Raw genomic sequence first — 57671 nt, 5'->3', positions numbered from 1 at the left:
CGGTGCGCTGCTCCGCCCCGCTGCCGCCGGCCGTGACCTCCAGCGCCAGGGCCGGGGCGCCGGCGCCGCCATTGCCCCCACCATTGCCGCCATTGGCCTTCAGGATGTCGTTCTCGACCTTCTGGATGGCGGAGCGGAAGCCCTGCTCGCGCAGCCAGCCGATCAGCTTGTCATGGTCCGGCTTGCGCGCCGTCAGGTTCTCCAGCGGCTCGGGCACCGGCACATGGGCCTCCAGCTTCACCAGCTGGCGGGAGATGCGGGCCATCTCCGCATGCACGGTCAGGGCCTCGCGCCGCTTGGGCTGCTTGATCTCGTGCGCGCGCTCCAACAGGGCGTCCAGCCCGCCATACTCCGTGATCAGCTGGGCGGCGGTCTTGACGCCGATGCCCGGCACGCCCGGCACGTTGTCCACGCTGTCGCCGGCCAGGGACTGCACGTCCACCACCAGTTCCGGCGCCACGCCGAACTTCTCCAGCACTTCGTCCCGGCCGATGCTCTTGTTCTTCATCGGGTCCAGCAGGCCGACGCCGTCGGTGATCAGCTGCATCAGATCCTTGTCGGACGAGACGATGATGCAATCGCGCCCCGCCTCCCGCGCCAGGCGGGCGTATGTGGCGATCAGGTCGTCGGCCTCATACCCTTCGAGATGCAGGCAAGGCAGGTTGAAGGCGTCCACCGCCTGGCGGATCAGGTCGAACTGCGGGATCAAATCTTCCGGGGGCGGCGGCCGGTGGGCCTTGTAGTCCGGATAGATGGCGTTGCGGAAATTCTCCCGCTTGCTATCGAAGATGACGGCGACGGAGTGCACCTTCACGTCGGCCAGCAGCTTCATCAGCATGTTGGTGAAGCCCAGCACCGCGTTCACCGGCGTGCCGTCCGGCCGGTTCAGCGGCGGCAGGGCGTGATAGGCACGGAAGATGAAGCCCGAGCCGTCCACCAGATACAGCGTCTCCTGCACCGTGCCCGACACGGCCGGGACGCCGGTCACGGGCGTGGGCGCGTCCGGCGGAACAGGGATGGAGTCGGTTGCGGCGGCGGCGGGCGCGTCGGGGGTGTCGGCCATGGCGGGCATCTTCAGCATAACGGGCGGGGGTGGGACGGGCGCGTGAACGCGGGCATCCCGGGACCGCACCATGGCCGATTTGGGGCGGGGCTGTCGAGGGGCGGCGGCTCCCGCCTCGACAGCGGCGGGGATTGCGGCCAAGGTAGGCGCCGCGATCAGGAGGGACGGGCTGGCCGTGAGTGGGGAACAGCAGGGGCAGGATGAGGCGGCCGCGCTGGCCCAGATCTTCGACCAGGCCACCGGCCACCACGCCGCCGGCCGCCTGGCGGAGGCGGAGGCGCTGTACCGCCGGATATTGGCGGCCGTGCCGCGACAGCCCGATACCCTGTATCTGCTGGGTACGCTGGCCTATCAAACCGGGCACCCGGACACCGCCGCTGACCTGGCACGCCAGGCCATCGGCGCTAAGGCGGACGTCCCCGCCTTCTATGTCCTGCTGGGTAACGTTCTGCATGACCAGCGCCAGCTGGAGGGGGCGGCGACCTGCTTCCGACGGGCCCTGAGCCTGGACGCCGGCAGCGTGGGCGGCCATCTGGGCCTGGCCAACGTGCTGCAGGACCAGGACCGGATGGCCGAGGCGGTGACGGAATACCACCAGGCCTTGGCCCTGAACGCCAGGGACGCCAACATCCACAACAACCTGGGCGGCGCGCTGCTGCGCCTGGACCAGCCGGAGGCGGCGCTGGCCTGTTTCGACCAAGCCATCATGCTCGCGCCGGGCCGGGCGGACCCGATCTACAACCGCGCCAACGCGCTGCGCGCCCTGGGCCGGGGCGCCGAGGCGGAGGACGCCTATCGCCAGGCCTTGGCCCTCAGCCCCGCCCACCGTGACGCCACCCTCAACCTGGCCAACCTGCTGCTGGCCGATGGCCGGGCGGCAGCGGCGGAATCCCTGTACCGCCAGGTGCTGGCCCGGGCGCCGGACCATGTCGACGCCCTGATGAACCTGGGGGTGGCCCTGCACGGCCAGGGCCGCGTGGCCGCGGCGGAAGAGGGGTTGAACCAGGCCCGCGCCCTGGCGCCGGGCCGGGCCGATGTGCTGAACAATCTGGGCCTGGTGCTGGCGGCCTTGCGCCGGCGGGATGAGGCCGTGGCCCTGTACCGCCAGGCCCTGGCCCTGCGGCCCGACCTGGCCGACGCAGCGTGCAACCTGGCGGCGGCGCTGGCGGGCCAGGATGACGCGGCTGGGGCGCTGGCCCATGCCGAACAGGCCTTGCGCCTGCGCCCCGACGATGCCAAGGCGCACATGGCCATGGGCAACGCCCTCGCGGCGGCAGGCGATTTCGCCGGAGCGCTGACGCGGGCACTGGAGGCGGCGCGGCGGGCGCCAACCCTGGCGACGGCCCACGGTAACGCGGCACTGATGCTGTCATACCTGGGCCGCCCGGCGGAGGCGCTGGCCCATTTCGACAGGGCGGCGGCCTTGACCGACGTCACCCCGGAAATCCTATGGAACCGTTCCCTCACCCGACTGCTGCTGGGGGATTTCGCCGCGGGATGGGTGGAGTATGAGCGGCGGTGGGATACGGACCTGATGAAGGCCGCCCGCCGCCCTTACGCCCAACCGCTGTGGCGGGGGCAGAGGGCGCAGGGCCGCCCGCCGACCCTGCTGCTCCATGCCGAGCAGGGACTGGGGGACACCCTGCAGTTCTGCCGCTACGCCCCGCTGGCGGCCGAACGCGGCTACGCCGTGGTCCTGGAGGTGCAGCGGCCGCTGTTGCGCCTGCTGCGCAGCCTGCCCGGTGTGGCGGAGGGGCGCATCAGCCTGGTGGCGGCAGGCGACCCGTTGCCGCCCTTCGACCTGCACTGTCCGTTGATGAGCCTGCCGCTGGCCTTCCGCACCACCTTGGACACGGTGCCGGCAGTCACGCCTTACCTGGCGGCCGACCTGTCCCGCTGGCGCGACGCGGTCGCCGCCGGTGGTTCAGGCCTCAAGGTCGGCCTGGTCTGGGCGGGCAACCCCAGGACCAGTGTGCCGGACCGGCGCCGTTCCATCGATCCCACGCTGCTGGCCCCCCTGGCGGATGTGTCGGGCGTGTGCCTGTTCAGCCTGCAGAAGGAGGGGGCGGCGCCTGCGGGCCTTCCCCTGACGGACCTGATGAGCGGGGTGGCGGATTTCGCCGACACCGCCGCGCTCATCTCGCAGCTGGATCTGGTCATCAGCGTGGACACGGCCGTGGCGCATCTGGCGGGGGCCCTGGGCCGGCCCGTCTGGCTGCTGAACCGTTTCGACACCGACTGGCGCTGGCTGCTGGGCCGCGACGACTCGCCCTGGTATCCCACCCTGCGCCAGTTCCGCCAGACGACCCCCGGCGATTGGCAGACACCAATCGCCCGCGCGTGCGACGCGCTGGCGCAATCGGGACAGGGCGTCTGAGGCGGCGCCAGCGGACTTCAAACGCGGGGAAGGTGGCGGACCCGATACGATTCGAACGTACGACCTCTGCCTTCGGAGGGCAGCGCTCTATCCAGCTGAGCTACGGGTCCATGCCGGGCGACACGCCGGGTTTCCGGCGGCGCGGCGCGCACCATACAGGCAAGTTCCGGGCAATGCAAACGCTATGGTGCGTGCCGGGTGGGGCGCTCACGGCTCCTGGTCCAGGCGGACGTAGCGGCGTTCCAGGCGGGCCGCGTTGTAGTAGACGGCGACGGGGGCGCCGGTGCCGGGGTCGGTGAAGCGCTCGCCCGTGTCCTGCCAGCCGGGGCCGGGCAGGTCCGTCAGCGGCTTGTAGGTCACGCGCTCGATACAGGCGGCCAGGCACAGGACGCTGGTGCCGACCAGCACGCCGATGGGAAAGACGGTCACCATGTCCATGAACCAGACGGCCAGGGTGGCGGCGAAGGCCAGGGCGCTGCCGATCAGCAGCCATGTGCAGGCGGGTTGGCGGATGAGGCTGGAACGGGCGCGCCGGGTGGGCCCGGAACCGAAATGGACATGCAGCACGGACATGATGGACGTCTCCTTCCCCTGTTCGGGGGCCCTGGCGTCGGGCGTGCCCGGATCGGCGGCGGGGCCGGCGGTCCGTGGCGGGCGTCCGGGGCGTCGGGCCCCTCTGCTTGATGGCGGTTCTCAGGCTTTCCTTGAAGCGGGCTTTCCTTTCGTAAAACTCAGGCGGCTCGTAACTCAGGCGGCGGGCTCCAGCACGACGGCGGTGCCATAGGCGACGATCTCGCTCATGGTCTCGCCGATCTCCGAACTGTCGAAGCGCATCATGACGACGGCATTGGCCCCCATGGCGCCGGCGTTGGCCACCATGCGGTCGATGGCCTGGCGGCGGCCTTCCTCCAGCATCTGGGTGTATTCGTGGATTTCACCGCCTACCAGGGTGCGCAAGCCGGCCATGAAGTTGCCGGCCAGGCCCCGGCTGCGCACCACCACACCGAACACTTGGCCCTTCACGGCCGTGACCCGGTGTCCGGGCACGGCCTCCGTCGTCACCACCAGCATGCAGCGCTCCTGTCCTGTGAGGGGAAGCTTACGCCCGGGCGCCGTCCCACGCCATGAGCGCGTTCGGTCAGGGTGCCGGCCCCCGCCGCAGGACGGGGGCCGTTCTCAGTCAGTGCGTGGCCGGCAGGGCGGCCAGCCAGCTGTCCACCTGGGGCAGCCGCTCCTGCGCCACCTTGGCCCGGTAGGCGATCTCGCCCGCGGCCTTGGCGACACCCTGGCGGGCGGTGGCCGGCACGTGCGCCTCGGCATAGGCGTTCAGCTCGCCGATGCGCGCCGGATCGGACGAGCGGCGCGCCACGCCGGCGAAGAACTCATAGCGCTGCATCTGGTCCAGCGTGGCCTCCACCGCGTCGACGTGGGCCGTGACGAAGCGCCAGGCCAGGTCGGGGTTCGCATCGGCCACGGCCAGGATCAACTGCGGCGCGATGGTGGTGCCCACCTCCGGCGTCAGGCTGAGGTCCAGCACCTTCTGCGCCAGGGCGGGGTCGCGCACCGCCCCCAGCGCCCCATACAGCTGGCGGCGGGCCAGCGCGTCAGTGGTGCTGGACGCCAGGGCGTGCAGCCGGTCGAAGGTGGCGGCATCGGCGTGCTGGGCCACGGCGGTGATGACGGCCAGGCGGATGCCGGGGGGCAGGGCCGTGGGGTCGGTGCCGTCGGCCGCCAGACGCCGTTCCGCCTCCGTCAGCGTATCGGGGGCATCGAAACTGCTGAGCGCGCGGATCAGGGCGGCGCGGGTCAGGCCCACCTTGTCGCCCTGTCCCGGCTGCGGGTCCCAGCCGATGGCGGACAGCACCGGTGCCAGCACGCCGCGGGCGAAGGCGCGGAAGGCGGCCTGGCCGGGCTTGCCGGCGTAATAGCCGTCCACGTCGCGCAGATAATCGGCCGCCTGTTCCCACACCGATGGGTCGGCGTCCGGGCGCAGGGCGCGGATCAGGGACAGGCTGTCGCTCATGGCCATCTGCCCCGCCTCGCCCAGGGCGGCGCTGTCATACATCAGGCCCAGCTGGTCGATGGGGGCCAGCCGGTCGACATGATCGACCAGGGCCTTGAACGCCGGCTCGGTATAGGCGGTGCGGAAATAGCCGGTCTGGCCGGCATTGGCCAGCAGGGGGCCGCAGCCGGGCGCGGTGGCCTTGCCCGTCAGGGCCGTCAGCAGCGCGTGCGACGGCGCACTGGCGGCCCCGCCCGTGGCGCCCACCGTGGCCCCACCCACCGTGGCGAGAGGAACGGGGATGGCCCACAGCCGGTCGCTCAGATGGTACTGGTCGGGAATGGTCACCGGCTCGGTGGCGAAGCGCGCCTGGCGCAGGCTGACCTGCGTGCCGCCGCCGGCCATGGCAGGGGCCTCCTTGGCGCCTTTCTTGCCCTTATGCGGCCTGGGGCTGTCGCCGGCGCTGCAGGTGGCGCTGACCGATACCAGGGGGATGCCGGGCTTGGTGATGAAATCGGTGGCGATGCGTAGCGCGTCCTTGGCGCCCGCCTCCTCCACCGCCTTGAACAGGTCGCGGGTGGTGGCGTTGCCGTAGGCGTGGCGCTTCATGTAGCGGCGCACGCCGTCGCGGAACACCGTTTCGCCCACCGTCGCCTCCACCATGCGGATGACGGCCTGGCCCTTGTCGTAGGTGATGTCGTCGAAGGCCTCGTCCGCCTCGGCCACGGAATTGATGGGCTGCACCACCGGGTGGGTGGCGGCGCGGGCGTCCAGGCGCTTGGCCCGTTCCATCGCCGGCATGGCCACCAGCCAGGGCGACCAGTCGGGATGCAGGGCGTCCATGGCCTTGGCCTCCATCCATGAGGCGAAGCCCTCGTTCAGCCACAGGTCGTCCCACCAGGCCATGGTGACCAGGTCGCCGAACCACTGGTGCGCCATCTCGTGCGCCACCACCTGGAACACCCTCTGGCGCGCCGCTTCGGTGGCCAGGGCCGGGTCCAGCAGCATGTCCTTCTCGAACGACATGATGGCGCCCCAGTTCTCCATGGCGCCGAAGCCGCCGGCGCCGGGCGTGGCGATGAAGTCCAGCTTGGGCAGGGGATAGGGCGTGCCGAAATAGTCGTTGTAGCGGGCCAGGATGGCGGCGGCCGTCTCCAGGGCGAAGCGCGCCTTGTCCACCGACCCGCGCCGCACGACCACGCCGATCTCAACGTCGCCGGCCTTGGCGGTGGCGCGCTCCAGGTCGCCCACGGCCACGAACAGCAGATAGCTGGACATGCGCGGCGTGGGCTGGAAGTGGACCAGATGGCGGCCGTCGGCCATGGCCTCGTCCGTCTTCACCGGCATGTTGGACACGGCCATCTGGCCCTGGGGCGCCATGACCGAGAGGGTGAAGGTGGCCTTGGCCGAGGGCTCATCCCAACAGGGCAGGAAGCGGCGGGCGTCGCCGGCCTCGAACTGGGTGGACAGCATGTGGGCCGGCACGCTGGTACCCCCTTTGCCGTTTCCTGGCGCGTCCGTGGCGGTGTAGTCCAGCTGGAACAGGCCGCGCGCCGATTTCTCGATCTGGCCGCGATAGGCGATGTCCACCGTGTGATGGCCGGGCGGCAGGGGGGATGCTGTCGTCAGGGTGGCCGTCTGGCTGCCCTTGTCCAAGGTGACGCCGGTGGCGGGGTTGCCGTCGATGGTCACGCGGTCCAGGGTCAGGCTTTCCGCGTTCAGCACCACCGTGGGGGTGGCCGTGGCCACGTCGATGTCGACGTGCACCTCACCGGCGAAGGTCGAGGCCTCGATATTGGGGATGACCGTCAGGTCATAATGCAGGGGTGAAATGTTGCCCGGCAGTCTACCATTGGCCGCTAGACTAACCGTGGGGATGAGGCATAGGGTCGCAGTCGTCACCAGAACAGTTTTGATCACGCCTTTGAAATTAGTCGAGGCCAGGGGCATACAGCCGCTCCTACGCTTGTATTGCGCGACGCCACTGCGGGGCGCTTTACGCTTTGGCGCCGAGTGTGCCTGCGTCCACCCCGCAGTTCAATTGCGGACTTCCCGACAAATATGTGCGTCCTCGCCAAAGGCGGCGGAATGGATATCTCCGGGATACTATATCCGATTGCGATCAAGGTAAGCGCTGTCCCCACGCTGAAATCGCAGCGTCGTTCCGGCAATTCGCGCGGGAATGCGACAGAAGAACGCAGGCCTGACTGGAAGCCGTCGCCGGCTGATACGGCTTCTTGGCGCCGGCCCGGTGCTCTTCGAACAGGTTTTAGCGGCGGCCGTTGGATGACGTGTCAACCTCATCTTCCCCGACCGTCGACTTCGGCACCCAATTAGTTAGGTTGGATAACCGATATTCTGCTGATTATCCAAGTATTACTTAACTGACAGTGCTGGAGTGTCCTGATGAATGGATAGCAAAACCACAAAGAGATTGACAGGCAGTGATGAAGGCGAAAGGCGGTTAAAAGAAATTTCAAAAGTTAACGGATCGGCGTGCCATTCATCCTGATGGTCTAGTCTTCAAAATTCGCATGGGCTTATCCCTGGACTAAATCTCCAGCGGTCTATATTGAAACTCGCCTTCCGAAAGACAGCTCCGCGGTTCGCGGGCCGATCGGGGTCGCCCTAGCCGGCATTTCAAATTTCGCTGTTGTTCTCGCCCGTGCGCGCCCTTCGGCGCCCTCGTGGGCGCTGCATTTGGGAAGTGTTGCCATGTTCCAAGCCCAGTCCTCGACGGCCCCATCGGCCGCCGGTACCCCCTCCATTTCTGCCAAGGTCCGCAAGGGTTTCGCCGTGTCGGTGGCGGCACGCATCGCCCTGCTGATCGTCGGGGCCGTGACCCTGCTGACGGTGGTCAGCCTGGGCATCAGCCACGTGTTGCTGGCGGGCTTCACCATGGAATTGGCCAAGGACCGGCAGGACGCTAACATGCAGGTGGCCTGGCACGTGCTGGAAGGTTACGGCAAGGATTACAGCCTCAAGGACGGGCACTTGTACGCTGGCGACACCGCGCTGGAGAACAACGTTGCCGCCGTCGATACGGTGAAGCGCCTGGTGGGCGGCACCGCCACCATCTTCGCCGCCAAGGATGGCGAGATGGTGCGCATCGCCACCAACGTCATGAAGCAGGATGGCAGCCGTGCCGTCGGCACCGCGCTGGCCCGCAACGCCGTCTACGACGCCGTCGTCGGCCGGGGCGAAGCCTATCGCGGCGAGGCCGACATCCTGGGTGTGCCCTTCTATACCGCGTACGACCCCATCAAGGACGCTGGCGGCCATATCGTGGGCGTTCTGTATACCGGCATCCAGAAGCGCATCTTCGCCGAGGCGGTGGAGCATCTGAAGACCAGCATCCTGGTGACCAGCGTCACCCTGGCCGTGGTGCTGGGCCTGGTAGCCTGGTGGCTGGCCAGCCGTTGGGTGGGCCGTCCCGCCCTGCTGGTGGCCCGCCTGCTGGAACGCCTGGCGGCCAACGACACCACGGTGGAGATCCGCCCCAGCCAGCGCCGGGATGAGATCGGGCGCATGCTGCGCGCCGCCGGCGCCCTGCGGGGCGTGGTGGCCGACGTCTTCCGCCTGAAGCAGATGGTGGACGACATGCCGCTGAACGTCCTGCTGGCCGACGCCGACCAGGATTTCCGCATCACCTATGCCAACGCCGCCAGCCTGGGCACGCTCAAGATGCTCGCCGCCCCCCTGCCGCGCCCGCTGGCCGGCGGCACGCCGGTGGGCGCCGGGATCGGCCTGTTCCATGCCGACCCCGCCCCGTTGCTGGAGGTCGTGAGGAACCCGGCCCTGCTGCCCTGGCAGGGCCGCCTGACCCTTGAAAACGTTGGCGGGAATGCACCGGGGGGCGATAACGAGGAGCTGGAGCTGCGCGTGGCCGCCGTGCGCGACACCGACGGCCGCTATGTCGGGCCCATGATGACCTGGTCGGTGGTGACGCGTCAGGCCCGCCTGGCCGCCGCGTTCGAGACCGACGTGCATGGGGTGGCCGCCGCCGTCACCAGCGCCGCCCACACGCTGGAGGGCGACGCCCGCACCCTGACCGACAACACCGGCAGCGCCTGCACGCAGGCCCAGGACGTGCAGGCCGCCGCCAGCCAGACCTCCAGCAACGTGCAGACGGTGGCCGCCGCCGCGCAGGAGCTGGCGGCCTCGGTGGATGAGGTCGGCCGGCAGGTCGAACGTTCCAAGGTCATCGCCGCCCGCGCCGTGGCGGAGGCGACCACCACGGGCCAGACCATCGGCGGCCTGGCCGAGGCCTCGGACCGCATCGGTGCCGTGGTGCAGATGATCAGCGACATTGCCGGCCAGACCAACCTGCTGGCACTGAACGCCACCATCGAGGCGGCGCGGGCGGGCGAGGCCGGCAAGGGCTTCGCCGTGGTGGCCTCCGAGGTCAAGACCCTGGCCGGCCAGACGGCCAAGGCCACGGAGGAGATCACCCGCTACGTCCAGGACATCGGCCAGCGGACGGACCTCAGCGTCGCCGCCATGGAACGTATCGGCGCCACCATCCACGAGGTGAACGAGGTCGCCGCCGCCATCGCCGCCGCGGTGGAGGAGCAAGGTGCGGCCACCCGCGAGATCGCCCGCAACGTGGCCGAGGCCGCCGACGGCACCGACCACGTCAGCCGCACCCTGTCCTCCCTGACCGATGCCACCGGTGTGGCGGGCAGCACGGCGGGCGAGGTGCTGGACACCGCCGGCAGCCTGACCCGCGAGGCCGGCCGACTGAACCAGGCGGTGGAGGGCTTTATGAAGGCGCTGCGGGAGATGTGAGGAGCCGTGCGTTTGCCTCGCGCTTCCAGGCGACGTTCCCCGAAGACCTGCGTTGACCGCAATTTTCACGCAAACGGGGGCGCGGTCTTGTCGCTGCGCTCCGGGTGCGCTAGAGGGCGGGGGCAAGTTAGCGAAGTGACCTCATGAACACCACGCCCGATCCCGACGACGATGACGAGGACGACCTGCCGCCCCTGCCGGCGGGCGCCAAGAACTATATGACGCCGGAAGGCTTCAACCGCATGCGCGACGAACGCCATCAGCTGCTGCGGGTGGAGCGTCCCAAGGTGGTGGAGGTGGTGTCCTGGGCCGCCGGCAACGGCGACCGGTCGGAGAATGGCGACTATCTCTACGGAAAGAAGCGCCTGCGTGAGATCGACCGGCGCATCCGCTTCCTGACCAAGCGCATCGAAAGCGCCGAGGTGGTCGACCCGCAACTGCAGAAGAACCGGTCCCAGGTCTTCTTCGGTGCCACCGTCACCTACGCCGATGAGGACGACGGTCGTATGACCGTCACCATCGTCGGCCGGGACGAGGTGGACATGGACCGCCACCGCATCAGCTGGGTGTCGCCGGTGGCGCGCGCGTTGATGAAGGCGCGCGTGGGCGACGTCGTCACCGTGCGCACGCCCAAGGGGCCGGAAGGGGTGGAGATCCTGGAGATCCGCTACCCCGACTGAACGGCCGGGATGGCGGCAAAGGTGGCGGCTGGGAAGCGATGGCCCTCAGCGGTGTTTTTTCCGCGCCGTCGGGCCGTACTCAGCGGCCAGCGTGTCCTTCAGCGACCAGGGATGGTCGGCGGCCCCGGCATCGTCCTTCAGGATGACCAGGTCGTCGATCAGCCAGCGTCCGCCGGTCCGCACGAAATGGTAGGCCAGGACGCGGGGCCCGAGGTTGCTGAAGCGCGCCGTCACCGCGGCCGTGTCGCCCGACGCGTCCGCCTGCAGGCCGAAGCCCGACAGGTCCCAGTCCTGGCCGTCGATGATGATGTCGAAGTCCAGGGCGCAAATCCCCTGGGTGCGCTTTTCGCAAGCCCGGTTGGCGTCCAGCAGGCGCGCCAGCGCCGGGGTGGCGCGGCGCCGGACCTGGGCGACCGAATCGATAGTCGTGTCCTTCTCGGCGTGAGGATCGGCCAGGTACGGCCGGTACAGGGCCTCGACGATGGCCTGAGGGACGATGGCCTGGGGCGTCGATTGCGGCGGTTCGGCGCCGCCGGCCCACGCCGCCGGCGGAAGGGCCGCCAGGCTCGCGGCCAGCAGAAGCGCCGCTAGCCTCATAATTCCGGCCGCATGGCGGCAAGCGACCGCCGGGCGATGTCCTTCAAGGCGGCGCGCAAGCGCTCGATCTCCTGCGCGGCAGCCTCGTAATCCTCGATCAGGCCGCCGACCAGGGTGCCGGGATCCCCGGCATGGTCGGGATAGCGGTCACGGGCCCGTTCGGCGCGGCGGCGCAGCCGCTCCACGATGTCCTCGTTGACAGGCGGCGCCGGGCGGTGGCTGTCATCCTCCGGCGTCATGTCCTCGGCATCCGGCATGGCCCGTGGCTCCCTTCCTTCACGCGTAAGCGGGTCGTCAGGACCGGCCCCTTACGGGGCGCGGCCATGGCAATGCTTGTACTTCAGGCCGCTGCCGCAGGGGCAGGGGGAATTCCGGGGAGTGTTCATCCAGGTGTCCGGATCCTGGCCGCCCACCTGGGTCGACTGCGGCATGTTCACGGCGCCATACCCCAGGCCAACGCTGGCGCGCGCCATGCCTGGGGGTAGGGGCTCGTCGGCCGGCGGCAGGCCAGCGGGCGGGAACGCCGGGTCGACGCGGGTCTCTTGCATTTCCTGGGGCGGGAAATCGTTGGGGTCCAGCGGCGCCTGGGCGACCTGCAGCTGCACGCGCATCAGCACCTGGGTCACCTGCTCGCGCAGGCTGTCCAGCAGCTCCTCGAACAGGTTGAAGGCTTCGCGCTTGTATTCGTTCAGCGGGTCGCGCTGGCCATAGGCGCGCAGGTTGATGCCCTGGCGCAGATGGTCCAGCGACAGCAGGTGGTCCTTCCACGACTGGTCCAGCAGCTGCAGCAGCAGGCTGCGCTCGATGGAGCGCATGATCTCCGGCCCGTAGCTGGCCTCCTTGGCGGCGTAGGCCTCCTCGGCGGCCTTCATCAGGCGCTGCTCGATCTCAAGCTCGGCGATGCCTTCTTCCTTGCCCCATTCCTGCACCGGCACGTCCAGCGCCAGGACGCGCACCACGTCCTCGTGCAGCTGCTCCATGTTCCACTGCTCGGCATAGGAATTGGCCGGAATGGCCTTGGCCACCAGGGTGTTGATGGTGTCCTGGCGCATGTCCTCGACGGTTTCCTTGATGTCGTCGACGGCCATGATCTCGCGACGCTGCTCATAGACGACCTTGCGCTGGTCGTTCATGACGTTGTCGTACTTCAGCAGATTCTTGCGGATTTCAAAGTTGTGGGCCTCAACCCGGCTCTGGGCCTTTTCCAGCGCCTTGTTGATCCAGCTGTGGATGATGGCCTCGCCTTCCTGCAGGCCCAGGCGCTGCAGCATGGTGTCCATGCGCTGCGACCCGAAGATGCGCATCAGGTCGTCTTCCAGCGACAGGAAGAACTTCGATGCGCCGGGGTCGCCCTGGCGGCCCGAGCGGCCGCGCAGCTGGTTGTCGATGCGCCGGCTTTCGTGCCGCTCCGTGCCCACGACGTAGAGGCCGCCGGCGGCCAGCGCCACGTCCTTGGCGGCCGCCACCTCCTCCTCGATCTGCTGGATGCGGCGCGCGCGCTCGGCCGGGTCGGTCACCTCGCCCAGCTCATATTCGATGCGCATCTCGATGTTGCCGCCCAGTTTGATGTCGGTGCCGCGGCCCGCCATGTTGGTGGCGATGGTGACGGCGCCCGGGCGGCCGGCCTGGGAGACGATGTAGGCTTCCTGCTCGTGATAGCGGGCGTTCAGCACGTTGTGCGGGATGCCCTGCTTCTTCAGCAGGTCGGACAGCAGTTCCGACTTCTCGATGGAGATGGTGCCGACCAGGATGGGCTGCTGGCGCTCCTGGCACTCCTTCACCAGCTTGACGATGGCGTCGTATTTCTCGCGCGCCGTGCGGTAGACCTCGTCATCATAGTCGATGCGCTGGACGGGCAGGTTGGTCGGCATGTCGACCACGTCCAGGTTATAGATCTCGGCGAATTCCGCCGCCTCGGTCATGGCCGTGCCCGTCATGCCGGCCAGCTTGGGGTACAGGCGGAAATAGTTCTGGAAGGTGATGGACGCCAGCGTCTGGTTCTCGCGCTGGATGGTCACATGCTCCTTCGCCTCCAGGGCCTGGTGCAGGCCTTCGGAATAGCGGCGGCCGTCCATCATGCGGCCCGTGAACTCGTCGATGATGATGACCTTGTCATCCTTGACGATGTAGTCCACGTCGCGGGTGAACAGCTTGTGGGCGCGCAGGGCCTGGTTCACGTGGTGGACCAGGGTGATGTTGTGGATGTCGTACAGGTCGCCCTGCTTCAGCAGGTCCATCTCGGTCAGGATCTGGGCGACCTTCTCCGTGCCCTCTTCCGTCAGGTTGACGGACTTGGCCTTCTCATCCTTTTCATAGTCCGTGTCGGCCAGGCGCAGGATGACCGTGTCCACGGCGGCGTACAGCTCTGACCCGTCGGTGGAGGGGCCGGAGATGATCAGCGGGGTGCGCGCCTCGTCAACCAGCACGCTGTCCACCTCGTCGACCACGGCGAAGTTGAAGGGCCGCTGGACCATGTCGTCCAGGCGGAACTTCATGTTGTCGCGCAGGTAGTCGAAGCCGAACTCGTTGTTGGTGCCGTAGGTGATGTCGGCGGCGTAGGCGCGGCGGCGCTCGTCATCATCCAGGCCGTGGACGATGCAGTCGGTGGTCAGGCCCAGGAAACCGTAAATGCGGCTCATCCAGCCGCTGTCGCGCTTGGCCAGGTAGTCGTTCACGGTCACGACGTGCACGCCCTTGCCTTCCAGGGCGTTCAGGTACACCGCCAGGGTTGCCACCAGGGTCTTGCCTTCGCCGGTGCGCATTTCGGCGATGCGGCCGCGGTGCAGGACGACGCCGCCCATGAGCTGCACGTCGAAATGGCGCTGGCCGATGGCGCGCTTGGCCGCCTCGCGCACGGTGGCGAAGGCGTCGGGCAGGATGTCGTCCAGTGTCTCGCCCTTGGCCAGCCGGTCGCGCAGCCAGTCGGTGCGCATGCGCAGCTCGTCGTCGGACAGCGATACCAGCTTCGGCTCCAGCGCGTTGATGGCGTCGACGTCCTTCCGCAAGCTTTTGACAACGCGCTCGTTGGCGCTGCCGAACAGTTTGCGGGCGATGGAACCGAACATGAAAACCTCGAAGAGAACGAACACGGGGAAACCGGCCGGATCATCCAGCCCGGCCGCGCGGGACATGGGGCCCTTTTGGATAAGGCCCCCCATGCGCCTTGTGAGATAAGGTGGCAGGGCCCGGCGGTCAATGAAGCCCCGCCGTTTCCGGTACCGCGATACCGGTCCCACCTGCCGTGTCAAATCCCCCACACGCGCGGGGCTGGACCATAGCATGATCCGCCTGCTTTCCAACCGCTTTGATGCCCCGGCGGATGCGGTATCCAGCGACCGTCCCCGGGCATGGCGTGAGGCTCGCCGCTTGGGGGCCGGGGTGCGGCATCAGGACACGTACGGGGTGGGTATCCGGCGCTGTCCCACCTTGCGAGAGGGGCGCGCCCCGTGTTTTATGGCGCGACAGCCGAAGAAGGGCCCGGCAGTGCTACGGCGTGGCCGTCCCTGGTCCCTAGCATCGCGCCGTTTTTTGATGCAGCCCCAGTCCTCGAGGAATTCAGCTCCATGTATGTGAAGATGTTGCGTGCCGCGCTGCTGACCGCGGCTTTCGGGTCCCTGGCCGGCACCGCCCTGGCCGCTGACACCCCGGCCAAGGCTGCCGCCCCCGCCGCGGCGCCGGCCGCCGGCTCGCCGGCCCAGGCCGCGGACGATCCGGTGGTGGCCCGTGTGAACGGCAAGGAAATCCACCGGTCGGAAGTGCTGGCCGAATACAGCCAGCTGCCGGCCCAGACCCAGCAGCAGATTCACCTGAACGAAGCCTACCCGCGCGTTCTGGAGAACCTGGTGACCGCCCGTCTGCTGACGGATGCCGGCTACAAGGACAAGCTGCAGGACAGCAAGGAAGTGAAGACCGAGCTGAAGCACGCTGAAGAGCGCTTCGTGCAGCAGGCCTACATCCGCAAGCAGGTCGACTCCCGCATGAACGAGGCGCTGCTGAAGAAGAAGTATGACGAGATGGTGAAGGCCATGCCGGCCGAGGACGAGGTCCGCGCCCGGCACATCCTGGTGAAGACCAAGGAAGAGGCCGACGCGCTGATCAAGCAGATCCAGGGCGGCGCCGATTTCGCCAAGCTGGCGTCCGAGCAGCAGATCGACAAGAACTCCGCCGCTTCAGCTGGCGACCTGGGCTACTTCACGAAGGGTGACATGGTCGCTCCCTTCGCCGACGCCGCCTTCGCCATGAAGCCGGGCGAGGTCAGCAAGACCCCGGTGAAGACCGACTTCGGTTGGCACGTGATCAAGGTTGAGGACCGCCGCAAGCGCCAGGCCCCGCCGTTCGAGCAGGTGAAGGGCCAGGTCGCCCAAGCCGAAGCCCAGGATCTGGCCGCCCAGGTGGTGGATGAACTGCGCAAGGGTGCCAAGGTCGAGGCCTTCGACATCACCGGCAAGCAGGCCATCTCGCTGACCCCGCCGCCGGCCGCCGCCAAGCCGGCCGCCCCCGCCAAGCAGTAAGGCGGGTGGGAAGGCGCGGGGATGAGTTCCTTCCCGCGCCGTTACGCTAGCGAAGGGCGCAAGCATCGCCGGTGGCGGTCTTGCGCCCTTTTGCTGTCCGCGGTTTGCTCAAGCGCCGAACGCCCGTTTTCGATTTTATTCGTCACGGATTTCGGCCTATTTTCTGCGCCGTTTGCCCGGTTCCTCCGGGCGGCCCCTCATCCGAACCGTTCGCCTTCAACGGAGCGATCCCCATGGCCCTCAAGGTCTCCCCCCTGGCGCCCGACGCTTTCCCCACCCTGTCCCCCGTGGCCGGCGTCCGCCTGGCGGCATACAACTGCGGCATCCGCTACAAGGGCCGGGATGACCTGATGGTGGCCGAGCTGGCCCCCGGCACCACCGTCGCCGGCGTGCTGACCCGCTCGCTGACCGCCAGCGCGCCCGTGCATTGGTGCCGCAAGGGCCTGACCGGCGGTAGCGCCCGCGCCCTGGTGGTGAACTCCGGCAACTCCAACGCCTTCACCGGTGCCGCCGGCGAATCGCTGGTGTCCGAGACGGTGGCCACCGCCGCTCAACTGGTGGGCTGCAAGCCGGAGGAGGTCTTCGTCGCCTCCACCGGCGTCATCGGCCAGCCCCTGCCGGCCGACATGATCGCCCAGCACCTGGGCGCCGCCTGGGCCAAGCTGGACGCCGGCAACTGGGATGCCGCCGCCCGCGCCATCATGACCACCGACACCTTCCCCAAGGGGGCGGTGGCCACCTGCATCATCGACGGCAAGACCGTGACCCTGAACGGCTTCGCCAAGGGCAGCGGCATGATCGCCCCTGACATGGCGACCATGCTGGGCTTCCTGTTCACCGATGCCGCCATCGCCGCCCCGGTGCTGCAGAAGCTGCTGTCGCGCGCCACCGACCGCAGCTTCAACTGCGTGACGGTGGACGGCGACACCTCCACCAGCGACACGGTGATCCTGGTGGCTACCGGCCGGGCCGGTAACGCCCCCATCACCGACGCGACCGATCCGCGCCTGCGGCCTTTCGCCAAGGCGCTGGACGCCGTCTGCCTGGACCTGGCCCAGCAGATCGTGCGCGATGGCGAGGGTGCCACCAAGTTCGTGACCCTGACCGTGACCGGTGCGGCCAGCAGCCAGGCGGCCAAGCGTATCGCCCTGACCGTCGCCAACTCCCCCCTGGTCAAGACCGCCGTGGCGGGTGAGGACGCCAACTGGGGCCGCATCGTCGCCGCCGTGGGCCGCGCCGGTGAGAAGGCCGACCGCGACAAGCTGGTGATCAGCATCGGCGGCGTGCAGATCTGCGCCAACGGGATGGAGGTCCCGGGCTATGACGAGGCGCCGGTGGCCGCCCACATGAAGGGACAGGAGATCGACATCCAGGTCGATTTGGGCCTGGGCCGGGGCAAGGCCACCGTGTGGACCTGCGACCTGACCCACGGCTACATCGATATCAATGGGAGCTACCGGAGTTAAGTGTTCCCTCAGGCGGCGGGCGCGGGCATCCGCCCGCTTGCCTTGTCCTCGATTTTCAGTCCACTGCGTTCCCCGAAAATCTCCGGCGGACGCGGTCGCGTCCTATTGCGGCATGAGACGTCATGCCGCCGGTTTTGCCGTTGAGAGAAGGAAGTGCCGTGGCGGATGAGATGACCCCGTGCTGGGATGGGCGGCCGGAGCCGACGGAGCCGGTACGCACCGTGTTGGTCGCCGCCGTGGCCCTGATCGATGCCGACGGGCGGGTGCTGCTGGCGCAGCGCCCGCCGGGCAAGTCCCTGGCAGGATTGTGGGAGTTTCCCGGCGGCAAGGTCGATCCCGGCGAGACGCCGGAGGTGGCCCTGGTGCGGGAACTGCGGGAGGAGCTGGGCATCGACACGCGCACCAGCTGCCTGGCGCCCTTCACCTTCGCAAGCCACCGGTATGAGACCTTCCACCTGCTGATGCCGCTCTACGTCTGCCGCGTCTGGCAGGGCACGCCCCAGCCCCTGGAGGGCCAGTCCCTGGCCTGGGCGCGGGTGGATCAGCTGAACGACTATCCCATGCCCCCGGCCGATGTGCCGCTGGTGGCCATGCTGCGCGACCTGCTGTAGGGGCGCTGTCCAATCGCCTGGGCGAAATCACAACCCATAAGATATGTGATTGAATCAGATAAAACTTTAAGAACTAAAATCTGTCCTTTGGTGTTACCCATACGGGCAACTCATCCGCCACAATCCCAAAGAGGTTTAGGATGTTGCCCAATTGCGCGTGTTCCCGCTTCGATGTCGCCCAGGTCGCGTTCGCCTCCCTGGCCGGTAAGGAAGCGGATGACCTGATCAAGGAACTGAAGGACACCCTGGAGAGGATCCGGCCGGACTATCCCGTGCTGCAGTCGGCTCCGCTGCCTGAACCTCCCGGCGCGCCGGCCCGGCTGTTTTACAACGGCATCATCCGTACCATGCGTGATGACCTGCCCTTGGTCGAGGCGCTGGTGATCCGGGGCACAGACATTTTGGGTGTGGGTACCTTGCAGGCGATGCGGGACCTGGCCCCCGGTGCGCGGGAGATTGACTTGGCCGGCCGGACCCTGATGCCGGGCTTCGTCGATCCCCACATGCATGTCGTGGCCAGCGCTCTGCTGGCCCCCGGCTTAGGCTTGGGGCCGGTGGCGGGGGAGGCCTACACCTTCGACAGCGTCAAGGCCAAGCTGCGCCAGGCCATTCAATCGGCCCCGTCGGTGAACGACTGGATCGTCGCGACCGGTTTCGATTCCTCGCGGCTGTCTGACGGCTGGCAGAACATCACCGTCGATGTCTTGGACGATCTGTTCGGAACCAAGGATCCGGACCAGCAGAACCCGGTTTACATCGCGTCGGGTTCGGGCCACACCACCTACGCTAGCCGCCGGGTCCTGAAGATGGCCGGCGTGCCTGAATACGACCCGCCGCAGCCGGACGGCGGCAAGATCGCCACCTTCTTCGAGGACGAGAAGGATACTGGCCGCACCTCCGGCATCTTCATCGAATACCCCGCTCAGAAATACGTCCTGGCGGCACTCTCCGCCAACCACCAGGGCTTTCCCGAGGACGCGAAAACGCTGGGCCTGAATCTGGCGGAGATCCTCTACACCGCCGTGGCCAGCGGCAACACCATGGTGAACGAGGCGGCGCTGGGCATCGCGTTGGGCAGCGCCGCGCTGGAGAAGGCGGCCATCGAGACGGTGTCGATCTTCACGGCGCGCCCCCGCTTCGCCAGCGCCCAGTATGTCAATCAGTACCAGTTGGGCCAGACGGGCGCGCATAAGGTGCAGTGGGACCAGCCCAACCTGAGCGATCCCATGTTCCTGCAGCAGGCCATCAAGCTGTTCGCCGACGGATCCAACCAGGGCGTGACCGGTTTGCAACGCGAGCCTTACACCCCGTGGGCTCGTATACAGACGGAGCGCGACTATCTGGGCGTTGACGTGAAGGGCAACCAGAACCTGCCCGTCAGCGCCTTGTCCACTCTGGTCGGCATCGCCAACGGTCTCGGCTGGCAGGTCATCACCCATGCCAACGGCGACGCGGCGATCGACAACATCCTGGCGGCCTATCAGGCATCGAACGAGCAGCACCCCGACAACGGCGCCCTGCGCAACCGAGTTGAGCATTGCTCCATCTTGCATGACGAACAGATCGATCTGATGGTGCGCCTGGGCGTGGTGCCGTCCTTCCTCATCCAGCACGTGGCGGAGTGGGGATATGTGCTGAAAAAGCTGCTGGGCGACCGCGCCAAGCTTCTGGACCGCTGCGCGTCCGTGGAAAAGGCGGGCCTGCGCTTCTCCCTGCACAGCGACTACACCGTCAGCCCGCTGGAGCCGCTGCGCCGGGTCCAGACCGCGGTCACCCGCATCATGGACCTGGACCCCGACCACGGGGTGCTGAGCGCCGATGAACGCATCAGCGTGGTATCGGCGCTGAAGGCCCAGACCATTGACGCCGCCTGGCAATGCCATGCCGATCAGTATGTCGGTACGTTGCAGGCGGGGAAGCTGGCCGACCTGGTGATCCTGGACAGCGACCCCTGCACGTGCGAGCCGACCCATATCGGGGATATCAAAGTGAGTGAAACCTGGGTCAACGGCGCCCAGGTCTTCTGCGCCGCGCCGCACGGTGAGGTCTCGGCGGCATAAGGCCGGTCATGGAACGGCAAGCCGCGCGCCGACGGCCGGCGCGCGGCCCCGCCCTTGCGGGATCTCGATCAGTTCTTCAGCGGGTTGATCTCTTCCGTGCCCAAGGCGTCCGCCAGGCGCAGCTTGGCGCTCCCGCGGCGCAGGGGCTTCTGCTGGCTTTCGTCGGGGGCCCAGCCGGCCAGGTACAGCACCTGGAAGCTGGCCTCGATGCCGCCCTCGCCATCGGGGTACAGGTCCTGGTAGCGTTCGGCGGCCCGGGTGAACAGGTCGCTGGGGCTGACGCCCTTGCGGCTGTCCAGCACGGCGTTGGTCTCGCCCATGCCGCGCAGGTCCTGGATCAGGCGGAACGCGTGGGGGTAGCTGACGGTCAGCATGTCGCTGTCCACCACCGGCAGGGCGAAGCCGGCGCGCTGCAGCAGGCCGCCGGCGTCGCGCACCTCGGCCATGGGGCTGATGCGCGGCGACAGGCCGCCCATCAGGTCCATCTCGGCCTCCATCAGGCTGCGGCGCAGCTCGAACAGCGTCTCGCCGCCCAGGATGGCGCCCAGGAACAGGCCGTCGGGCTTCAACGCGCGGCGCACCTGGATCAGGGCGCCCGGCAGGTCGTTGACCCAATGCAGGCTGAGGGCGCTGATCACCAGGTCGAAGCTGCCCTCGGCGAAGGGCAGGAACTCCTCATCCGCAGCCGCCGTGGGCAGGCCGGGCATGCGCTTCGCCGCCTCGACCGCGAAGCGGGGGGACAGGTCCGTCGCCACCACCTGGGCGATGCTGGGCACGGCCGCCAGGGCCTGCGCCACCTCCCCGCCATGGCAGCCCAGGTCCAGGGCCACGCGGAATTCGCGCTTGATGTCGGCCAGGCGTTCCACCAGGCGGCCGACCACCTCGGCCTTCAGGAAATTGAAGCCGTCCCATCCGGCGGCGGCCCGGTCGCGATGGGCTCGCACGCGGCGGCGGTTGAAGACGGTCATGCTGTCGGCGTCGCTCATGGGGCCGGTATAGGCCCTTCCTTGGCCGGAGCAACAGGAATTTACGGGGTGCGCGCGGCTTTGCGCTATCATGGCGCGTGCTTCTCGGAGGATATGCGCGCATGGGCGATTGGGGGCGGGTGATGGGGGCCAGGGTGCGCGACACCGGCGTACGCCTGCTCGACCTGGTGCTGCCGCCGCGCTGCCTGGGCTGTGGCGAGGCGGTGGCCGCCGCCGGCACGCTGTGCGGCACCTGCTGGCGGGGTGTCGGCTTCATCACGGCGCCGCAATGCGCCGCCTGCGGCCGGCCCTTTCCTCACGACATGGGCGCCGACGCCCTGTGTGCCATCTGTGTCGCCGCGCCCTTGTCCTTCGGCCGGCTGCGCGCCGCCGTGCTGTACGACGATGCCAGCCGCCCCCTGATCCTGGGCTTCAAGCATGGCGACCGGACGGAGGCCGTCCCCCTGTTCGCCGGCTGGATGGCGCGCGCCGGCGGGGAGTTGCTGGCCGGGGCCGATCTCGTGGCGCCGGTGCCGCTGCACCGCTGGCGCCTGTTCGCCCGGCGCTACAACCAGGCCGCCCTGCTGGCCGCGCGGCTGGGGACACTCAGCGGGGTGAAAGCGGCGCCCGACCTGCTGGTCCGCCGCCGCCGCACCCCCAGCCAGGGCAGCCTGTCGCGGGAGGGACGGGCGCGCAACGTGGCCGGCGCCTTCGCCCTTCGCCCCGGCCGGTCGGTCAAGGGGCTGCGCGTGGTACTGGTGGACGACGTCTACACCACCGGCGCCACGGTGGCGGAGTGCGCCCGCGTGCTGTTGCGGGCGGGTGCCGCGGGGGTGGAGGTGCTGGCCCTGGCCCGGGTGCTGAAGGCGGAGGATATTTAGAAACACTCTAAATTCAGGGCTGGGTTGCGCACCCACCCTTGGCGCTGCGCCGCCGATGCGCCAATATTTCAGGTAAATCATTTCCTCAGGAGTTTGGGCCCATGCCCCGCGTTGAAATCTACACCAGCCCCTACTGCCCCTATTGCCACCGCGCCAAGCGCCTGCTGGACAGCAAGGGCGTGCAGTATGAGGAGATCGACGTCATCGCCAACCCGTCGCGCAAGCCCGAGATGATTCAGCGGGCCGACGGCCGCACCACGGTGCCCCAGATTTTCGTGGATGGGGAGGGCCTGGGCGGCAGCGACGACATCCACGCCCTGGACCGCGCCGGCAAGTTGAACGCCAAGCTGGGCCTGGACCAACTGGCCTCCGGCACAGCCTGAGCATGACGGCCGCCCCTTTCTCGGGTGTCCTGCGCGCGGCGGTCCTGCAGATGACCGCCGGACCGGAGATCGCGGCCAACATGGACGCGGCGGACCGGCTGCTGCGCCAGGCCAAGGACCAGGGGGCGGTGTTCGCCACCCTGCCGGAGAATGTGGCCCGCATGGTCCAGGGCCGCGAGCGGGTGCTGGCCGGCGCCTATGAGGAAGAGGCGCACCCGGCGCTGGCCCGCTTCCGCGACTTGGCGGCCGAAACCGGGCTGTGGCTCATGACCGGCACCCTGGCCTGCCTGACCGAGGATGGCCGCGCGGCCAACCGCTGCTTCGTCATCGATCCGGCGGGCCAGGTACTGGCCCGTTACGACAAGCTGCACATGTTCGATGTGGAACTGGCGAATGGTGAGCGTTATCGCGAAAGCGCCACCTTCCGCCCCGGCGACGTCGCGCGCGTGGTCGACACCCCCTGGGGCGGGCTGGGCCTCACCGTCTGCTACGACGTACGCTTCCCCCAGCTGTTCCGCGCCCTGGGCAAGGCCGGCGCCCGTATCATCACCGTGCCGTCCGCCTTCACCGTGCCCACCGGGCGCGCCCATTGGCATGTGCTGCTGCGCGCCCGTGCCATCGAGACGGGCTGCTGGGTCCTGGCCCCCGCCCAGGTGGGCACCCACGACGGCGGCCGCCAGACCTACGGCCACGCCCTGATCATCAGCCCCTGGGGCGAGGTCGTGGCCGACGCCGGCGGCGAGACGCCGGGCGTGCTGGTGGCCGATTTGGACCTGTCCAAGGTGGATGAGGCGCGGTCCATGGTGCCCAGCCTGCTGCACGACCGAGCGTTCGAGGGGCCGTGAAGAAATTCACGGCTTGCCGATGAGGGCCGAGGCCTTGCGGCGAACCTCTGCTAGCTCCGCGTCGTCGATCTTGCCTTTGAACTCAGCCTGTCGGGCCTGCCAGTCCAGGCTTTTCACCTGGTCGGCCAAGACCGCCTGCTTCTTGTCTGGCCCGATCAGCACTTCGAAGGGATAACCCTTGATCTGTGTCGTCATCGGACAACACAGCAGCAAGCCGGCGCGTCGATTGTAGGCTGCTGGGCTTAGGACCACGGCCGGCCGGTGTCCGGCCTGCTCGTGTCCCGCTTGCGGGTTGAATTGCAGCCACACGACATCCCCGGCATCCGGGATGTAGCCCATTACGGGATTTCCTTGCCGACCGATGGTCCGTAGTCGACTTCGACATGGCGATTTTCCGGAGTTATGCCGGCAATCAAATCCGCCAGATCGTAGTCGTCCTTGCGCACCGGCTCGATCACGATGCGGTTGCCCTCTTCCCGAATATCGACTGTGGCGTCGACCTCCAGCCCAACCGCTTCCATGACTGCCACGGGAATGCGGACGGAGGCGCTGTTTCCCCATTTCCTTATGGTCACGCGCATGTCCGGCCCTTTCGTGACGTCGAGACAATGTCGATACGTTAGCTTAGACGGGGGCGTTGTCAACGTCACCAGAGCTGAGGCGGGGATAGGGTCCAACAAAAAAGGCGGCACCCATCGCGGATGCCGCCTTTCGTTTTGTTACCGGAACAGACCTTACTCGGCGACCTTCAGCACGCCGCGGCGGATCTGGTCGCGTTCCATGCTGACGAACAGGGCGCGGAAGTTGCCTTCGCCGAAGCCCTCGTCGCCCTTGCGCTGGATGATCTCGAAGAAGATCGGGCCGATGGCCGTCTCGGTGAAGATCTGCAGCAGATAGCGGTTGTCCTTGCCGTCCAGCAGGATGCCGCGGCTCTTCAGTTCTTCGACCGGCTGGCCGTGGCCGGGCAGGCGCTCTTCCAGCATCTCGTAGTAGGTGTCGGGCGGCGGCGTCATGAACTTCACGCCGGCGGCCTTCAGCTTGTCCCAGGTGGCGATGATGTCATCGGTCAGGAGGGCGATGTGCTGGATGCCCTCGCCCTTGTAGGCCTCGATGAACTCCTGGATCTGGTCCAGCTTGTCGGCACCCTGCTCGGACTTCGACTCGTTGATCGGAATGCGGATCTTGCCGCAGGGGGCGGTCAGCGCCCGGCTGGTCAGGCCCGTGTACTCACCCGTGATGTCGAAGTAGCGGATCTGGCGGAAGCCGAAGATCTTGCCATAGAACTCCGAGATCGGGTCCATGCGGCCCTTGCGGACGTTATGGGTCAGGTGGTCGATCAGCTTCAGGCCGGCGCCCACGGGGTTCTGGTCGGCACCCTCGATGGGCACGAAGTCGATGTCGTAGATGCTGGGGCTGTTGTACCGGTCCACCAGGTACAGCAGGCTGCCGCCGATGCCCTCGATGGCCGGGATGTTCAGTTCCATGGGGCCGACGGTGCCCTTCACCTCCTTGGCGCCCTGGGCCACGGCGTGCTTCAGGGCTTGCGCCGCGTCCTTCACGCGGAAGGCCATGGCGCAGGCGCTGGGGCCATGCTCACGGGCGAAGCGCTGGGCCAGGCTGTCCGGCTCGGCGTTGACGATGAAGTTGATGTCGCCCTGGCGGTACAGCACCACGTTCTTGGAGCGGTGGCGGGCCACCTTGGTGAAGCCCATGGCCTCAAACAGGCGGCCCAGGGCCTCGGTGTCCTCCGCCGTGTATTCCACGAACTCGAAGCCATCGGTGCCCAGCGGGTTCTCCCACAGGTCGCCACCGGCGACGGCTTCGGCGACGGGCCCAGAGGAGGACGGGGAGGAGGAGGTGGTCGGGGTGGACATGGCGGGTCGCTCTCCCTGTTAGAAGCAACAATCCCCCTGATGATACGCCCGGCGGCTGGGCATTTCCTTGCGAAGTCTGCCGCATTTGTTCAAGATTGAGCAACGTTGTGCTCAAGAAACACTTAAGGCGGCATCACTATGGGTAAATCCAGTCTGGACGCGGCAGATCTGCGCATCCTGGATACGTTGCAGCGCAACGGCCGCCTATCCAATGTCGATCTGGCGGAGGCCGTGGGCCTCTCGCCCTCGCCCTGCCTGCGCCGGGTGAAGGACCTGGAGGACCAGGGCTACATCCAGGGCTATGCCGCCCTGCTGGACCGGCGCCTGCTAGGCCTGGGGGTCGTCGCCTTCGTCGAGGTCAAGATCGACCAGAACGCGGAGGGCGACGCCGTGTTCCGCCGCCTGGTCAGCCAAATCCCCGAGGTGGTGTCCTGCTTCGTCATGACCGGCACCATGGACTATCTGGTGCAGGTGGTGGTCAGCAACCTGGAGGCCTTCGCCGAGGTCTCGATGAAAAAGCTGCTGCAGATCCCCGGGGTGAAGGACGTGCGCTCCAGCTTCGTGCTGGACGTGGTCAAGCACTCCACCGCCGTGCCCCTGCCGTCGGTGGCCGAACTGGCGCGGGACTGAAATTTCTTCCCGGCACAAGATTGCTAAACTGTCCATTCAAACGGCAGGAAGTGGTTTTAGATGGGGAAGGTTGGGGCATGATCGCAAGAAAATGGTGCTGATCCAGCGATAAAATGGTTCCCAGAAACCCAGCCAGGGAGATGGAGCCATGAGCAGCAGCGCGCCGGTCAACACCACGGGCAAGTCCGATACCCCCCTGCGCGGCGACTACAGCGCCATGGCGGCCGACTACACCGTGCCCCAGGGCTGGGAGAAGATCACGGCGGAGGAGCACGCCCGCTGGCGCACGCTGTATGAGCGTCAGTCGGCCTTGCTGCCCCGCTACGCCGCGCCGGAGTTCATGGAAAGCCTGGCGCGGCTGGATGCCCGTGACGGGGTGCCCCATTTCGATCGCGCCAGCGAGGTGCTGCACAAGGCCACGGGCTGGACCCTGGTGGCCGTGCCCGGCCTGTTGCCCAACGACGTCTTCTTCAACCATCTGGCCGAAAAGCGATTTCCGGTAACCAACTGGATCCGCCGGGCGGATGAGATGGATTATTTGGTGGAACCGGACGTGTTCCACGACTTCTTCGGCCATGTGCCCCTGCTGATGCATCCGGTCTTCGCCGACTATCTGCAGGCCTATGGCAGGAAGGGCGCCGAGGCCGAAGCCCACGGCGGGCTGGAGCGCCTGGCCCGTCTCTACTGGTACATGGTGGAATTCGGCCTGATCAACACGCCCCAGGGCCTGCGCGCCTACGGTGCCGGCATGCTGTCCTCGCGGGGCGAGACGCAGTACTGCATCGAAAGCCCTGAGCCCAACCGCGTGGGTTTCAATCTGGAACGGGTGATGCGCACCGGCTATCGCATCGACGACTACCAGGAAACCTACTTCGTCTTGGACAGCTTCGAACAGCTGTTCCAGGCCACGGCGCAGGATTTCGCCCCGCTCTATGCCAAGCTGGCCGCTTTGCCGGATCTGCCGGCCGACCAGATCCAGCCGGGCGACACCGTGTTCACAGCGGGCCGCAAGGCGGCCTAGCGCCTCAGGGGCTGGGCCGCAGCGTCTGCCCGATCATGGCATAGGCGTCGTCGCTGGCCAGGAAGACATAGGCGGGGGTGATGCCGGCCCAATCCTCTTCCTCGCCATCCGCGTCGGGCGGCAGGTGGCCCGGGCACACGCAGTTGGCGGTGATGTCGTTGTCGCCGAACTCATGCACCAGGCTGCGGGTGAAGCCCAGCAGGGCGGAGGCTGCGGCGCCGTAGGCGGTCATCCCGCGCGCCCCTTCCATGGCGGTGCTATCCACCGTGGTGACGATGCGGCCATAACTGCGCGCCCGCATCAGAGGCAGCAGATGGCGCACCATCAGGAAGGTGCCGCCCATGTTGGCGGCCATGGTGGCCTCGAACAGCTCCAGCGTCATGCCGTCGAAGGGCTGCTTCAGGCGGAAGCCGGCGTTGTTGATCAGGATGTCGACATGGTCGAAGGCGGCGATGGCCGCCTCCGCCACCGTATAGGCGCCGGCCGGTTGGGTGATGTCGGCCTGCACGACGATGCCGGTGCGGCCCAGGGCCTGCACCTGGCGGGCGGTCTCCGTGGCCGCCGCCTGTTCATCGGGCAAGAGGTGGTGGAGGATGACGTTGGCCCCCTCCTGCGCCAGGGCGACCGCGACGGCCCGGCCCAGGCCGGACGCCGCCCCCGTCACCACCGCCGTCCGGTTCGCCAAACGCCCCGCCCGTTGCATCGCCGTTCCCCAAAACCCCGAGTTCAGGCCCGGCGGATCAGATCCGCGGGCGTGGAAAGGATGAGGTCGCGGGGGGCCAGCTTTTCCAGGAAGGCGGCGAAGCCTCCGTCCCTACCGTCCCCTGGACCGCCCGCTGGGCCCGCCCCGTCGCCGGCCGCATCCGCCTGTCCGGCCTCATGGTAGGCATCGAACAGGTCTTCGTACAGGCGCAAATCCTTCAATATTGCAATCTTCTGCTGCAGCGAGGCCTGGCTGACCAGCGCCAGGTGCAGCAGCACCAAGCCGTTCGGCGTCCAGTTGGGCTCGCGCATCAGAGGCAGCAGCGCCAGGGTCTGGGCGCCGCTGGCCCCGCCCGACAGCATGCCCCGGCCCAGGCGCAGGGCGCGGCGCTTGCCGCCCGTGGCCGGCGCCGGCTGGTCGTGGCGCGAGGCGACGCCCTTGGCCCGCCCGCTGCGCTCCACCGCCTGCAGCAGCGGCGTGCCATCCGCGCCCTCACTTCCAGGGCCACCGGCCGGGTGATAGCGCACGCCGCCCTCCACCCCGATCACCAGGGTGGACAGGGCGATCAGCAGCTGGCGCTCCGGCTCCGCCAGGTCGGCGGGGGCGGCGCCCAGGTCGGCGAGGGCCGACAGCAGCAGAGGGCTGATCTCACGGCCGGGGCGGGAGATGCCCACGGTCACGGTCTTGGCCTGGTGGCGAATGGTGTCGATGGGGCGCGACGTCTCCTCGAACACCAGGCGCAGCAGATCCTGGCCCCGCGTGATGACGGCCGTCCGCTCCGGCTTGCCGCCCGGCGTGTCCAGCATGGGCAGGGCCGAGGTCAGCTTGGCCAGGCGGGCGGCATAGCTGGCGGGCAATGCGGCGTCCAACTGCCCGTCGGCGATGCGGTCGATGATGGCGGCCAGGCTGGTGGCCACCGGCGTGACCGGCCGCTCCGGATCGGCCAGCGCCTGGTCCAGCACCGCCGACACCTCGCGGAAGGGGCGGGATTCGGCGTCGATGGCCAGGGCGGCGTGGAAACCCCACAGGTGGCCGGCCACCGTGGCCATGATGAAGTCCAGGCCGGCGCCGGCCGACGGTAGATGCACCACCGCCTCGGCGTAGGGGGCGAAGCAGGTCTCGCCCTTGGCGGCGAAGACGATGGGCTTGCCGTTGTGGGCCTTGAAGATGGCCACTTCCTTGGCGGTGTCCTGGGCCAGCAGGGGGGCCAGGTCGTTGGCCACCACCAGGGTCAGCGGCTCGGTCGACAGGTCGATGTGCTTCTTGTCCTCGGTGTAGTCGACCGGGATGGACTTGTAGCAAAGCTCCGACAGCTTGATGCGGATCTCTTCGGCCGCGACCTTGTTGGCGCCGTTGCCCACCACCGCCCAGTAGCGGTTGCGCGGGGCATAGGCCCGGGCGCAGGCGGCGATGGCGCCCTCGTCGTCCAGCACCTCCTGGATGCGCTGGGGCAGGGCCTCCAGCGCCACCGTCTCGTCATGGATCTGCTGGGCCGGCAGGGTGCCCAGCGCGTCGGCCAGGCACAGGGCGGTCAGCTTGCCCGCCGCCACCTGGCTGTAGAAGGCCTTGGTGGAGGCCACGGCCATCTCGATGTCGCGGCCGTCGCTGGTGAACAGGTGGCTGTCCGACTTGCGCACCAGGGGGCTGTTGCGGCGGTTGACGATGGCGTGGATCCAGGCGCCGGCGGCGCGGGCGAGGTCCACCGTGCGGTTGGTGTCGGTGGTGGTGCCGCTCTGGCTGATGGCGATGACCAGGGCGTCATCCAGGCTCTTGCCGTCCAGGTTGGTGGACAGTTCCGAGGCCTTGGCGCTGGTCACCGTCACCGGTGCCTTGTCCAGCGCCAGGCGGATCAGGTGCTCGATGCCCATGGCGGCGATGGCGGCGGTACCCTGGCCCGTCACCAGAATGCGGCGGATGGGCGGCTTGGCCGGATCGGCCAGGCGGGCGCGCAAGCCGGCCCACGGCCCCGTGTCGGTGCCGCCCGCCGGCCCCAGGTCGAAGCTGACGCGGCGGTCCTGGCGGCGATAACGGCCGGCCAGGGTCTTGCGCACGCTGGCCGGGGCCTCATGCACCTCCTTCTCGAAGAAGTGGTCGTGGCGGCCGCGGAAGATATCGCGGGAGAAGATCTCGATGACGTCGGCCTTCAGGCTGGCCGGGGCGCCGTCGTCGACCGTGCGGGCCGACAGCGCCGGCTCACCCGCCGCCGTCGACAGGACCACGGCCAGGCCGCCGCGCTCCACCTGCGCCAGCGGAATGGACCGGCGGGCGCGCGGCGCCAGGCCGTAGTTCTCCGACGCGACGATCAGGCCGTCGTTCACCTCGGCCACAAACAGGCTCTGCCCACTGCCCTTCTGGCCCAGCTGCAGGCGCTCCGGATCGGCCGGGTGCTGCAGGATGATGGCCATGGACCCGTCCAGGCGCCGGATGGTGGCCAGGAAGCGGTCGGCGTTGCCGCCCCCATTGCCGGTTTCGCCTTCCAGGCGGAACAGCACCGGGATGACCTTGGTGTCGGTGGTGGTGTCGGTGGGCAGGGCGTGGCCGGTACCCTCGATGGCGCTCTCGGTCAGGGCCCGGTAATTGTCGATGTCGCCGTTCAGGGCCACCATGGCGTCGGCATCGGCGTCCAGCGCCGTGGCGGCCTTGCCGGCGCCCGTCTCGTTCAGCAGGCGGGCGTTCAGCGGATGGCAATTGGGCAGGCTGATGGCGCCGTGGGAGGCCCAGCGGGTGTGGGCGATGGCGCTGAAGCCGTCGGCGTGGCCAGCCACCGCCCACAGCACGGCGTCGGCGCGCATGCGGGCGCGCAGAAAGGCGCCGTTGTCGCCCAGGCGGCCGATCAGGGTGGCCACCTTGTAGGTGAAGCGCACGGTGGTGCGGCCGTCGGGCAGGGCGTGCAGCGCCAGGCCCTCGTGCCGGTCGCCCACGGCCAGCCGCTCGGCGGCACCGGCGCGCAGGGCCGCCGGCAGGTCGTCCAGGGTGTAGCGATGGTCGATGGTGATCTGCAGGGCGATGCCGGCGCTGTCGCGCCCGCGCACCTCCAGCCGATCCAGATTCTCCAGCACCTGTTCCGCGGCCCAGGCCACAGCATGCTGCGGCCGGGTGGCGGCGGCACCGTCCGGCAGCAGGGCCAGAGTGCGGCCGATGTTGCCCAGCACCTCGGTCCGCAGCTGCCAGGCATAATCGCGCAGCCGTTCGGCTGTGCGCTCCACCGCCACGTCGCGGGCGGCCTCGCCGGACCGGAGCATCGTCTCCAACGCGTCGATGCGATCGGCCACCGCCGTCAGCAGGGCGGCGGCGGCCGGATCGGCCACGGCGGCCATATGGGTGGGGAAGGCCATCAGGTCGGTGAAATGCGCCACCAGCCCGTCCAGGGCGGCGTCGATGGCGGCGGGGTGGCTCGCCTGGGCCAGCCGGTCGGCAACGGCCTCCAGCCAGGATAGGTCCGCCGTGCGGGTCCAGTTGCGATTACCCAGGAAACCGGCGATGCCGCACATCGTTCACCTCACTCAGCCAAGATCGCAGTCATAGTCCAGGCCGGGGCCGGGGTGGAAGGCTGAAAACGTAACGTTACACTTGCCCTGCCTTGGGGCGCCGGCCTTGCCCTTCCGGCGGATGGCCTCTTGCCGGGCGCGCGGCTATGGTGCCCGCTTTCCGTCAACCCATCCTGGAACCATCGCCCATGATCGTGACTCTCTGGCACAACCCCAAATGCTCCACCTCGCGCCGGGTGCTGGCCGACCTGCAGGCCGGCGGACATGAGGTCCAGGTGGTGGAATACCTGAAGACCCCGCCCGACCGCGCCGCCTTGGTCGACATGCTGGCCGCCCTGAAGGCCCGCCCGGCCGACATCCTGCGCCGCCGCGGCAACGACGATTTGCTGGCGAACGAGCCCGCCGGCGGTTATGGCGACGAGGCCCTGCTGGACCTCATGGTGGAACACCCCATCCTGATCGAGCGCCCCATCGCGCGCAGCCCCAAGGGCGCCGTGCTGTGCCGCCCGGCGGAAAGACTGGCCGAGGTGCTCTGATTTTCCCATCTGCCAGGAAATTGGGGCGGAAGCGGGGCGGTATGGCCCCATAGCAGCGGCATGAGGATTCCCCTCCTGCCGCTGTAGGACGCGACTGCGTCCGCCGGAGTTTTGCGGGGAACGCAGTGGACGGCAAAACGAGGACAGCCAAGCCGGCGGATGCCGGCGCCCGGCGATTGAGGGCGTGCCAGTTTAACGTGGGGCGGCAGCCAGCGGCACCGTGAAGCTGACGGTGGTGCCCACGCCCGGCTGGCTGTCGAGGGCCAGGACCCCGCCGTGGCGGGCCACTAGGTCGCGCACCAGGGTCAGGCCCAGGCCGGTGCCGACCTCACCCAACGTGCCGGGGCGGCTGTCCTGCGCCTCGCGGCGGTACAGCTGGTCCAGCTGTTCGGGATCCATGCCGATGCCCCGGTCGGCCACCGCGATCTCCAGCCGGTCGCCCAGCGCCCGCGAGGTCACCTGGACGCCCTGGTTGGGGTGGCTGAACTTGATGGCGTTGGCCAGCAGGTTGCGCAGGATGGCCAGCACCATGGTGCGGTCGGCCAGGATGTGGCGGTCGCCCGAGGCGTCCAGGATGCGGATGCCCTTGGCATCGGCCGTGGGGCCCAGGTCATGGATGGCGGCCGCCACCACCTCGCCCAGCGGCATGACCGACGGGCTGAAGGGCGTGCCCGACATCTGCACCCGCGACCAGTTCAACAGGTTGTCCAGCAGGGTGTGGGCGGTGACCGCGCTCTGGTGCACCGACGCGGCGAAGTCGGCCACGTCGGCCGGCGCCATGCGAGTGCCGTAGTCCGCCAGCTCCTTGGTCATGCCCAGCAGCACGTTGAAGGGCCCGCGCAGGTCGTGGGAGATCAGCGAGAAGAAGCGCGTCTTCTCCCGGTTCAGGAAGTCCAGCTCATCATGGGCGGCGCGCAGTTCGGCCAGGGCCTGTTCCGTGGCCGCCCGCGCCTCCCGCTCCGCCGCGGCGGAGCGTTCCTGAGAGCGCACCATGCGCCGCACCACCATGTTGAACAGCAGCACCACCGCCAGCAGTACGCTGGAAAATCCCGCCATGGACCCGGCGGTGTGCATGACCAGCGACCAGGTGAGGGCGGCGCGCGGCGCCACGTGCACCAGGCGCCAGGGGGCGTTGGTAAGGGGGCGGGTGGTGATGAGATAGCCCGCGTGCTCGGCCGTGGCGGCTGTCTTGCCCATCACCGCCGCCAGACCGACGGGGGTGGGCCGGCCCTGCTGGAACAGGTCGGCGGGCGGGGTGCCGGCGGCCGACAGCAGGCGGTCGTCCCATCCCAGCAGCAGCACGGCGCCACCGCCGCCGGCATCGGCCGTGGGCAGGGCCAGCAGGGCGGGATCCAGGTCGAAGGCCACCACACCCAGGAAACGGCCCTGGTCATCGATGGGAGCGGCGACGGTGGGCAGCGGCTGGGCTGGCGCCTCATCCTGCGCGGCGCCCTGAGGCGGCGGGGCGGGCGTCTCTGTCCACAGCGCGCGGCCGGTGGGATTGGCGGCCAGGGTGGACAGGCGATAGGCGTTGCGCTCGAAGATGCCCGCCATCAGCCCCTGGGCATTATCGGCGGACCGCCAGGGCGCCACCGCCACCAGGCCGGAGGTGGCGATGAAATAGCCGCGCCCAAGGCCGGGCTGGGTGCGCACGTCCAGTGCCAGCTGCTGGGCCAGGGCCACGGCGGTTGCCGCCTCGGCCCGCCAATGGGTGCGGTCGGGACGCGACAATCCCTCATGCCGCGCCAAGGCGCGGTCGGGCAGGGCCAGCAGGGCGGCGGGCACGGGTCCGTCCAACGGATTGGTGTCGGCCGGGCCGACGCGGTCCAGCATCGGCACCTCATCCGCGCCGGCTTGGGCCACCCCGTCCAGGAAGGCGTTCAATTGGGGGGTGTCGGCTGGCGGGGCCAGCAGCGCGTGCCGGGTCCACTCCCGCAGGCGCTCCACCCGGCCCGAAATGGCGGCCAGCGTCCCGTCCAGGGCGATGGCCTGGGTATCCATGGCCTGGCGGATTTCGGCACGGCGGGAATTCAGGCCCCGGGTGAACTCGGCATGAACGAACACCAGGGACAGCACGATGCCGGCGGCCAGCGAGATGTTGATCAGGCGGCCCGGCCCGATGGATTTCATCCAATCCGCCAGCCGTCTCATGACCCGCCGTCCCGCCATGTCGTGCCCAAGGGCGTCCCGCCACCTTGTTCGTCCCGCCAGATGGCCCCGCCCGCCCCCGGCATTGCCCGGAAGAGGGCGGGCCCATCCTTCCGCGACGCTTATCATGGGGGCGCGGGCCTGGCAATTGATGGCCGGCTGCGCGCCAGAAACGGAACGGGCCGGGACCGGAACGGGGCGGTTCGCACGTGACAGGGTGGGGCCGGTTGACGGTTCGCGCGTGCCCGGCGTCATCAGGACACGCAAGGCGTGCCTTTCCAGCTTGGATAGGGCATGGTTGCGCCAGCCACGGGTTTAGCGGACGGATGATGGGTGTGCGGGGACAGGGCGCGGGATACGAGGGGATGGGCTGCCGCCTGCGGGCGGTGCTGGCCGTCCTGCTGTTCCTTGCGCTCGCGTCGCTGGCGCCTGCGGCGGCCCGCGCGGACACGGTGACGGTGAACGGCCCGGACCTGTCCCTTGGCGGCCATCTGGAGTTGCTGGAGGACAAGGGGCGGGACCTGACCCTGGCCGACGTCACGTCGGGCCCAGCGGCCACCCGCTTCACCCCGGCCACCCGCGATACGCCCGGTTTCGCCCGCACCCATTCCGCCTATTGGGCGCGCATCACTCTGGACAACCCGACCGATGGCACGATCGACCGGCTGCTGGTCTTCGCTTATCCCTATTACCGCAGCCTGGATCTCTACGTGTTCTCTGGCGATGGGCTGCTCCCGGCCGCGCAGCGGCACGTGGCCGAGGGGGCGGCGGCGCGGGGCACTGACATTCCCCACCGCTACCCCGTCTTCGCCCTGGCTCTGCTGCCGGGGCGCACGGTGCTGTACATGCGGGTGGAGCACTACTTCGCCTCCTTCGCGCTCTACCTGCGCAGCAGCGACGCCCAAGCCCAGGTGGACCGCCGCGACATCCTGCTGCACGGCCTGACCTTCGGCGTCCTCATCATCGCCGCCGCCTATCAGTTCGCCCTGGTGGTGATGGCGGGGGTGGAGGTGGGGGTGACCCTGCTGTTCTACGCCCTGATCACCCTGGCCTACATCTACGGCCAGCTGGGCTATCCCTGGGAGCACCTGCCGGCCGATCTGGCCAGCCATTATTATCGCGAGGTGGTTGGCACCCTGCCCGTGGCCGTGGGCCAGATCTTCGCCGTGCAGTTTCTGAACCTGAGGCGGCGGCAACCCTGGATCGCCCGGCTGCTGCTGCTGTCCACCGGCCTGTTGGTTTTGGACACGCCCCTGCATTACCTGGATCCAGCGCGGGGCTCCGGCATCGCGCAGGCGCTGGCGCTGCTGGGCTCGGCCCTGACGCTGACGGCGGCGGTGCGCGACCTGCGGCGTTCCGTCAACGCCCGCTTCTTCCTGCTGGGCTTCCTGCCCATCGTGGGTGTGGCGGTCGTTTGGTCGCTACGCGCCAGCGGCGTCCTGCCGGCCGCCATCTGGACCGAGGCGGCGCTTTACGCCCCCAACGCCATCGGCCTGGTGCTGCTGACCTTCGGCGTCGCCTACCGCATCGGCAAGGAGCGGGAGGAGCGCGAGCGGGCGCTGGAGGCCAGCGAGGCCGCCCTGCGCCGCGCCAATGACGAGCTGGAGGACCGCGTGCGCACCCGCACGGCGGAACTGAGCGACAGCCTGGAAAAGCTGAAGCGGTCGCAGGATGCGCTGGTGCAGGCGGAAAAGCTGGCCTCGTTGGGCCAGCTGGTGGCCGGCGTGGCGCATGAGATCAACACCCCCATCGGCGTGACCCTGACCACCGCCTCCCATGTTTCCGAGCGGGTCACTGCCATCGATCACCTGGTGCGCGACGGCCGCCTGCGCCGCAGCGACCTGACCGATTTCATGGGCGACCTGGCGGAATCCTCCCGCCTCATGCTGTCCAACATCGGCCGCGCCGCCAGCCTGATCCAGAGCTTCAAGCAGGTATCTGCCGACCAGAGCTCAGAGGAGCGGCGGCGGGTGGAGCTGTGTGCCTACATGGAGGAGGTGGTGTCCAGCCTGGGCCCCAACCTGCGCCGCAGCGGGCACACGGCGGAGGTCATCTGCCATGGCCCGGTGGAACTGGAGACCTATCCAGGCCTGCTGGCCCAGGTGCTGACCAACTTCGTCTCCAACTCCATCCTTCATGCCTATGAGCCGGGCGTGCGCGGCCGCATCACCATCACCGCCCGCCGCCTGCCACCGGGGGAGGGCCCGGGGGCCCAGGGGGACGGGCACGAGCGGGACGGACACGCCGGCGGGGCGGAGGTGGTGTACCAGGACGACGGCCGGGGCATCCCGGCGGCCATCCTGCCGCGCATCTTCGACCCCTTCTTCACCACGCGGCGCGGGGCGGGCGGCACGGGCCTGGGCCTCAACATCGTCTACAACCTGGTGACCCACCGCCTGAAGGGCACGGTCACGGCGGCCAGCGAGGCCGGTGCCGGCACCCGCTTCACCCTGATCCTGCCCGATCTGCGGGGCCGCGATCTGGAGATCGACGACCTGACCGCCCGCGGGAATGCCCGCGGGGATGAGAGGGCGGCGGACGCCGCGGGCCGACCCCATACACCGGATACCCTGGTGGCGACGGGGTTGGCGCGCTAAGCTGGGGCGTCTGATCCGTTACAGGGACATCGCCCCCATGCGCATGAAGAAGGAGGTCAACCACGGCGCCCTGCTGCGTGAGCTGGCGGGATCGCTGTCGTCCACGGTGACCTCTTTCGAGCAGATGTCCGGCCGCCCCGCCCAGTCCTTCCCGGACTACAAGAAGGCGCGCGCCGTCTATCACGAGATCCAGGCCATGATCTTCACCATCGGCGACAAGGCCGAGAGCCGTCCCAACGACGCGCCGCGTGAACTGAAGTCCTGGCTCATCCGTATGCGCCTGCGGTCCATCGCCGCCTTCACCCGCGTCAGCCTGGCCTTCTTCCGCAATCCGCCGCAGCTGCTGGTCCACGCGCTGGGCGCCTATGAGATCCTGCAGCATGAGCGCGAGGCCTTCACCAAGGTGCTGGCCGACTACGACATGATGCTGTTCGAGGCCGGCATCGACGACAAGACGGCGGACGAACTGGACCGCGTGCGCGTGAACATGGAAGAGGTGGTGGAGCGGCTGGAGAACCTGCTGAAGACGGCGCCGCCGCAACTGACCGTCTTTTAAAACGACTTTTTATTGGGCAAGCGAAAGACACCGGGGGAAGGCCAAGGGGAAGCGATTGCCGCGACCGGCTGTTGTCGCGGCCGCATCGGTCAAAAAATTTCATGAGGAGCGGCGGACGAAACCCCGCCTTAAGCCTTGATCTCACCTGGCAATTGCTTTCTTGTCGCACCTAACGGCCGTGCTGTGGCCGCGGGTCCCTGGGGCATCGGGAATGGGGGCCCGGCAACACGCCTCGTCACAAGAGGCTAAGGGAGATGTGCCCATGGAACATGTGAAAAAGCCCTGGTACTCGGTCCTCTACTTCCAAGTCATCATCGCCATCATCCTGGGCATCATCGTCGGCAGCATCTGGCCCAGCTTCGGCGCCTCGCTGAAGCCGCTGGGCGACGGGTTCATCAAGCTGGTCAAGATGATGATCGCGCCGGTCATCTTCTGCACCGTGGTCAGCGGCATCTCCGCCATGACCGACATGAAGAAGGTCGGCCGCGTGGGCGGCAAGGCCCTGATCTATTTCGAGGTCATCTCCACCTTCGCGCTGGTCATCGGCCTGCTGGTGGGCGAGGTGGTGCGGCCGGGCACCGGCATGAACGTCGACCCCCACACCCTGGACGCCAAGGCGGTGTCGACCTATGTCGACAAGGCCGCCAAGGACACCGTGGCCGACCACATCCTGGGTATCATCCCCGACACCTATCTGGGTGCGCTGGGCGGCGGCGACCTGCTGCAGGTCCTGCTGATCGCCATCCTGACCGGGTTCGCCATCGCCCACCTGGGCGACTACGGCAAGCCGGCCACGGTGGTCATCGAGCGCATGTCGAAGATCTTCTTCCGCATCATCCACATGGTGGTGCGCCTGGCCCCCATCGGTGCCTTCGGCGCCATGGCTTTCACCATCGGCAAGTACGGCATCGCCGCCCTGATCAACCTGGGCATGCTGATCGGCAGCTTCTACCTGACCAGCCTGCTGTTCGTGCTGGTGGTGCTGGGCGTCGTCGGTTGGATCTGCGGCTTCTCCATCCTGCGCTTCATCAACTACATCAAGGCCGAGCTGCTGATCGTCCTGGGCACCTCCTCATCCGAGACGGTGCTGCCCCAGATGATGGAGAAGATGGAACGCCTGGGCTGCGCCCGCCCCGTGGTGGGCCTGGTGATCCCGTCGGGCTACAGCTTCAACCTGGACGGCACCAACATCTACATGACCCTGGCTACGCTGTTCCTGGCCCAGGCGACCAACACCCACCTGACCTTCGGGCATCTGGTCACCATCCTGCTGGTGGCCATGCTGACGTCCAAGGGCGCCAGCGGCGTCACCGGCGCCGGCTTCATCACCCTGGCGGCCACGCTGGCCGTGGTGCCGGACATTCCCATCGCCTCGCTGACCCTGCTCATCGGCATCGACCGCTTCATGAGCGAATGCCGCGCCCTGACCAACCTGGTGGGCAATGGCGTGGCCACCATCGCCGTCAGCAAGTGGGAAAAGGAGCTGGATACCGAGGTCCTGCACCGGGAACTGGCGAACGGACCCAGCGCCGCCTGAGCCTTGGAATTCGGCCGGCCCGACTTCAACCAGGCCGATAGCAAGACAGCATGCCATGAAACGCGACAGGCCCCGGATCGACCGATCCGGGGCCTGTTCGCTTATCGGGGACGCCTCAATTGCGCACGCAGCTTTCCGTGCCAGTGTTCCCGCCCTTGTAGGCGTCTTCGTAATAGAACTTGTCGAAGCGCACCTTGCCATCCTTGGTCCGGCTCACTTTGGCGATGCCGGTGCCATAGTCCTGGGTGGCCGGGTCCTCGTGCGCGAAGGTGATGGCCAGGGCGTCACCGTCGGCGGTGGCGACACCGCGATAGGTGCCATAGTTGGGCACCTCCATCCTGAAATGATAGCCGGCCCGTTTCCCGTGGGATTGTGCCCTGTCCATCTCCAGCGTCACGGTGGAGGTGTAGGCGCCCTCGTGCCCATCCACGCCGGTGCAGGCGTAGGTGCCACTGAGGTCGCGGCCGGTGAAGGGGGCGGATGTCGTTTGCGCGACGGCTGTGGACGCGATGGCGATGAATAGAGCGGCCAATAATGCCGCCGGGCGTGCCCGCATGTCTTTAGTCCCCCTCAGAAATCCTTGAGAGGGCGTTGTCTCACGCGGTTGAACGCGGGAACAAGCCCGTCCTTAGACCCATTGGGGGAGGGGAGGGCTTCACGCCCCCGCCCTTACGCCCACTGACGGACGCGGCCGGTATCGACGTGGACGAAGTTGGACTTGGGATAATAGCCGACGCCGCCCTGCTTCAGCTCCACCGCCACCTGGCGGATGCGGGCCAGGGGCTTGCTGGCCAGGTCCAGGTCGATGGCCTTGCCTTCCATGTGCATGCTGTGGCTGGCCACCCCTTCGGAGTTGGCCGCCAGCATGGCGTTGGTCTTGGGGCAACGATAGCCGCAGATGACCTGGATGGTCTCGTTGGTGTGCAGGCGGTGCTGCATCTGGAACATCAGGTCCAGCAGCTTGGGGTCCATGGCGATGGTCTGGTTGGTCCGCCAGTCGCGCAGGATGGAATTCACGTCGTGCAGGGCGGTCGGCAGGTACTTGCCGTCAGCCCAGTAGGTGACCTTCAGCTTCTCGCCGGTGTGCAGATGGTTGAAGGCCAGAACGCGGCGGTTGTCCGACAGGGGGCGGGTGGCGGCGCGGGCGTTGGACCAGTCGCCATGCATCAGATTGCCGTGGGCGGCGCTGTGGCCGTGGCTGGCACCGCCGTGGTGCTTGGTGGCGGCCTTGGCCAGCGCCGGCAGGGGGCTGGCGACACCACCCACCAGGGCAGCGCCGGTGGCTAGCTTGGCGAAGCCCGCCAGCAGGCCACGCCGGGTGGGGGCTGGGGCGGAAGAGGCAACCAGGGACGCGTCAGAGGCACTGGGGGCGTCGCAGGCAATAGTAAGCAAACGCGCCGCGGCGTGCCGTTCGTCCATTCCGGATGTCCCCATCTGTCTTGCCATAGCCCCGCGTCACCAGCAGGGCAGGGCTGCAGTCTGTGACAACGGGGTGTGAATAAGCAAGCCCCAAATGAGGCAAAAATTTGATGAACGTATGACCGCTACCGTGCGGCGGCCTGGGCGTCCGCCTTTGCAACCGCTTCCGAAACGGTCACAATTGGGCAAGCGGCCTCCATCCGTCAGCGCGCCGGGTTGGCATTCGCCGGCACGGGGGTGGCGGCTGGCGCCGGCGCCTTGACCGGTGCCGGTGTAGCGCCCGTGCGTGCGCCTTGGACCGAAGGCTTTGGAGTCTCAGCCGCTTTCGGCGCGTCGCCCGACGCGGCCGGCACCGTGTTCGGCGCGGCGTTGGGCGCGCTCCCAGGCGTGGGGGCGGCCGCCGGCACCGCGGCGGGCACCACCGGTTTGCGCGGCCGGGGACCATTCAGGGCGGCCAGCACGCGGGCGTCGCGACCATAGACGTCGGTGCGGAAGTCGATGCCGCCGTCCGGGTCGGTCACCGTGGTGATGTAGGTGATGTGCACCGGCAGGGGATTCTTCAGGCGAATCGTCTGGTGCTTCAGGCTGTCGCCGCCGATCTCGGCCCGCAGCTTCTCCTCCGGCCAGCCGGGGGTGTCGGTCAGGGCCAGGATGGCCAGCGCCAGATTGGGCGGGTCCTGCACCCGGATGCAGCCGTGGCTGAAGGACCGCACCGCCCGCTCGAACAGCCGCTTGGACGGCGTGTCGTGCAGGTAGATGTCGAACTTGTTGGGGAACATGAACTTGATGCGGCCCAGCGAATTGTCGTTGCCCGCGTCCTGCCGCACCCGCCAATGGAAGTTGCGCTCCGTCACGGTCGCCCAGTTGATGCTGCTGGGGTCCACCGGCACGGCGTTGGACGTCCAGTCCGACAGCAGCGTGTAGTGGTTCTTGACGACGTAGCTGTGGTCCTTCTTCTGCTTGGGCAGAATCTCTTCCTTGGCGATCTTGGTCGGCACGTACCAGTAGGGGTTCAACTCCATATAGCTCATGTTGCCGATGAACACGGGCGTGCGGGTGAAGGGCGCGCCCACCACCACGCGCATGGTCAGCTGCACGTCCATGCCGCGCATCAGCGACAGGGTGTAGTCGGCCAGGTTGACCACCAGGTAGGGCTGGTCCGCCGGCTCCCGCTCCCACCGCCAGCGTTCCATGTTGACGATGATCTGGTTGATGCGCTGATCCACCGTGGCGTTCAGTTCCACCAGGGTGCGCTTGCCGATGGCGCCGTCCGGCTCCTGCCCCTGGCGGCGCTGGAATTCCTTCACGGCCGTGGCCAGGGCGTCGTCGTACAGCTCCGGATTGGTGCCCTTGGGCAGCGGAACGGGCAGGGGTTTGGCCTCACCCGTGGCCACCAGGCGGGCGCGCAGGGCCGGCACGCGCGGGTCGATCATGCCGGGCTTCAGCGCATCGCTGGTCTTTTCCGGCTTGGGCGCGGGCGCCGTGGGGTTGGCGGGATCGGCCGGCGGTGGCGGGGCCGGGGGCGCCTTGGGCGCCGGCGGGATGGTGGGCCAGCCGCCGGCGGCCTTCATCTGGCGATAGTGGGCCAGCGCGGCCTTCAGCGCGGCGTATTCCGGGCGGTGCGGCGCGAGGCCGGTCAGCAGGGCGCCCAGATCCGTGGCGGAGGCGACGCCACCCAGGAACTGCGCCCGGTCGAAGGGCGGCCGGTCGATGACCAGTTCCGGGTCGGCCAGGGTGGGGATGATGCGGCCCACCGACACGTCGCTGGCATAATGCACCAGGCCCAGGGTCAGGTTGGTTTCGAACGCGGCCTGCGCCTCGGGACTGTCCAGATGGGCCTGCTGCGCCGTCAGGCTGGCGGGGGCATAGTCGTTGGGGTTCAACCCATCCTCGTCGGCATGGCCCAGGACGGTCAGGACGGTGCGGGCGGCGGCGTTGGCCTCGCCGTGCTCCACCCACAGGGGCTTCAGTCCCCGGCCCCGGTAGAACCGCGCCAGCACGGTCTGGTCGCTGTCGTCCGGCGTCGCCTCACCCTGCGCTACCGGGAAGCGGTCCTTCATGAGGTCCGCGAGGTCGCGCGCCTGGGCGCCTCCCTGGACGCCCAAAGGAAGCAGGAACAGTACGGTGGCCAGTAGCGCGGCGGTGGAGGCGTTGCGGCGCCGCATCCCGGTCCGCGCCCCATTCCGATCATTCGGGGCGACAGCCCCCATCGACAACCCCATGCAAACCCCGCCTGGCTCACGCCCTTGGACCCCCGGGACGTCCCGGGGGAAACCCATATCAACGACGGCAAGGGTGCCCCCCTATGCAGCCGCATCTCGACCTGACAACGATAACAGCCGCATCGTTCGATCGGTTGCGGACTATGCCAGCAGTTAGCGGCAAGAAAAGGGCGAAACCGTTCCATGCGGCGCGGGGCGCCCTTGACACCCACCGGCCGTTGCAAAAACGCCATGCCCCACACCGGTTTCTCGGGCGGGGCATGAACAGGGTGTAAATAAATGAGGCGATTGACCCTTTAGGCCAGCCCCTTCTCCACGAACGTCGCCAGGCGGCGGCCGAAAGCCACCGGATCCGGCAGCGGCTCGCCCTCCAGGATTCGCGCCTGGTCCAGCAGCAGCCAGGCCGCATCCGCCAGGGCTTCACCCTGGGCGCCGCCGGCGCCATTGGCCTTGGCCAGGTCCGCCAGGCGGCGGATCAAAGGGTGGGTGGGGTTGACTTCCAGGATGCGCTTGGATGTCTCATCCAGGCGCCGGTGGGCCTTCAGCATGCGCTCCAGGTGGATGTCCATGTCGCCCTCGTCCGCCACCAGGCAGACGGCGCTTTCGCGCAGGCGTTCGGAGGTGCGCACGTCCTTGACCGCGTCGCCCAGGGTCAGCTTGGCCAGCGCCACCAGATCGGCCACGCTGTCCTCCGGCGCCTTCGGCGTCTCGTCGTTCTTGTCCTCGGCCGTGACGTTGGCCAGGTCGGCGCCGCCGCGGGTGACGGACTTGAAGGCGTGGTCCTTGTACTGGGTGACGGACTGCAGCCAGAACTCGTCCACCGCGTCGGTCAGGAACAGCACTTCCACACCCTTGGCGCGGAAGCCTTCCAGGTGCGGGCTGCGAGCCAGCGCCGCCTTGTCCTCGCCGGTGATGTAGTAGATGGCGTCCTGGCCCGGCTTCATGCGGCCGACATAGTCTTCCAGGCTGACCAGCTCATCGCCGTGGGTGCCCCCATGGGTACTGTATGCGCGCAGCAGCTTCAGCAGGGTGTCGCGCTGCTCCCGCTCCTCATACAGGCCTTCCTTGAGCACGGCGCCGAAGTTCTCCCAGAAACGCGCATAGTCCGCCTTGGAGTCGGCGTCGTCGGCCTTGCGGGCCAGGTCACCCAGCACGCGCTTGGCGATGCCGGTGCGCATCTTGGCCAGCATGGGGTTGTGCTGCAGCATCTCGCGGCTGACGTTCAGCGGCAGGTCCTCGCTGTCCACCACGCCGCGCAGGAAGCGCAGATAGGCCGGGATCAGGCCTTCCGGACCCTCGGTGATGAAGACGCGGCGGACGTACAGCTTCACCCGGTGCTTGCGCTCCGGCTCGAACAGGTCGAAGGGCTTGGCCTCGGGGATGAACAGCAGGTTGGTGTATTCCAGCACGCCTTCCGCCCGCCAATGCAGGGTCAGCCAGGGATCGTCGAAGGCGTGGCCGACGTGATGGTAGAATTCCTTGTACTGCTCGGCCGTGATCTCGCTCTTGGGCCGGGTCCACAGGGCGGAGGCGGCGTTGGCCGGCTTCTCGTCGTCGCCCACCAGCACGGGGATGCTGATGTGGTCGCTGTACTTCTTGACGATGCTCTGCAGGCGGTAGGTCTGCAGGTAGTCGTCCTCGCCGTCGCGCAGGTGCAGCACGATGCGGCTGCCGCGCGCCGGGGCGTCGTCGCTCTCGCCCACGGTGAACGAGCCCTTGCCGTCCGAGGTCCAGCGCCAGCCCTGGCTTTCACCGGCCTTGCGCGAGTAGACCTCGACCTCGCCCGCCACCATGAAGGCGGAATAGAAGCCCACGCCGAACTGGCCGATCAGCGACACGTCCTTTTCGCCGTCCTTCTTGGCCTCGGCCTTCTGGGACAGGGCGGCCATGAAGTTGGCGGTGCCGGAGCGGGCGATGGTGCCCAGGTTTTCCACCAGGTCGTCCCGGTTCATGCCGATGCCGTTGTCGGCGATGGTCAGGGTGCGGGCGGCCGTGTCCGGCGTCAGGGTGATGCGGAAGTTGGCGTCCCCGGCCGTCAGTTCCGGCTGGGTCAGGGAGGCGTAGCGCAGCTTGTCGCAGGCGTCCGAGGCGTTGGAGATCAGCTCCCGCAGGAAGACCTCCTTTTCCGAATAGAGCGAATGCGCGACGATGTCCAGCAGCCGGGAAACTTCGGCCTGGAAGCTGAGTTTTTCCTCACTCATGGGCGTGTTCCGTCCTTCTTTCTGGGCGGCCCTGTCGTGGCGCCGCCGACGTGGTGAACCTGGCTCCGACGCGCCGCCCATGGATGGGCCGGCCGTCGCGCCCCGATATGAGGGGCGGGCGCGACGGACGCAAGCCCCTCCGTTGGGGCAGGGCCTGATTCCGGCATGACCGCTACGAGGCCAGCGTGTACGGGGGCAGGGTGATGGCATGGTTCGGAAAGTCTGGCGACGGCGGCGCGGCGGTGGACCTGGCGGCCCGCCGGGATGAGCGCGAGGCCCTGGTGGCAACCATCGCCCGGCGCATGCGGGCGGACCGGCCCCTGGGCCTGCCGGCCTTGAGCCCGCGCGTGGCCGCCGCCCTGATGGCCACGCCGCGTGAACTGTTCACCCCGGCGGACCAGGCCCCTTACGCTTATCAGGACCAAGTGCTGCCCCTGGCGGCGGGCCAGACCCTGTCCCAGCCCTCCCTGGTGGCGCTGATGACGGAACTGCTGGACGTCCACCCGGGCGACCGGGTGCTGGAGGTCGGCGTAGGCTCCGGCTACCAGACCGCGCTGCTGGCCCACCTGGGCGCCACGGTCTTCGGGCTGGAGGTCATCGCCGATCTGGCGCAGGCGGCGGAGCGGCGGCTGGCGGCCCTGGGGATCAGGAACGTCACCTTGCGCATCGGCGACGGCCATGGCGGCTGGCCGGACGCGGCCCCCTTCGACGCCATCCTGGCCGCCTGCGCCGCGCCTGCCGTGCCCCCGGCCCTGGTGGAGCAACTGCGGCCGGGCGGGCGCCTGCTGCTGCCGGTGGGGCCGGCAGGAAGGGCGCAGCAGCTGTGCCTGGTGGAAAAGGGACGGGACGGCCGGGTGCGAGAACAGCCACTGCTGGCGGTCGCCTTCGTTCCCATGGTTGAGGGTTAGGGCGCGACGCGCAGGCGGCGCAGGCCGCCGAAGCCAGGCACATCTTGGATGTGCCCCGCAACCTGGGGCGGTTTTCAGGGAAGCTTGGCCAGTCCGGTCATCAGCAGGGTGACGTCGCTGCCGTTCAGCTTCACATGGCCGTCGGGGCGGAAATCCAGGCTGAAGCGGCGGCTCTGGCTTTCGGGTGCGCCCATGGACTGCAGGGCGAAAAAGCCCAGCATGGCGCCGTTGCCCACGCCGTTGGCCGGCAGGTGGTCCAGGCCGCGCATCAGCAGCGACAGGGTGCCGGTCAGGCCGCGCGGGTTGGCGGCGTCGAACACCAGGGCCGCGTTGCCCACCAGGGCCGCGTCGGGCGCCTGGAAGTCCAGCTTGTCGATGGTCAGATGGCTGCCGGCCTGGCCCAGGGCGGTCAGGGTGCGGTCCTTGATGGCGCGGTTGCGGTGCTTGGCGTCGGGCGGCAGGGTATTCCAGTCAGCCTCCGCCAGGGTGCGGGCCGGCAGGTCGGTGATCTTCAGGTGCAGGTCGCCCTTTTCCGGGATGGGGTCGGCCTGGCCGTTGACGGCCGGCTTGACCAGGCCACGGTGGCTGTAGTCCAGCGACAGCACGCCATGGTCGCCGTCCATGTTGTCGGCGGTGACGGTGGCGTTCAGGGTCTTCAGGGAATAGGGATGGCCCTCGTCGTCGTGGCTGGCATAGCCGTCCAGGCTGAGGGTGCCCTTCATGCGCGACAGCACGGCGCCAGCGGGGCCGGGATCCGTGCCGCCGCCCACACGCAGCAGGGCGCCCTGGGCCATGTTGAAGTCCGTGACGTCGATGGCCAGCAGGCCGCGCAGCAGCCGGGTTTCCTCCGCACCTTCCGGCGTCCTGGTGTCCAGTTTGTTCACTTCCATCCGCAGCGGGCCGCTCCACCGCCCGCGCGCCTCGTCCTCCGGCATGAAGCGCACAGCCAGGGCGTCCATGGATACGGCGCCGTGGCCGGGGCGGGGGATGAAACGGATGTCGCCCGCCTTGGCGTCCAGCAGGTCGACCGTCTGGAAATCGGGGGTCCAGCGGGCATGCAGGCTCTGGCTGCCCAGGCGCACCTCGCCGATGCGCATGCCCTGGCCGTCGAACACGCCCATGGGGCTGGGCAGGGCGCCGGTGGCGTCCCAGTGGCCGTCGGCCGTGGGGGTGACCGCCAGCACCAGGGTGCCGAGGTCCAGCACGCTGTCGTCGCCCAGGTGCAGCTGGGCGCCGGGCAGGCTCAGGCGGTAATGATCCCCCTCGCGCGTGGCGCTGGCGTGGCCGTTCAGGGTCAGGCGCAGGCTGCCGTCCTTGTGCGGGTTGGCGGGCTTGGTCAGCTGCTGTTCGGCCAGCCGGGCCAGCTTGTCGGCACCTTCCTGCGTCACGGGTGCGGCCAGGGCGGAGGTGCCCAGCAGCAGGGGGATCAGCGACAAAGCGGCGAGACGGGGGCGGACGGGCATGGACGGGCCTTCAGGGGAACGGTGTTGCGCCTAGGTGATACGGGAGTATTGACCGGAATCAAGCGGCGTGCCTGTCGGGCCGGTACCCTATATAAGGATGGCCCCGCATTATGTCCGCATTGGGGGCGGGGTTTTTCCAGGGCCACTTGGCCGCGGCCAGACGGGGGTCCACTAACGGGGGGTCCACTGACGGGGTCCACCTCGGAACCGCCGTCCTCGGGCGCGGTTCATGCGAGTGGCCCTCAAACACGCCGTCTTGTTTTTGGGGGCCGCCGCCCCAACACTGAGTGTCATGAGCGACCGTCCCCGCCCCTCTCCAGCCTCCGCCCTGCCCGCTCAGCGGCGGGCCGCCGACGGCGTGGGCGCCTTGCCGGGCGGGCGGGTGGTGGCGGTGCTGGGGCCGACCAACACCGGCAAGACCTACCTGGCCATGGAACGCATGTTGGCCCACGCCAGCGGCATGATGGGCTTCCCGCTGCGCCTGCTGGCGCGGGAGAACTACGACAAGGTGGTCAGGGCCAAGGGGGCGGGCCAGGTGGCCCTGGTGACGGGGGAAGAAAAGATCATCCCCCCCGGCGCCCGCTATTGGATCTGCACCGTCGAATCCATGCCGCTGGACCATGTGGCCCAGTTCCTGGCGGTGGACGAGATCCAGCTGGCCGCCGATCCCGAGCGTGGACACATCTTCACCGACCGCCTGCTGCACGCGCGCGGGACGGAGGAGACGATGTTCCTCGGCTCCGACACCATCAAGCCGCTGCTGCAGAAGCTGATCCCCAAGGCGGAGTTCGTGTCGCGGCCCCGCTTCTCCAGCCTGACCTACAGCGGGCACAAGAAGCTGACCAAGCTGCCGCCCCGGGCTGCCGTGGTGGCCTTCTCCGCCGCCGACGTCTACGGCCTGGCGGAGCTGCTGCGCCGCACGCGCGGCGGCACGGCCGTGGTGCTGGGCGCCCTCAGTCCCCGTACCCGCAACGCCCAGGTGCAGCTCTATCAGGAAGGGGCGGTGGATTACCTGGTGGCGACCGACGCCATCGGCATGGGCCTGAACATGGATGTCGACCATGTGGCCTTCGCCCGCCTGTCCAAGTTCGACGGCCAGCAGCCGCGCCGCCTGCGCGCGCCGGAGGTGGCGCAGATCGCCGGCCGCGCCGGCCGGCACCTGACCGACGGCACTTTCGGCACGACGGATGAGGCGCCGCCGCTGGATCCCGAGCTGATCGACGCGGTGGAGAACCATAAGTTCGAGACGTTGAAGATCCTGATGTGGCGCAACGTCGACCTGGACTTCCGCAGCCCCCAGGCCCTGCTGCGCGCGCTGGAGGAACGGCCGCCGTCGCCCGTGCTGATCCGCGCGCGGGAGGCGGACGACCATCTGGCCTTGCAGGCGCTGGCGCAGGACGCCGACCTCATGCGCCTGGCCAACAACCCCCTGGCTGTGCGCCTGCTGTGGGAGGTCTGCCAGATTCCGGACTTCCGCAAGGTGCTGTCCGACGCCCACACCCGCCTCCTGTCCCAGATCTTCAAGTATCTGCGCGACGGGCCGGCCGGCACGCTGCCGCTGGATTGGGTGGCGGCCCAGGTGGCCCGCCTGGACCGGGGGGAGGGCGACATCGACACCCTGGTGTCGCGCATCGCCCATATACGCACCTGGACCTACATCTCCCACCGCCCCGGCTGGCTGGACGATGCCGTCCATTGGCAGGAGCGCACCCGCGCCATCGAGGACCGGCTGTCCGACGCCCTGCATGAGCGCCTGACCCAGCGCTTTGTCGACAAGCGCTCGGCTGGCCTGGTGAAGCGCCTGGCCGACGGGCGCGACCTGATGGGGGCGGTGGACCGCGACGGCCGCGTGCTGGTGGAGGGCCACCCGGTGGGCCGGCTGCACGGCGTGGCCTTCCAATTGGATGCCGACGTGCCGGCGGCCGACGCCAAGGCCATCACCACCGCCGCCCGCCGCGCCCTGGGCGACGTCATCAATCAGCGGGTGCGCGCGCTGGAGGCGGCACCCGACGCCGCCATCACTCTGGACGGCGGTGGCGAGCTCAGCTGGGATGGCGCCGTCATCGGTGTGCTGGCGCCGGGGCCCACGCCGCTGGCTCCCCTGGTGCGCCTGGTGGGCGACGATTTCCTGCAGACCGGCCAGCGCGAACCGGTGCGGGCCCGCCTGACCCGCTGGGTGGAGGCACACGTGGCCCGGGTGCTGGCGCCTCTCACCGCGCTGGCCGCCGCGGCGCGGGGTGGGGAGCTTTCCGGCGCCGGCCGGGGCATCGCCTTCCAGGTGGCGGAGGCGCTGGGCGGCCTGCCGCGCGCGGCGCTGGAACCGCTGATCGCCACCCTGACGAAGGAGGACCGGCGGCGCCTGGCGGCCCTGGGCTTGCGCCTGGGCTTCAGCCAGGTGTTCCTGACGGCGCTGACGCGGCCCGCGGCGGTGGCCTTGCGCGGGCTGCTGTGGTCGGTGGCGCACGGCACGCCCGTGGCCGTGCCGCCACCCGGGCGCGTGACCCTGGTCGTCGGCGACCTGCCGCCGCATTTCCTGGCCGCCATCGGCTACGTCCCCCTAGGATCTCGCGCCATGCGCATCGACATGGTGGACCGGCTGGAGAAATCGCTGGCCGGCCGGGCCAAGGCCGGGCCGCTGGTCGCCGTGGACGATCTGGTGCTGAGCCTGGGCGTGCCCCGGGCGGAGGTGCCGTCCCTGATGTCCGCGCTGGGCTACCGTCTGGGGCAACCCAAGGCGGAGGGGGAGCCGGCGCCCTGGCTGCGACGGCGGCCCAAGCCCAGCCCGGCGCCCGCTGCGGCTCTCGGGGTGACTCCTGCGGCGCCCTCCGCAGCGGTCAAGCCCGGTAGGAAGGCGGCGCCCACACCCCAGCCGGTGCCGCCTGGTGACCATCCTTTCAGCATTCTGCGGACCTTGGTGGAGGTGCCCTGATGGGGGGCGTGGCGGTGATGGCAAAGGCGGCGGCGCGACATGGCTAAGGGAAACGGGAGGGGCGCCGGCCCGGATGACGAGGATGCCGCCGACCTGGCCGAAGGCCGGCTGCGGCTGGACAAATGGCTGTGGTACGCCCGCTTCCTGAAGTCGCGCAGCCTGGCCGCCAAGCTGTGTGGTTCCGGCGCCATCCGCTGCGGTGGTACCCCCATCACCAAGGCGCACCACACCGTGCGGCCGGGCGACGTGTTGACCTTTCCCCTCGGCAACCATATCCGCGTCATCAAGGTGCTGGCGCTGGGCACCCGACGCGGCCCGGCACCGGAGGCCCAGGCGCTGTATGAGGACCTGGCGCCGCCCACGCCGGAGTCGCGCCTGCCCAAGGCCCTGTAAGATTTAGGCGAACTGGTTCTATCCATACCGGCTTCCGCCTTCTACGCTGTCGGTCAATAAGTGCCGCCCAGGGGGCGCGGCGCGCAAGGATTGGGGCCGGTTATGAAGGTTTGGGGACAAGGAACGGGGGCGGCGGTAGCCGTGGGGATTTTGGGCGCGGCGCTGGGGGCCTGCTTGGTCCCGGTGGCGACGCACGCCGCGGCGTTCGACCCGGTGGCGGCGACGCAGGCCTATCTGGACACGGTGCCCGCCGACGCGCGGGCCAAGTCGAACACCTATTTCGAGGGCGGCTATTGGCTGCAGCTGTGGCGCTTCCTGGTGTCGTTGGCCGTGGCGGCCATATTCCTGGCCGGCGGCTTGGCGCGGCGCCTGCGGGATCGGCTGGCCGGCCTGGGCCGCTTCGCCACGCCGGTGTTCTTCATCGCCTACACCGTCATCGACTATGTCCTCAGCCTGCCCTACGTCGCGTATGCGGACTGGTACCGTGAGCGGCAGTACGGACTGATGAACCAGACCTTTGGCGACTGGTTCGGCGACCAGATGATCCAGCTGGCCATTTCCAGCCTGATAGGCGCCCTGGTCGTCTGGGTGCTCTACGCCATCGTCCGCCGCCTGGGGCGCAGCTGGTGGATATGGGCCAGCGTCTTCGGCGTGGTGGTGCTGGTTCTCATGATCGTGGTGACCCCGGTCTTCGTGGCGCCGCTGTTCAACAAATACGAACCGATGAAGCCGGGCCCGGTGCGCGAGGCCCTGCTGTCCATGGCGCGGTCCAATGAAGTGCCCGCCACCGACGTCTATGAGTTCAACGCCTCTCGCCAGTCCAACAAGATCAGCGCCAATGTCAGCGGCCTGTTCGGCACCACCCGCATCTCCCTGACCGACACGCTGCTGCAGCGCTGCACCCTGGCGGAGATCAAGGCGGTGATGGGGCATGAGATGGGGCATTACGTCCTGAATCACGTCTTTGTCCTTCTGCTTTACCTCTCCCTCCTGGTCTGCTTCGGCTATCTGGTCGTGGACCGTGTCTTCGGCCGGCTGACGCGCGGCGGGCGCTGGGGCATCACCGGCCTGGGCGACGTGGCGGGCCTGCCCTTGGTCGTCATCCTGTTCACCGCATACTTCTTCGTGCTGACGCCCGTGCTCAACACCATCATCCGCACGCAGGAAGCGGAGGCCGACGCCTTCGGCCTGAACCTGTCGCGTGAGCCGGACGGCTTCGCCACCGTGGCGCTGAAGCTGGCCGAATACCGCAAGCTGCAGCCGGGCGCATGGGAGGAGATCGTGTTCTACGACCATCCCTCGGGCTACAACCGCATCCTGCGCGCCATGCGCTGGAAGGCGGAGAACCTGCCGGCGGCGGCCGAGCCCACCGCGCCCGATCAGGCCCCGGCGGAGCCCAAGCCGTGACCGGCGCCTCTTCGCTCCCGGACTCCCCCTTGGCCGATCTGCTGGCCCATGCCCTGACGTATCCCGAGGCGTGGGAGGATCACCCTTGGGGGGAGACGGTGGTGAAGGTGCGGCAGAAGATCTTCGTCTTCCTGGGCCGGGACGGGGCGGCCGGCTGCCACGTGACGGTGAAGCTGCCCCGCTCCGGCCCCTTCGCGCTGGATATGGCCAACTGTGCGCCCACGGGATATGGCCTGGGGCGTGCGGGTTGGATCACCGCCACATTCGGCGCGGGCGATGACGTGCCGCTGGACCTGCTGCAGGCCTGGATCAAGGAAAGCTACCAGGCCGTGGCGCCCAAGAAGCTGGCGGCGCGGCTTGATGATCGCGCTCCGGTCTAACCCTTGCCCTCCAGCAGGTCGCGGCGGGCGACCAGACCCCGGCCGACGACGTCGAAGAAGGCGCGGACGCGCGCCGTATTGCGCAGATCCCGATGCGTGATCAGCCACAGCTCGCGCGTCAGCGCGCCCTCGGGACCCGCAACGCGTACCAGGTCCGCTTCCGGGTCCCCCAGGTAGCAGGGCAGAAGGGCCAGCCCGATCCCGGCCTTCACCGCCATCATTTGGTTGATGAGGCTGCTGGAGCGATAGACGATGGCGGCCCCCGGCACCATGTCGGTCAGCCAGGTCGCGGCGGCGGCGGTGGCGGCCGTGTCCCAGCCGATGAAGCTGTGCCCCGCGAAGCCCGGCGCCACGGGGGTGGGCTTGCCGGCCAGATAGGCCGGACTGGCGTACAAGGCCCAGGCGGTGTCCGCGAGGCGCCGGCCGAACAGATCGCCTTCGGCCGGCCGGGTGGCGCGGATGGCGATGTCCGCTTCCCGGCGCAGCAGGTCCAGTTGCCGGTTGTCGACTAGCAGTTCGATCGAAATCCCGTCGTGTCGGGCGCGGAACTCGACCAGCAGGTCGTTCAGCAGCCGGTAGGCCAGGCTTTCCGAGCAGGTGATCCTGAGGTTCCCGGACAGGCGGGCGTCCCGCCCGGTGATGTCCCGGTCCAGCGCCAGGGCTTCCTCTTCCATGCGTTCAGCCGCCAGCAGCATGCGCTCCCCCGCGTCCGTCGGGCGGTAGGTGCCGGCGCTGCGCTCGAACAACTGGACCTGGAACGTCGCCTCAAGGGTGTTCAGCCAGCGGAAGATGGTCGAATGGTCGTGCCCCAGCGTCTTGGCAGCGCCCTTCAGCGATCCCGTCCGGCTGATCGCCAGGATCAACCGGAAGCTGTTCCAGTCCATGTGGCTTGTTCCTGTGCAAGGCTTCACGCCCAAATTCGCCCGATCTTTGCGCCAGTGCAAAATAGGGTGCCTGAGGCGGCCCTGACAACGCTGATGGATTTGCACCAGCGCAAGCGCGCCTTGCCAAAGGCCAAGCCGGCTTGGCGCCGGCGAAAGCCTATGGTGCCCGCCGCTGACCTGAGCCGCTGACCTGAAAGGAACCATGCCCCATGTTCAAGATGTACGGCTTCTGGCGCTCGGCCGCCGCCTTCCGTGTGCGTGCGGCGCTGAATCTCAAGGGCCTGGCGGTCGAGGAGACGATGATCGATCTCGATGCCGGGGAGCAGAACGCGCCGGCCTTCCTGGCCGTCAATCCGGCGGCGGCCGTGCCTGCGCTGTTCGTGGATGGCGGGCCGCCGCTGACCCAATCGCTGGCCATCCTGGAATATCTGGAGGAGCTGTATCCCGAACCGCCGCTACTGCCCGCCGGTGCGCGTGACAGGGCCCGGGTCCGGGCGCTGGCGCTCAGCTTCGCGGCCGACCATCACCCCTTGATCGTCCCGCGGGTGCGGCGCCATCTGGCCGCCGCCTTCGGTGTGGGGCACACCGATTGGGTGCGCCACTGGTTTCGCGAAGGGCTGGCGCAAGGGGAAGCCCGCCTGGCCGGTGATCCCGCCGTCGGCCGCTTCTGCCATGGCGACAGCCCCACGATCGCGGACCTGTGCCTCATGAGCCACGTGACCGGTGCCCAGGGCTTCCAGATCCTCCCGGCCGACTATCCGACCATCGACCGGATTTTCAACGCCTGCATGGAGATCGACGCGTTCGCCAGGGCGGCGCCGCTGCGCCAGCCCGGGGCGCCGCGCTAAGCCTCGATCACCGTGACGGTGTCGCCCGGCCGGATCGTCCCGCCCTCGATGACGCGGGCGTAGACGCCGCAATTGACGTGGCCGTAGCCGTTCATCAGCGATTTCAGCACGGGCATGTCGCGCTCGCCCGTCACCGGGTTGACCTCGGTGGCGGCGCAGCGGCGAATGTTCTTGAACACCTCCAACAGGGTTTCGCCCACGCGCAGGCGCTTGCCCACCCATTGCGCCTCCGCCCAGGGGGCGAGATCCGAGAGCAGCAGGTTGCCGCGGAAGCGGCGCGGATCCACCGGCGCCTGGGTCACCCGCTCCAGATCTTTGCAACTGGCCAAGTTGATCAGCGATACCGCCTTTTCTTCGATGTCGCTGAACATGTGGCCTGGCGCCTCGATCACCTTGTAGGGCGGCGGCACGGCCGCGTCCTTCATGTAGGCGGCCAGGAATTGCTCAATCAGCAGGCGGCCGGTGGGGGTGTCGATGCGCCCCTTGGCCACCTGCCTGCCGTTGCGCAGCAGCACCAGCGTGCAGCTGGCGGCGTCATAACGCGCGTCCAGCGTGGCCAGCCGCTCATCCCGCATCAGGGCCAGGAAGTTGCTCTTGGGCCGCCAGGCGGGGCTGACCACGTCGAAGGTGGTGGCGCCGTGGGTGATGGCGAAGCGCCGGTCCTGCGGCATGCCTTGGCCAGGGGTCAGCGTCACCGCCTCCAGGGTCTGGGCGGACAACCCCTTGACGGGGAAATAATGCAGGATGGAAACGGTCGTCATCATGGGGCCAGTCTAAGGGATCGCCCCCGCCGCTTGTCAACGAACGGTCGGGGACAGGTTGACGACAATTAGATGTAGGGCGGGGTAGATGTAGGAACGGGCGTGTGACCGGGCTTGCGGCTGGCGGGCTCAGGCCCCATATCGCTGGTGCATCCTTCGGATCGCACAATTGTCGTGGATCATGGCTGGAACGGGCTGCCTGGCGGACGCTCTGGCTGACACTAGGAGCTTTTTGCGATGGACTTCGAGAAGTTCACTGAGCGCAGCCGTGGCTTCGTGCAGGCGGCGCAGACGCTGGCGCTACGCGGCGGCCACCAGACCCTCAACCCTGAACACCTGCTGAAGGTGCTGCTGGACGACAGCGAAGGCCTGGCGGCCAACCTGCTGCGCTCATCCGGCGCCGATCCCGCCCGCGCCCTGTCGGGCGTGGAGGTGGCGCTGGCCAAGGTGCCGGTGGTGTCCGGCCCCGGCGCCGGGCAGATCAGCCTCAGCCGTGAGCTGGCCAAGGTGTTCGACAGCGCTCTGCAGCTGGCCCAGAAGGCGGGAGACAGCTTCGTGACGGCGGAGCGCCTGCTGCTGGCCCTGACCATGGCCGAGGGCACGACGGCCGCCAAGGTGCTGGCCGAGGCCGGCGCCAAGCCGCAGGCCCTGAACCAGGCGATCAACGCCCTGCGCAAGGGCCGCACCGCCGACAGCGCGTCGGCGGAACAAAGCTATGATGCGCTCAAGAAATACGCCCGCGACCTGACCCAGGCGGCGCGCGACGGCAAGCTCGACCCCGTCATCGGGCGCGATGAGGAAATCCGCCGCACCATCCAGGTGCTGGCCCGCCGCACCAAGAACAACCCCGTCCTGATCGGCGAGCCCGGCGTGGGCAAGACCGCCATTGTGGAAGGGTTGGCCCTGCGCATCGTCAACGGCGACGTGCCGGAAGGCCTGAAGAACAAGCGCCTGATGGCGCTGGATCTGGCTGGCCTGGTGGCGGGCGCCAAGTTCCGGGGCGAATTCGAGGAACGGCTGAAGGCCGTGCTGCAGGAAATCCAGTCGGCGGCGGGCGAGGTCATCGTCTTCGTCGATGAGCTGCACACCCTGGTGGGGGCCGGCAAGGCCGACGGTGCCATGGACGCCTCCAACATGCTGAAGCCGGCGCTGGCGCGCGGCGAGCTGCATTGCGTCGGTGCCACGACGCTGGACGAATACCGCAAGTACATCGAGAAGGACGCGGCCCTGGCCCGGCGTTTCCAGCCCGTTTTCGTGGCCGAGCCGACGGTGGAGGATACCATCTCCATCCTGCGCGGCCTGAAGGAGAAGTACGAGCTGCACCATGGCGTGCGCATCACCGACGGCGCCATCGTGGCCGCCGCCACCCTGTCCAACCGCTACATCACCGACCGCTTCCTGCCCGACAAGGCCATCGACCTGGTGGATGAGGCGGCCAGCCGGCTGCGCATGGTGGTGGACAGCAAGCCCGAGCAGATCGACGAGCTGGACCGCCAGATCATCCGCCTGAAGATCGAGCGCGAGGCGCTGAAGCGGGAGACCGACCAGGGCTCCAAGGACCGGCTGGTCAAGCTGGAGGCCGAACTGGCCGAGCTGGAGGAGCAGTCGGGCAACCTCACCGCCCAGTGGCAGGCGGAGAAGGATACCCTGTCCAGCGCCCAGAAGCTGAAGGAACAGCTGGAACAGGCCCGGGCGGAGCTGGAGAACGCCCAGCGTACCGGCAACTGGGCGCGGGCGGGCGAGCTGACCTACGGCGTCATCCCGGAGACGGAGCGCCGCCTGCGCGAGGCGGAGGAGGCGGGCGGCAACCGCATGCTGAACGAGGAGGTGCGCGACGGCGACATCGCCGCCGTGGTCAGCCGCTGGACCGGCATTCCCGTCGACAAGATGCTGACGGGCGAGCGGGAAAAGCTGCTGCGCATGGAGGAGAAGCTGCACAGCCGTGTGGTGGGACAGGACGAGGCGGTGGTGGCCGTGTCCAACGCCGTGCGCCGTGCCCGCGCCGGCCTGCAGGACCCCAACCGCCCCATCGGCAGCTTCCTGTTCCTGGGGCCCACGGGCGTGGGCAAGACGGAACTGACCAAGGCCCTGGCCGAATTCCTGTTCGATGACGAGACGGCCATGGTCCGCCTCGACATGTCGGAATACATGGAGAAGCACTCCGTCGCCCGCATGATCGGCGCCCCTCCGGGCTATGTCGGTTATGAGGAGGGTGGGGCCCTGACCGAGGCGGTGCGCCGCCGGCCCTACCAGGTCGTGCTGTTCGATGAGGTGGAAAAGGCCCACCCTGACGTGTTCAACGTGCTGCTGCAGGTGCTGGACGACGGCCGCCTGACCGATGGCCAGGGCCGCACGGTGGACTTCCGCAACACGCTGATCATCATGACCTCCAACCTGGGGTCCGAGGCCTTGGCCGCGCTGGCCGACGGGGCGGACGCGGCGGCGGTGGCCACGGCGCACGCCCATGTGCTGGAGGTGGTGCGCGGCTCCTTCCGGCCAGAGTTCCTGAACCGGCTGGATGAGATCCTGATCTTCAACCGTCTGTCGCGGCCGCACATGGCCGGCATCGTCAACATCCAGCTGGGCCGCCTGCGGCGCATGCTGGCGGAGCGCAACATGACGCTGGAGCTGGACGACGCGGCCCTGCGCTGGCTGGCCGACGCCGGCTATGACCCGGCCTACGGCGCCCGGCCCCTGAAGCGGGTGATTCAGCGGGAACTGCAGAATCCCTTGGCCACCCGCATCCTGGAAGGCCGCATCAACGATGGGGAGACCATCACCGTCTCCGCCGGGCCGGAGGGCCTGGTCCTGAACGGTGAGGCCATCAAGGTGCCGCCGGCCGGCGAAAGCCTCTGGGGCCAGCCGCCCACTGTGCATTGAAGGGCATTGTTCTGAGCGCTGACAGGCGAAGGGCCGGTCCCCAGGGGGACCGGCCCTGAACTTTGTGGGTCGGGACGTCTATGCTCAGTGCCGCTTCACGGCGGCCTGGACCACATGACCGGTGCCGGGCTTGGCGGCGACCAGGGTACTGCCGCTGCCGCCCTGCAGATCGCGGAAGGCGTCCTGGTCCTCGGCGACGATGGCCTGGAACTGCTTCAGGTCCTTCCCGTCCAGCTTGCGGCCGGCTTCGATCTTGGCCTCCTTGCTGTCGGGATTGATCTGCTGGTTGCCGCGCAGCACTTCGAAGTGTAGGTGCGGGCCGGTGGCGCGACCGGTGGCGCCGACATAGCCGATGACGTCGCCCTGGGCCACGCGCATGCCGGCGCGCAAGTTCTTGGCGATGCGGCTCATGTGGCCGTAGGCGGTTTCCATCTGGTTGCCATGGCGCAGCTTGACGTAGTTGCCATAGCTGCTGAAGGGCCCCGCCTGCTCCACCACGCCGTCGCCGGCGGCGTAGATGGGGGTGCCCACGGGGGCGCCGAAGTCCTTGCCCTTGTGCATCTTGCTGTAGCCCAGCACCGGGTGCATGCGCATCCCATAGCCGGAGGTGACGCGGGCACCGTCGATGGGGGTGCGCAGGATGGCGCGGCGGATGCT

Annotated in this window: 45 protein-coding genes and 1 tRNA gene (2 of these 46 running past the window's edge); 23 read left to right on the top strand and 23 right to left on the bottom strand. The window is 68.5% G+C overall.

Features of this window, described 5'->3' with window-relative positions; all coding sequences use genetic code 11:
• Positions 1–1063, bottom strand: the beginning of a protein-coding gene (gene polA, locus Y958_RS12315; protein ID WP_088872633.1) for a DNA polymerase I. 1952 nt of this gene lie to the left of the window's left edge; 1063 of the gene's 3015 nt are visible here — the first part of the coding sequence; the start codon lies at positions 1061–1063; its stop codon lies off the left edge, out of view.
• Positions 1064–1238: 175 nt separating this feature from the next.
• Here polA and Y958_RS12310 point away from each other — a divergent pair, with 175 nt between their 5' ends.
• On the top strand, positions 1239–3440 hold the full coding sequence (locus Y958_RS12310) for a tetratricopeptide repeat protein (RefSeq protein WP_186291178.1): 2202 nt from the start codon (positions 1239–1241) through the stop codon (positions 3438–3440).
• 33 nt (positions 3441–3473) lie between these two features.
• Here the strand turns inward: Y958_RS12310 and Y958_RS12305 are convergent.
• From Y958_RS12305 to Y958_RS12290, 4 genes are all read right to left on the bottom strand, one after another.
• Positions 3474–3550 (bottom strand) — tRNA-Arg (locus Y958_RS12305).
• A 97-nt stretch (positions 3551–3647) separates the two neighbouring features.
• On the bottom strand, positions 3648–4013 hold the full coding sequence (locus Y958_RS12300; protein ID WP_088872207.1) for a hypothetical protein: 366 nt from the start codon (positions 4011–4013) through the stop codon (positions 3648–3650).
• Positions 4014–4187: 174 nt separating this feature from the next.
• Complete coding sequence (locus Y958_RS12295) at positions 4188–4511, bottom strand: heavy metal-binding domain-containing protein (protein ID WP_088872206.1); 324 nt, start codon at positions 4509–4511, stop codon at positions 4188–4190.
• 109 nt (positions 4512–4620) lie between these two features.
• Positions 4621–7344, bottom strand: a complete 2724-nt coding sequence (locus tag Y958_RS12290; RefSeq protein WP_186291177.1) for a M1 family metallopeptidase — start codon at positions 7342–7344, stop codon at positions 4621–4623.
• Between the two features lie 813 nt (positions 7345–8157).
• Between Y958_RS12290 and Y958_RS12285 the strand changes: the two genes are divergently transcribed.
• Positions 8158–10230 (top strand): methyl-accepting chemotaxis protein, encoded by a 2073-nt coding sequence (locus Y958_RS12285; protein ID WP_088872204.1) that lies wholly within the window; start codon positions 8158–8160, stop codon positions 10228–10230.
• Between the two features lie 143 nt (positions 10231–10373).
• Positions 10374–10910, top strand: coding sequence for a transcription elongation factor GreB (gene greB, locus Y958_RS12280; protein WP_088872203.1), 537 nt, complete (start codon positions 10374–10376; stop codon positions 10908–10910).
• Positions 10911–10955: 45 nt separating this feature from the next.
• On the opposite strand, the gene Y958_RS12275 is transcribed toward greB, so the two are convergent.
• Genes Y958_RS12275 through secA form a run of 3 tightly spaced genes read right to left on the bottom strand, consistent with a single transcriptional unit; the run spans position 10956 to position 14572 of the window.
• Positions 10956–11507 carry a hypothetical protein gene (locus Y958_RS12275; RefSeq protein WP_088872202.1) on the bottom strand — a complete coding sequence of 184 codons (552 nt, stop codon included), beginning with the start codon at positions 11505–11507 and terminating at the stop codon, positions 10956–10958.
• Positions 11504–11764: a hypothetical protein gene (locus tag Y958_RS12270; RefSeq protein WP_088872201.1), complete on the bottom strand. Its 261-nt coding sequence runs from the start codon at positions 11762–11764 to the stop codon at positions 11504–11506. Before Y958_RS12270 ends, Y958_RS12275 begins: the two co-directional genes overlap by 4 nt.
• A gap of 51 nt (positions 11765–11815) precedes the next feature.
• Positions 11816–14572 carry a preprotein translocase subunit SecA gene (gene secA / locus Y958_RS12265; protein WP_088872632.1) on the bottom strand — a complete coding sequence of 919 codons (2757 nt, stop codon included), beginning with the start codon at positions 14570–14572 and terminating at the stop codon, positions 11816–11818.
• A 498-nt stretch (positions 14573–15070) separates the two neighbouring features.
• Here secA and Y958_RS12260 point away from each other — a divergent pair, with 498 nt between their 5' ends.
• From Y958_RS12260 to Y958_RS12245, 4 genes are all read left to right on the top strand, one after another.
• Complete coding sequence (locus Y958_RS12260) at positions 15071–16018, top strand: peptidylprolyl isomerase (protein WP_244909289.1); 948 nt, start codon at positions 15071–15073, stop codon at positions 16016–16018.
• A 233-nt stretch (positions 16019–16251) separates the two neighbouring features.
• The gene (gene argJ / locus Y958_RS12255) at positions 16252–17484 is read left to right on the top strand and encodes a bifunctional glutamate N-acetyltransferase/amino-acid acetyltransferase ArgJ (protein WP_088872200.1); all 1233 of its coding nucleotides are present in this window, start codon (positions 16252–16254) and stop codon (positions 17482–17484) included.
• Positions 17485–17654: 170 nt separating this feature from the next.
• Entirely contained in the window at positions 17655–18095 is a 441-nt protein-coding gene (mutT, locus tag Y958_RS12250) for an 8-oxo-dGTP diphosphatase MutT (RefSeq protein ID WP_040850455.1), read from the top strand.
• Positions 18096–18235: 140 nt separating this feature from the next.
• Positions 18236–20155, top strand: a complete 1920-nt coding sequence (locus tag Y958_RS12245; protein WP_088872199.1) for an amidohydrolase — start codon at positions 18236–18238, stop codon at positions 20153–20155.
• Positions 20156–20223: 68 nt separating this feature from the next.
• Here Y958_RS12245 and Y958_RS12240 read toward each other — a convergent pair whose 3' ends face one another.
• Positions 20224–21141 carry a methyltransferase domain-containing protein gene (locus Y958_RS12240; RefSeq protein ID WP_088872198.1) on the bottom strand — a complete coding sequence of 306 codons (918 nt, stop codon included), beginning with the start codon at positions 21139–21141 and terminating at the stop codon, positions 20224–20226.
• A 101-nt stretch (positions 21142–21242) separates the two neighbouring features.
• On the opposite strand from Y958_RS12240, the gene Y958_RS12235 reads away from it, so the two are divergent.
• The 3 genes from Y958_RS12235 to Y958_RS12225 all read left to right on the top strand — a co-directional run bounded on the left by Y958_RS12235 (position 21243) and on the right by Y958_RS12225 (position 23229).
• On the top strand, positions 21243–22001 hold the full coding sequence (locus Y958_RS12235; protein WP_244909288.1) for a ComF family protein: 759 nt from the start codon (positions 21243–21245) through the stop codon (positions 21999–22001).
• A gap of 101 nt (positions 22002–22102) precedes the next feature.
• Positions 22103–22384, top strand: a complete 282-nt coding sequence (gene grxC, locus Y958_RS12230) for a glutaredoxin 3 (RefSeq protein ID WP_088872197.1) — start codon at positions 22103–22105, stop codon at positions 22382–22384.
• A 2-nt stretch (positions 22385–22386) separates the two neighbouring features.
• Positions 22387–23229, top strand: coding sequence for a carbon-nitrogen hydrolase family protein (locus Y958_RS12225; protein ID WP_088872196.1), 843 nt, complete (start codon positions 22387–22389; stop codon positions 23227–23229).
• A gap of 6 nt (positions 23230–23235) precedes the next feature.
• On the opposite strand, the gene mazF is transcribed toward Y958_RS12225, so the two are convergent.
• The 3 genes from mazF to hppD all read right to left on the bottom strand — a co-directional run bounded on the left by mazF (position 23236) and on the right by hppD (position 25103).
• Complete coding sequence (mazF, locus tag Y958_RS12220) at positions 23236–23568, bottom strand: endoribonuclease MazF (RefSeq protein WP_088872195.1); 333 nt, start codon at positions 23566–23568, stop codon at positions 23236–23238.
• Complete coding sequence (locus Y958_RS12215) at positions 23568–23810, bottom strand: AbrB/MazE/SpoVT family DNA-binding domain-containing protein (protein WP_088872194.1); 243 nt, start codon at positions 23808–23810, stop codon at positions 23568–23570. The genes mazF and Y958_RS12215 overlap by 1 nt, the downstream gene beginning before the upstream one ends.
• Before the next feature lie 153 nt (positions 23811–23963).
• Positions 23964–25103 carry a 4-hydroxyphenylpyruvate dioxygenase gene (gene hppD / locus Y958_RS12210; protein ID WP_244909287.1) on the bottom strand — a complete coding sequence of 380 codons (1140 nt, stop codon included), beginning with the start codon at positions 25101–25103 and terminating at the stop codon, positions 23964–23966.
• A gap of 138 nt (positions 25104–25241) precedes the next feature.
• On the opposite strand from hppD, the gene Y958_RS12205 reads away from it, so the two are divergent.
• The gene (locus tag Y958_RS12205) at positions 25242–25733 is read left to right on the top strand and encodes an Lrp/AsnC family transcriptional regulator (protein ID WP_040848442.1); all 492 of its coding nucleotides are present in this window, start codon (positions 25242–25244) and stop codon (positions 25731–25733) included.
• A 148-nt stretch (positions 25734–25881) separates the two neighbouring features.
• Positions 25882–26754: a phenylalanine 4-monooxygenase gene (gene phhA, locus Y958_RS12200; RefSeq protein WP_088872193.1), complete on the top strand. Its 873-nt coding sequence runs from the start codon at positions 25882–25884 to the stop codon at positions 26752–26754.
• 4 nt (positions 26755–26758) lie between these two features.
• Here phhA and Y958_RS12195 read toward each other — a convergent pair whose 3' ends face one another.
• Both Y958_RS12195 and Y958_RS12190 read right to left on the bottom strand, forming a co-directional pair.
• The gene (locus Y958_RS12195; RefSeq protein WP_186291176.1) at positions 26759–27439 is read right to left on the bottom strand and encodes an SDR family NAD(P)-dependent oxidoreductase; all 681 of its coding nucleotides are present in this window, start codon (positions 27437–27439) and stop codon (positions 26759–26761) included.
• 41 nt (positions 27440–27480) lie between these two features.
• A complete protein-coding gene (locus Y958_RS12190; RefSeq protein WP_145727606.1) occupies positions 27481–30948 on the bottom strand; it encodes an SIS domain-containing protein in 3468 nt (1155 codons plus the stop codon).
• Positions 30949–31133: 185 nt separating this feature from the next.
• Here Y958_RS12190 and Y958_RS12185 point away from each other — a divergent pair, with 185 nt between their 5' ends.
• Positions 31134–31481: an arsenate reductase family protein gene (locus tag Y958_RS12185; protein ID WP_088872191.1), complete on the top strand. Its 348-nt coding sequence runs from the start codon at positions 31134–31136 to the stop codon at positions 31479–31481.
• Positions 31482–31673: 192 nt separating this feature from the next.
• Here Y958_RS12185 and Y958_RS12180 read toward each other — a convergent pair whose 3' ends face one another.
• Positions 31674–33632, bottom strand: a complete 1959-nt coding sequence (locus Y958_RS12180; RefSeq protein WP_145727607.1) for a sensor histidine kinase — start codon at positions 33630–33632, stop codon at positions 31674–31676.
• Positions 33633–33994: 362 nt separating this feature from the next.
• Here Y958_RS12180 and Y958_RS12175 point away from each other — a divergent pair, with 362 nt between their 5' ends.
• The 3 genes from Y958_RS12175 to Y958_RS12165 all read left to right on the top strand — a co-directional run bounded on the left by Y958_RS12175 (position 33995) and on the right by Y958_RS12165 (position 38319).
• Positions 33995–36226, top strand: coding sequence for a sensor histidine kinase (locus Y958_RS12175; RefSeq protein WP_186291175.1), 2232 nt, complete (start codon positions 33995–33997; stop codon positions 36224–36226).
• A gap of 37 nt (positions 36227–36263) precedes the next feature.
• A complete protein-coding gene (locus Y958_RS12170) occupies positions 36264–36782 on the top strand; it encodes a hypothetical protein (protein WP_004273874.1) in 519 nt (172 codons plus the stop codon).
• A 262-nt stretch (positions 36783–37044) separates the two neighbouring features.
• Positions 37045–38319: a dicarboxylate/amino acid:cation symporter gene (locus Y958_RS12165; protein ID WP_088872188.1), complete on the top strand. Its 1275-nt coding sequence runs from the start codon at positions 37045–37047 to the stop codon at positions 38317–38319.
• A gap of 115 nt (positions 38320–38434) precedes the next feature.
• On the opposite strand, the gene Y958_RS12160 is transcribed toward Y958_RS12165, so the two are convergent.
• The 4 genes from Y958_RS12160 to htpG all read right to left on the bottom strand — a co-directional run bounded on the left by Y958_RS12160 (position 38435) and on the right by htpG (position 44161).
• Positions 38435–38875 carry a hypothetical protein gene (locus Y958_RS12160; RefSeq protein ID WP_244909286.1) on the bottom strand — a complete coding sequence of 147 codons (441 nt, stop codon included), beginning with the start codon at positions 38873–38875 and terminating at the stop codon, positions 38435–38437.
• Positions 38876–38988: 113 nt separating this feature from the next.
• Positions 38989–39738, bottom strand: a complete 750-nt coding sequence (gene mepK / locus Y958_RS12155; protein ID WP_244909285.1) for a peptidoglycan L,D-endopeptidase MepK — start codon at positions 39736–39738, stop codon at positions 38989–38991.
• Between the two features lie 203 nt (positions 39739–39941).
• Complete coding sequence (locus Y958_RS12150; protein ID WP_145960795.1) at positions 39942–41903, bottom strand: L,D-transpeptidase family protein; 1962 nt, start codon at positions 41901–41903, stop codon at positions 39942–39944.
• A 353-nt stretch (positions 41904–42256) separates the two neighbouring features.
• A complete protein-coding gene (gene htpG, locus Y958_RS12145) occupies positions 42257–44161 on the bottom strand; it encodes a molecular chaperone HtpG (RefSeq protein WP_088872185.1) in 1905 nt (634 codons plus the stop codon).
• 203 nt (positions 44162–44364) lie between these two features.
• Between htpG and Y958_RS12140 the strand changes: the two genes are divergently transcribed.
• Complete coding sequence (locus tag Y958_RS12140) at positions 44365–45069, top strand: protein-L-isoaspartate(D-aspartate) O-methyltransferase (RefSeq protein ID WP_211098495.1); 705 nt, start codon at positions 44365–44367, stop codon at positions 45067–45069.
• Positions 45070–45143: 74 nt separating this feature from the next.
• On the opposite strand, the gene Y958_RS12135 is transcribed toward Y958_RS12140, so the two are convergent.
• The gene (locus Y958_RS12135) at positions 45144–46532 is read right to left on the bottom strand and encodes a hypothetical protein (protein WP_088872184.1); all 1389 of its coding nucleotides are present in this window, start codon (positions 46530–46532) and stop codon (positions 45144–45146) included.
• Positions 46533–46824: 292 nt separating this feature from the next.
• On the opposite strand from Y958_RS12135, the gene Y958_RS12130 reads away from it, so the two are divergent.
• The 4 genes from Y958_RS12130 (at position 46825) to Y958_RS12115 (ending at position 51641) form a co-directional block, all read left to right on the top strand.
• Positions 46825–49461: a helicase-related protein gene (locus Y958_RS12130; RefSeq protein WP_244909284.1), complete on the top strand. Its 2637-nt coding sequence runs from the start codon at positions 46825–46827 to the stop codon at positions 49459–49461.
• A gap of 39 nt (positions 49462–49500) precedes the next feature.
• Positions 49501–49854 carry an RNA-binding S4 domain-containing protein gene (locus tag Y958_RS12125; RefSeq protein ID WP_088872183.1) on the top strand — a complete coding sequence of 118 codons (354 nt, stop codon included), beginning with the start codon at positions 49501–49503 and terminating at the stop codon, positions 49852–49854.
• Between the two features lie 141 nt (positions 49855–49995).
• The gene (locus tag Y958_RS12120; protein ID WP_088872182.1) at positions 49996–51261 is read left to right on the top strand and encodes a M48 family metallopeptidase; all 1266 of its coding nucleotides are present in this window, start codon (positions 49996–49998) and stop codon (positions 51259–51261) included.
• Positions 51258–51641: an MmcQ/YjbR family DNA-binding protein gene (locus Y958_RS12115; RefSeq protein ID WP_186291329.1), complete on the top strand. Its 384-nt coding sequence runs from the start codon at positions 51258–51260 to the stop codon at positions 51639–51641. The genes Y958_RS12120 and Y958_RS12115 overlap by 4 nt, the downstream gene beginning before the upstream one ends.
• Here the strand turns inward: Y958_RS12115 and Y958_RS12110 are convergent.
• Entirely contained in the window at positions 51638–52525 is an 888-nt protein-coding gene (locus Y958_RS12110) for a LysR family transcriptional regulator (RefSeq protein ID WP_088872180.1), read from the bottom strand. The two genes, Y958_RS12115 and Y958_RS12110, sit on opposite strands and share 4 nt — an antisense overlap.
• Before the next feature lie 209 nt (positions 52526–52734).
• Between Y958_RS12110 and maiA the strand changes: the two genes are divergently transcribed.
• Complete coding sequence (gene maiA / locus Y958_RS12105; RefSeq protein WP_088872179.1) at positions 52735–53373, top strand: maleylacetoacetate isomerase; 639 nt, start codon at positions 52735–52737, stop codon at positions 53371–53373.
• Here maiA and Y958_RS12100 read toward each other — a convergent pair.
• Entirely contained in the window at positions 53370–54137 is a 768-nt protein-coding gene (locus Y958_RS12100) for an MOSC domain-containing protein (protein ID WP_088872178.1), read from the bottom strand. The genes maiA and Y958_RS12100 overlap by 4 nt on opposite strands.
• Positions 54138–54371: 234 nt before the next feature.
• Between Y958_RS12100 and clpB the strand changes: the two genes are divergently transcribed.
• The gene (gene clpB / locus Y958_RS12095) at positions 54372–57014 is read left to right on the top strand and encodes an ATP-dependent chaperone ClpB (protein WP_088872177.1); all 2643 of its coding nucleotides are present in this window, start codon (positions 54372–54374) and stop codon (positions 57012–57014) included.
• Positions 57015–57098: 84 nt separating this feature from the next.
• Here clpB and Y958_RS12090 read toward each other — a convergent pair whose 3' ends face one another.
• Positions 57099–57671, bottom strand: partial view of a peptidoglycan DD-metalloendopeptidase family protein gene (locus Y958_RS12090; RefSeq protein WP_088872176.1) — the 3' portion only. It continues 855 nt past the right edge of the window; the window shows 573 of its 1428 coding nt (coding positions 856–1428); its start codon lies beyond the right edge, outside the window; the stop codon is at positions 57099–57101.

Source organism: Nitrospirillum viridazoti CBAmc (assembly GCF_000730165.1).
GTDB classification, from domain to species: Bacteria; Pseudomonadota; Alphaproteobacteria; order Azospirillales; family Azospirillaceae; genus Nitrospirillum; species Nitrospirillum viridazoti.
This window is presented reverse-complemented; position numbering and strand designations above follow the sequence as displayed.

Coding starts and splice junctions, on each gene's coding strand:
- greB (WP_088872203.1), top strand. CDS start 10,374: ATGAACACCACGCCCGATCCCGACGACGATGACGAGGACGACCTGCCG.
- Y958_RS12110 (WP_088872180.1), bottom strand. CDS start 52,525: ATGGACTGGAACAGCTTCCGGTTGATCCTGGCGATCAGCCGGACGGGA.
- Y958_RS12205 (WP_040848442.1), top strand. CDS start 25,242: ATGGGTAAATCCAGTCTGGACGCGGCAGATCTGCGCATCCTGGATACG.
- mutT (WP_040850455.1), top strand. CDS start 17,655: ATGACCCCGTGCTGGGATGGGCGGCCGGAGCCGACGGAGCCGGTACGC.
- Y958_RS12125 (WP_088872183.1), top strand. CDS start 49,501: ATGGCTAAGGGAAACGGGAGGGGCGCCGGCCCGGATGACGAGGATGCC.
- maiA (WP_088872179.1), top strand. CDS start 52,735: ATGTTCAAGATGTACGGCTTCTGGCGCTCGGCCGCCGCCTTCCGTGTG.
- hppD (WP_244909287.1), bottom strand. CDS start 25,103: ATGTCCACCCCGACCACCTCCTCCTCCCCGTCCTCCTCTGGGCCCGTC.
- mepK (WP_244909285.1), bottom strand. CDS start 39,738: ATGGACGAACGGCACGCCGCGGCGCGTTTGCTTACTATTGCCTGCGAC.
- Y958_RS12135 (WP_088872184.1), bottom strand. CDS start 46,532: ATGCCCGTCCGCCCCCGTCTCGCCGCTTTGTCGCTGATCCCCCTGCTG.
- Y958_RS12100 (WP_088872178.1), bottom strand. CDS start 54,137: ATGATGACGACCGTTTCCATCCTGCATTATTTCCCCGTCAAGGGGTTG.
- Y958_RS12225 (WP_088872196.1), top strand. CDS start 22,387: ATGACGGCCGCCCCTTTCTCGGGTGTCCTGCGCGCGGCGGTCCTGCAG.
- Y958_RS12285 (WP_088872204.1), top strand. CDS start 8,158: ATGTTCCAAGCCCAGTCCTCGACGGCCCCATCGGCCGCCGGTACCCCC.
- Y958_RS12275 (WP_088872202.1), bottom strand. CDS start 11,507: ATGAGGCTAGCGGCGCTTCTGCTGGCCGCGAGCCTGGCGGCCCTTCCG.
- Y958_RS12130 (WP_244909284.1), top strand. CDS start 46,825: ATGAGCGACCGTCCCCGCCCCTCTCCAGCCTCCGCCCTGCCCGCTCAG.
- secA (WP_088872632.1), bottom strand. CDS start 14,572: ATGTTCGGTTCCATCGCCCGCAAACTGTTCGGCAGCGCCAACGAGCGC.
- Y958_RS12165 (WP_088872188.1), top strand. CDS start 37,045: ATGGAACATGTGAAAAAGCCCTGGTACTCGGTCCTCTACTTCCAAGTC.
- Y958_RS12270 (WP_088872201.1), bottom strand. CDS start 11,764: ATGCCGGATGCCGAGGACATGACGCCGGAGGATGACAGCCACCGCCCG.
- Y958_RS12295 (WP_088872206.1), bottom strand. CDS start 4,511: ATGCTGGTGGTGACGACGGAGGCCGTGCCCGGACACCGGGTCACGGCC.
- clpB (WP_088872177.1), top strand. CDS start 54,372: ATGGACTTCGAGAAGTTCACTGAGCGCAGCCGTGGCTTCGTGCAGGCG.
- Y958_RS12235 (WP_244909288.1), top strand. CDS start 21,243: ATGGGCGATTGGGGGCGGGTGATGGGGGCCAGGGTGCGCGACACCGGC.
- phhA (WP_088872193.1), top strand. CDS start 25,882: ATGAGCAGCAGCGCGCCGGTCAACACCACGGGCAAGTCCGATACCCCC.
- Y958_RS12300 (WP_088872207.1), bottom strand. CDS start 4,013: ATGTCCGTGCTGCATGTCCATTTCGGTTCCGGGCCCACCCGGCGCGCC.
- Y958_RS12150 (WP_145960795.1), bottom strand. CDS start 41,903: ATGCGGCGCCGCAACGCCTCCACCGCCGCGCTACTGGCCACCGTACTG.
- grxC (WP_088872197.1), top strand. CDS start 22,103: ATGCCCCGCGTTGAAATCTACACCAGCCCCTACTGCCCCTATTGCCAC.
- Y958_RS12170 (WP_004273874.1), top strand. CDS start 36,264: ATGCGCATGAAGAAGGAGGTCAACCACGGCGCCCTGCTGCGTGAGCTG.
- Y958_RS12245 (WP_088872199.1), top strand. CDS start 18,236: ATGTTGCCCAATTGCGCGTGTTCCCGCTTCGATGTCGCCCAGGTCGCG.
- Y958_RS12190 (WP_145727606.1), bottom strand. CDS start 30,948: ATGTGCGGCATCGCCGGTTTCCTGGGTAATCGCAACTGGACCCGCACG.
- Y958_RS12140 (WP_211098495.1), top strand. CDS start 44,365: ATGGCATGGTTCGGAAAGTCTGGCGACGGCGGCGCGGCGGTGGACCTG.
- Y958_RS12160 (WP_244909286.1), bottom strand. CDS start 38,875: ATGCGGGCACGCCCGGCGGCATTATTGGCCGCTCTATTCATCGCCATC.
- argJ (WP_088872200.1), top strand. CDS start 16,252: ATGGCCCTCAAGGTCTCCCCCCTGGCGCCCGACGCTTTCCCCACCCTG.
- Y958_RS12260 (WP_244909289.1), top strand. CDS start 15,071: ATGTATGTGAAGATGTTGCGTGCCGCGCTGCTGACCGCGGCTTTCGGG.
- Y958_RS12215 (WP_088872194.1), bottom strand. CDS start 23,810: ATGCGCGTGACCATAAGGAAATGGGGAAACAGCGCCTCCGTCCGCATT.
- Y958_RS12240 (WP_088872198.1), bottom strand. CDS start 21,141: ATGAGCGACGCCGACAGCATGACCGTCTTCAACCGCCGCCGCGTGCGA.
- Y958_RS12180 (WP_145727607.1), bottom strand. CDS start 33,632: ATGAGACGGCTGGCGGATTGGATGAAATCCATCGGGCCGGGCCGCCTG.
- Y958_RS12185 (WP_088872191.1), top strand. CDS start 31,134: ATGATCGTGACTCTCTGGCACAACCCCAAATGCTCCACCTCGCGCCGG.
- mazF (WP_088872195.1), bottom strand. CDS start 23,568: ATGGGCTACATCCCGGATGCCGGGGATGTCGTGTGGCTGCAATTCAAC.
- htpG (WP_088872185.1), bottom strand. CDS start 44,161: ATGAGTGAGGAAAAACTCAGCTTCCAGGCCGAAGTTTCCCGGCTGCTG.
- Y958_RS12175 (WP_186291175.1), top strand. CDS start 33,995: ATGGGCTGCCGCCTGCGGGCGGTGCTGGCCGTCCTGCTGTTCCTTGCG.